The following is a 57316-nucleotide window of genomic DNA, read 5'->3' on the forward strand; positions in this document are numbered from 1 at the left end:
ATAGCGGTAATCCCAGACGTGGATAATCGCTGAATTTATAACCACCTGGCCCCATGACCAGCGTATTGCATTGATGGCCGATTGGCGTGAGGAAGTCACACCCTGCGCCGATCGCAACCGCCATCAAAAAGGCCTCCGGCTTGAAACCAAGTCCGGAAGCAAAACTTGTGGCGATGGGAGCCATGACGAGCACCGTCGCAGCATTGTTAAGAAATGGTGTCACCATCATCGCAGCTACAAGAATGAGCGCCAACGCACCTGCTGGCGGTAACTGATGGCCGATTGTGGCGAGCCCTTCTGCGATGAGGTCCGTGCCGCCGGTTGTTCGCAGCGCATCCGAAACCGGGATGAGTGCCGCAAGCATCACCAGAATTGGACCGTCGATTTCGTCATAGACCTCGTTGAGAGGTATCACCTTGAACAGCAGCATGGCGACAGCGGCGGCAAAGAAAGCCACCGCCACTGGTACAAGGCTTAACGCGGTTGCCCCGATGGCAGCGATCAGAATGGCGAGCGGGATCAATCCGCGCCGAACGCTGCCAAGCATAAGCTTGCGGCGGGCAAGCGGCAGCAATTCGAACTCCGGCAGGAAGGTGGACAGATTTGCTTGTCTGCCTTGCAGTACGACCACGTCACCGAAACGGAGAATGACCTCACTGAGCCGCTCAGTAATACGTTCGCCTGGCCGGCTGACCGCCAGGAGGTTCAGATCGTATCGCGCAAAAAGGGCAAGTCTCTGGGCAGTTAGGCCGATTAGGCGCGAGTTCTTGCCGATAACAGCTTCCACAACCTCTATGTCGGTGGAACCGCTTGTCTCGGACGGATTGCGGTTCTCGGACAGGGTAAGCTTTCCGGCACTTATGACAGCATCGAGCGCTTTTGGATCACCTTCAAGAAGGACAACATCGCCTTCGTTCAGGATCGTATCTGGAAGTGGCGTCAATCGTTGGTCGTTGCGTATGATGGAAGTCACCATCGCTTCACCTTCAGCTGCCTTGATGAGATCGGTCACGCGCTTGCCGGTCATCGTCGAGTTCTTGGTGATACGCGCTTCGGAAGCATAATTCTTGATCTTGATTGCCTCATCCAGCGATACGTTTTCGCGAGTGCGCTGGGGAACGAGCCAGTAGAAGAGTACCAGATAGACGAGTCCTACGACTGATAGTACAGCGCCGACAGGCGTAAAATCGAACATTGTGAAGGGCTCACCAACCATTTCGCCGCGAATGCGAGAAACAACAATGTTGGGTGAAGTGCCCACCTGGGTCATCAAACCACCGAGCAACGCGCCGAAGGCCATAGGCATGAGAAAGGTCGATGGAGAAACATTGGAACGACGTGCGAATTGGAAAGCAACCGGTATCATGATTGCCAGTGCGCCGACGTTTTTAACAAAAGCTGAGAGAACAGTGACGACTGCCACCAGCACGGCAAGTTGGAGTCGCACACTGTTCATTTCTGGCAGAAAACGCTGCACCGCCGCCTGCATAAGGCCGGAACGTGCGACACCCGCACTGACCACCAACGCACTGCCAACGATGATAACGATGTCGTCGCTGAAACCCGAAAATGCGTGATCGAAGGGTACAACCCCAACTGCTATTGCCAGGAGAAGTGCACAAAGTGCGACCACATCATAACGGAACTTGCCCCAGATAAACGCTCCCATCATGAGTATGATTACTGCGAAGGAGAGTATCTGCTGATGCGTCATCTATCGGGATTTCCTCACAGGCGGAAAAATATTCCACTTCTCTGTAACCGATAAATTCTAAAACAGAAATCGATTATTATAGCGGGTTGCGCTCCGTTGAAGGGCGCAACCCGTTTCATGTCAATCAGTTACACGCTGGCCATCATTGTTGAAAACATGCACGTTTCCAGAGGAAGCGCCAACTCTGACAGTCTCATCAATGTTATGTGCCGACCGCCCGGCAACGCGGAAGATAAGCGGCTTGCCATCTGGCAAAGCAGCGTGGATGTAGCTTTCTGCACCGACGAGTTCGACAGCTTCAATACGAATGGTTGCATTAAATCCGTCAGCATCCGGCTCGCTATCTTCCAGAATACGGATATCCTCTGGGCGAACGCCGATGGTGAAACTCCCGTCAGGTTTTTGCACCGCGCTGCCGGTCGCCCAACCGGTGCTTTCTGTGCTTTGCAGCAGGTTCATTGATGGGGAACCGATAAATGTCGCGACGAAGGTGGAGGCAGGTTTTTCGTAAAGCTCAATCGGCGTGCCAACCTGTTCGATATGGCCGGCATTCAGCACGACAAGACGATCAGCCATGGTCATGGCCTCCATCTGGTCGTGTGTCACGTAAACGCTGGTGGTGCCAAGCGAGCGCTGCAGGCGCTTTATCTCGACACGCATCTGCACGCGCAGTTTCGCGTCCAGATTGGACAATGGTTCATCAAAGAGGAAAGCTGCCGGTTCGCGCACAATGGCGCGCCCCATGGCGACACGCTGGCGCTGACCACCAGAAAGCTGGCGTGGTTTGCGCTCAAGAAAAGGTTCGATTTCCAGCGCTTTTGCAGCCTTGGCGATGCGGCGCTCGATTTCGTCCTTTGGTGTCTTGCGGTTCTTCAGACCATAGGCAAGGTTTTCCCGAACCGTCATATGCGGATAGAGCGCATAGTTCTGAAACACCATGGCAATATCGCGTTCTGCGGGTTCTACTTCGTTGACCACGCGATCGCCAATGGAGATTGTGCCGGATGTAATACCTTCGAGACCCGCTATCATGCGCAGGAGAGTGGATTTACCGCAGCCTGAAGGGCCTACCAGCACCACAAATTCACCGTCGTGAATCTCCAGCGATACGCCTTTGATGACTTCTACATTGCCGCCATAGCTCTTGCGGACGTTATCAAGAACGATTTTGCTCATTACTTTTCCGTTTCAACGAGACCTTTGACGAACCAGCGCTGCATCAACACCACAACGAGGATCGGTGGAATGATGGCCAGAATGGCTGTTACCATGACGTAGTTCCACGGTGTGGATGCGTCAGCCCAATCGACCATGCGGCGCAGGCCGATGATGATCGTGTTCATCTTGGCATCATTGGTAACGAGTAGTGGCCAGAGATACTGGGTCCATCCGTAAATGAAGAGAATGACGAAAAGCGCTGCAATATTCGTCTTCGAAAGGGGGAGCAGGATATCCCGCATGAAACGGAATGGTCCGGCATTATCGATACGTGCTGCTTCAACCAGTTCACCCGGAATGGTAAGGAAGAACTGACGGAACAGGAATGTCGCTGTCGCGGATGCCATCAATGGCAGCGTAAGCCCAGCATAGGTATCGATCATGCCGAGGTCCACGATCACCTTGTAGGTCGGCAGAATACGAACCTCCACAGGCAGCATCAACGTTATGAAGATCATCCAGAAGAAGAACATGCGCATCGGAAAGCGGAAAAACACAATCGCGAAAGCCGACATGAACGAAATGATGATCTTGCCGACGGCGATTGCCATTGCAACCACGAACGAGTTCCAGAGAAGTCGTTCAAGACTTACACCAACAACACGCTCCACACCGCCAAAGATGGCTTCGCCGTAGTTTTCGACGAAATGGTCGCCGGGCAACAGCGAGATTGGCGGGCGAATGATCTGCGTTGACGTCATCGTTGAAGCGACGAAGGTGTAGTAGATCGGAAAGGCAACAATAATGATGCCTAGGATCAGGATCAGATGGCCGATCAGGCTGGAGATTGGGCGTTTTTCTATCATTGTCGCCTCACTCACGAATAATGCACGCGCTTCTCAACGAAGCGGAACTGGAACGCTGTCAAGGCAATCACGATTGCCATCAAAATAACTGACTGTGCCGAGGAAGAACCCAGATTCAGATTGACGAAGCCATCGTTGTAAACCTTGTAGACCAGCGTTTCGGTGGCTTTGGCAGGCCCGCCGCCGGTCACGGCATGGATGATGCCGAACGTGTCGAAGAAGGCGTAAACCGTATTCACGACCAGCAAGAAGAAGGAGGTCGGTGCAAGAAGTGGAAATACGATAGACCAGAATCGCCGTGCGCCGCGCGCGCCATCAATGGCTGCTGCTTCGATCAACGATTTAGGAATTGCTTGTAAGCCTGCGACAAAGAACAGGAAATTATAGGAAATCTGCTTCCAGGCCGCGGCAACGACGACGAGGCCCATAGCCTGATTGCCGTCAAGCAGCGGATCCCATGCAATGCCATTACGGCGCAGAATATACGCAAAAGTACCCATCGCTGGGTTGAACATGAAGAGCCACAACATGCCGGCTACAGCAGGAGCTACGGCATAGGGCCAGATCAGGAGCGTACGATAAAATGTCTTTCCACGGATGACGCGATCTGCTGCCGTTGCAAGCAACAATGCTGCGCCCATGGCAAGCAGCGCGGTCAGAACATTAAAGACAATCGTTACTCTGAATGAATGTAGATAGTTCGGGTCGGCCAGAACGGTTGTGAAGTTCGCAAGGCCTACAAAAGTAGACTTCAGCCCGAATGCGTCTTCACGCATGAAAGACTGATAAATTGCCTGACTGGCTGGCCAGAAGAAAAACACCACAGTCAGAACGATCTGCGGGGCCAGCAGGAAGTAGGGCAAGATTTTATTTGGAAAGGTAACTTTCTGCACGGGGAGCTTCCTCGTGGGTGACAAGGCCGCCCACCACAAGGGCAGGCGGCGTTGTGTTTATGTGATCAATTATTGAGCTGCGGCAATCGCGTCGTTGGCGCGCTTGACAGCGTTTTCAAGTGCAGTTTTCGCATCCTGCTTGCCGCCGAGCATTGCTTCGAACTCTTCGTTCAGAATATCGCGCACCTGCGGCAAGTTGACGAGACGCACGCCCTTCGAATTTTCGGTCGGCGCCTTGCCCATCATCTGCAGGATAGGCGTTTCGCGGCCCGGATTCTTTTCATAGAAATCCGACTTCTTGGTTTCCTCGTACGCCGCCAGTGTTACAGGCAGATAGCCGGATTTTTCGTGCAGCTTGACCTGAATTTTGGTTTGCGAGAGGAAGTTGAAGAATTCTGCGACGCCCTTGTATTGTTCGTCGCTAAGGCCTGCGAAGACCCACAGAGATGCACCGCCAGGGATCGTATTCTGCGGGCCGTGACCTTCGTAGTAAGGCAGCTGGCCGATGCCGTAATTGATACCCGACTTAACAACATCGCCGAGGCCGCCGGAGGATTCGGTCAGCATTGCGCATTCACCAGAGGTGAAAAGCTGCTTGGCTTCCGATGTGCGGCCGCCGTAGCGGAACATACCGTCTTTCGCGAGATCGGCAATCGACTGGAAGTGCTGAATGTAAAGCGGCGAGTTGATTTCGAGCTTCACATCGGTGCCGCCGAGACCGTTTTCATTCGTGCCATAAGGAACGTTGTTCCAAGCCGCGAAGTTTTCGGTCTGAATCCAGGTCAGCCATGTGGAAGTGAAACCGCACGGTGCCGCACCGCTGGATTTGATCTTCTTGGCAGCTTCGAAAACTTCAGGCCAGGTTTTCGGCGGATTGTTTTCGTCGAGGCCAGCCTTCTTGAAGGCATCCTTATTGTAATAGAGGATTGGTGACGAGGAGTTGTACGGAAAGGACAACATGGTTCCGTCTGGCTTCGAATAGTAAGCGACGATGCCAGGCAGATACTGCGATTTGTCGAACTTGAAGCCACCCTTTTCCAGAACTTCTGCAGCTGGAACCATTGCGCCTTCGGCTGCCATCATAACACCACTACCGGCGTCGAAGACCTGAAGGATCGCGGGGGGCTGCTTGGAACGGAACGCGGCAATGCCGGCATTCAGCGTTTCAGGATAAGTTCCCTTGTAGACAGGAACAATCTTGTATTCGCTCTGGCTTTCGTTGAACTCCTTCGAGAGTTCATTGACCATTTCGTTGTTGGCACCGGTCATGCCGTGCCACCATGCCAGCTCCGTCTGGGCAAATGCCTGAGAACTGATGGTGAGGGCGAGGGCGCTTGTCAGCGCCGAAGTCGTGATCAGACGGATAAGCATGTTTCCTCCTCGAGTGTGAGATTGCGTGAACATTTGAGTTCCTTGGTGATGGTCTCAAAGCCCCGACATCTGCAATATTTTCATTGCACCTATATGAATGCAATTTTTGCCAAAGGATCAACCTTCGATTCTTCCAATGGCAGAATAAATCCGAAAACGATAGCGTTCAAAACGAAAAAAACCGAAAGGAAAGTGATATTCGTGGGGAGAACATGCGCATAATTAATGGGTTGGGAACGCCAAGTAATGCCATTTCCGCATGATGACTGCTGGTTCGCCGTTCAACGGATTGACCAATGTGCAAGACTGAACTGATATATGCCTTTCGAATCTGACCGGCGGTTTTATTGAGTTTTGTCTTCAACCGGATCGGACATTGCCCAACTTGCTGACAGGTGAAGTTATGCCGAGTGACGATCGCAGGAAAAGTCGCGTTACGCTGCTGGATGTGGCACGCCATGCCAACGTATCGCGCGCGACGGCTTCCCTTGTTATCCGCAAAAGCCCGTTGGTGGGAACAGTAACGCGCGAAAAAGTAGAGAAAGCCCTTCAAGAGTTGGGCTATGTCTACAATATGGGGGCTGCTAGCCTCCGGGTAGAGAGATCGAATACGGTTGGCGTCATCGTACCCACCCTTGGCAACCCGTTTTACGGCGAATTGCTTTCAGGAATAGACAGTGTTGTGGGTGAAGCAGGGCTGGTCGTTCTTCTCGCCAATAGTCACGAGAACTTCACCAATCAGAGTACCCTTATGCAGCGTATGCGTGAGCATGGTGTTGATGGCGTGATCGTTTCGCCAACAGCGGAAACAGCACCGGAGTTCGTCGAGCAGCTTGCTGACTGGGGCTTGCCTATTGTGCAGGTGTTGCGTCATGTGACCGATCGTGTCGATTACGCAGGCGTTGATTACGCGGGTGGTATGCGGCAGGCGGTTAATCATCTGGCTACACTTGGGCACAGGACAATCGCATTCGCTGTGCACGGGCCGATTCATTCCGCTTACCGCGAACGTGTCGAAGGTTTTCGCGAGGCAATGCAACAACAAGGGCTCGATCCTGAGATGATTGTCCGCTTTCCGCAGACGATGCCGGATATCGCCAAAGCGGCTCCGCTTCTCTTTCAGGACGGCCGGAAGCCGACAGCCACAATCTGCTTCAATGACGTGATCGCGCTAGGCCTTTCGGCAGGGCTTTATGATTGCGGGAGAATGGTTGGTGAGGATGTTTCGTTGATCGGCTTCGACGATGTAAGCGATGCTGAAGCGACCCGCCCCCGGTTGAGTTCCGTGTCAACCCGACCTGTTACGGTTGGTGAGAATGCCGCTGGATTGCTTCTTTCCCGTTTGGCAAACCCGGAAAAACAGGCGCAGCGGATCATCAGTGAAACATATTTGCGAGTTCGACAGTCCTGTGGACCGGTAAGAGCCTCTGTTATCTAATCCCAATTAATGATTGACGTATGAGGCTAAACGCATTTAGATCGATCTAAATTATTGCTGCCGGGAGGAAAAATCGGCACAGTTGCGTACCGGGAGGTTCAGCATTGTATAATTTCAACTTCGCGCCTGTTTTCGCGTCGCTGGATAAGTTGCTTGTCGGCGCATGGCAGACAATTGAATTGTCTTGCGCGGCGATGGTGCTCGGCCTGATTGTTTCGATAGTCTGCGCGCTTGGGAAGACGTCTGGACCAAAGCCAGCACGCTTAATCATTGATGCCTATATCGAAATTATCCGCAACACGCCGTTTCTGGTGCAGATTTTCTTCATCTTCTTTGGATTGCCTTCTGCTGGTTTGCGATTGTCGCCCAACAGTGCAGCGCTTCTTGCGCTGGTGGTGAACTTCGGCGCTTACGGTACCGAGATTATTCGTGCCGGCATTGAATCCATTCATAAAGGTCAGGTGGAAGCAGGAACCGCACTCGGTCTCTCAAAGCTGCAAGTGTTCCGCTATGTAATCATGAAACCAGCTTTGCGGACGGTTTATCCGTCACTCACCAGCCAGTTTATCTATCTGATGCTGACTTCGAGTGTGGTCTCCGTAATTTCCGCAAACGAACTTGCAGCTGCAGGTAACGATCTACAATCGGCGACCTTCGCGAGTTTTGAGGTCTACATTGTTATCACGCTCATGTATCTCGTCATGTCCATCGGTTTCTCGGCCATTTTCTCAATGATCGAGAAGGTGGCTTTTAAATACCCGTTGAGCCGATAGGAGCGGGCCATGATCAGACCTTTCGGCTGGAACGAATTTCTCATTATCGTCTATGCAGCGCAGTGGACCATTGCTCTTTCGGCTATTGCCTTTGTCGGCGGTGGCATCGGAGGGCTGCTTGTCGCGCTGATGCGTGTTTCGGACGCTCGTACCCCACGTTACATCGCACTCGGCTTTATCAGGCTGTTTCAGGGTACACCGCTTCTGATGCAGCTCTTCCTGATATTCTTCGGCCTTAATATTTTCGGTCTGGGTATCAACCCCTGGATTGCTGCGACGATTGCGCTGACATTGCATGCAAGCGCTTTTCTTGGGGAGATTTGGCGCGGCTGTATTGATGCAGTGCCGCCCGGCCAACGTGAAGCGGCGACGGCATTGGGGCTGCGCTACTACAATCGCATGCGCTATGTGATCCTGCCACAAGCCGCACGCATTTCGGTTGCGCCGACAGTGGGCTTTCTCGTGCAGCTCATCAAAGGCACTTCGCTTGCCGCAATCATCGGATTTACAGAACTGACGCGACAGGGACAGATCATCAACAACGCGACGTTCAGCCCGTTCATGGTGTTTGGCACGGTAGCGGCTGTCTATTTTGTCCTATGCTGGCCGCTATCGATTTTGGCACGCCGCATGGAAACGAGGTTTTCTCGCGCTACAGCTCGGTAATTGGGGGCTTAGGGGGAACGATCAGCATTTCCGACCGAATGTAAACCAACATGGCGTCAGGAAATGCGTTGAAAATAACGAAACGGTGCCGGTGAGGAGACTGGTACTTAATAGGGAAGGGATAAACATGACTATTACCAGACGTTTGGCAATGGCCCTGATTGGTGCGGGTGCCCTTGCAACGGCGTTGGCACCGGCTGCATTCGCTCAGACCGTTGACGACATCAAGTCCGCTGGAAAAATCAAGATCGGTATGCTGGTCGACTTTCCGCCATTTGGCATCATGAACACCAGCAATGAACCGGACGGGTATGACGCCGATGTCGCGAAGTTGCTGGCGAAGGAGCTGGGCGTCGACGCACAGATCGTGCCAGTCACCGGTCCAAACCGTATTCCTTATCTGCAGAGCGGACAGGTGGACGTTCTGGTTGCCTCGCTGGGCATCACCGAGGAACGGGCAAAGAGCGTTGATTTCTCGCAGCCTTATGCTGGTATTTCGATTGGCGTATTCGGACCGAAGGACACCGTTGTTACAAAGCCGGAGGAGCTTTCTGGCAAATCGATCGGTGTCGCTCGTGCTTCAACACAGGACACGGCAGTAACCAAGGTAGCGCCGCAGGACGCCAACATCCGTCGTTTCGATGATGATGCGAGCGCAGTGCAAGCCCTGCTTTCGGGACAGGTTGAGTTGATAGGGCTCTCCAATGTCGTGGCTGCCGAAATCGAAAAAGCTGCTCCGGGCCGCTATGATCAGAAAATCCAGCTCAGCCAGCAAGTACAGGGTATCGCTGTTCGCAAGGGGGCGACGGAAATGCTCGAATTCGTCAACAAGTTCATCGAAAAGGCAAAGAGCGACGGCGAACTGAACAAGATTCATGAAAAGTGGCTCGGTGCGCCACTGCCGGATTTTGTCTCTCAGGCAAAGTAAGCTCTCGAATTCCGTCATGCCCGTCCATCCGACGGGCATGACGATCCAGTCCACGAAAGTGAGTTTCTCGACATGAACCAGATGGCTCAGGGAAAAGCGAACCGGTTGCCGCAGGATGCTTCAGATCCTGCAGTGCTCATGCAGGGAGTAAACAAGTGGTACGGCACTTATCATGCTCTCAGAGATATTGATCTGAATGTCGCTCGCGGTGAACGCATTGTTATTTGCGGTCCGTCTGGCTCGGGGAAGTCGACCCTCATCCGTTGTATCAATCAGCTGGAGACCATTCAGAAAGGCCGCATCATTGTAGACGGCCACGATCTGACGGCAGGTGGAAAGAATGTAGATATCGTCCGGCAGGAAACGGGCATGGTTTTCCAGCAGTTCAACTTGTTTCCGCATATGACGGTGCTTGAGAATTGCACTTTGGCTCCGATGAAAGTGCGTGGCGTTTCGAAAGTTGAAGCTGAGAAGACAGCGCGCAAATACCTCGAGCGTGTCCGCATTCCTGAACAGGCGGATAAGTATCCGGCCCAGCTATCGGGTGGCCAGCAACAGCGTGTGGCGATTGCCCGTGCGCTATGCATGAATCCCAAGATCATGCTTTTTGATGAGCCGACTTCTGCACTCGATCCTGAAATGGTCAAGGAAGTTCTGGACACCATGATCGATCTCGCCAAGGAAGGCATGACCATGCTCTGCGTTACCCATGAAATGGGTTTCGCGCGGCAGGTGGCAGATCGTGTCATCTTCATGGATCAAGGACAAATTCTTGAAATGGCGGAGCCGGAGGAATTTTTCGGCAATCCGAAGCATGAGCGCACGAAGGCATTTATCGGTCAGATTTCCTGAGCGTCTCTAGTAGTTTAGTAATGGAGTTTGAAGTGACGAACGAAGTTCTGCTTATCGAGCCGATGATGCCGTTGATCGAAGAGCGATTGGATGCATCTTACAAGATTCTTCGTCTATACAAGCCGGAAGACACGACGGCGATTGACGCGGCACTTGGCACCATTTGTGCTGTTGTTACCGGTGGCGGAACGGGGCTTTCCAATGGTTGGATGGAGCGTCTGCCATCGCTCGGCCTCATTGCCATCAACGGCGTTGGGACGGACAAGGTCGATCTTGCTTTTGCGCGGGATCGCAATGTACATGTCAGCACCACACCTGGCGTTTTGACCGATGATGTTGCCGACACAGGCATTGCTCTCATGCTGGCGGTTATGCGCCATGTTGTTCAGGGCGATCAATTCGTGCGGGAAGGCAAATGGGAGCGCCGTGAAGTATTTCCTCTTGGCGTTAGTCCCAAGGGGAAGCGGGTTGGCGTCCTGGGCCTTGGCCAGATCGGAAAGTCGTTTGCACGACGTGCAGAAGCATTCGGCATGGAAGTACACTATTGGAACCGCTCTCCTGTCGCGGGCACGAACTGGATTGCCCATGCAACGCCCGCGGAACTAGCGCAGCAGAGCGACGTACTCGCAGTGTGCGTCGCGGCTAATCCGTCGACGGCGAATATTGTGAACGCGGATGTGCTAGCAGCACTTGGAAGCAAGGGTTATCTAATCAATGTGGCCCGCGGCAGCGTCGTCGACGAAGATGCGCTTCTGGCTGCTTTGAATAACGAAACTATCGCCGGTGCCGGTCTTGATGTTTTCGTCAACGAACCGACGATCAGGGAGGATTTTTTGTCCGCACCAAACACCGTACTGATGCCGCATCAAGGCAGCGCAACGGTTGAAACACGTGTCGGAATGGGTGAGCTCGTACTCGCCAATCTTGCCGCATATTTTTCCGGCGATGTCCCACCCACCAAAGTAAACTGAGTTATTCTTATGATTGTCAGGCAGGCCTTTTTTGAAGGCGCTATTCATGCTGGGCGCGAGGATGCGTTCAAAGCTTATGTCGCGAATATTCTTATGCCGATGTGGCTTGAATTTCCGGGCATCAGGGAAGTCCGAGTTCTTTATTCTGTCGAACGCGATGAAGGTGCGCCAGCCTATCCGATGGTGCTGTGGACCCAGTATGACAGTAGGGAAGCTTTGGCCAAAGCGCTTGCTTCACCTGTGCGATATGAAAGCCGGGAGGCAACGAAGGGGCTTCTGGAAATGTTCGACGGTCATATCCACCATCATGTTTTCGATCTCACCCTACGAGGGTGAGATCGTTTCTATTTTTCCCTTAAGCACCCCAGGTACGCTCAAGCACATTGATCCAGTTTGCATGGGCCAGCTTTACGATGGAAGCATCGTCGTAGCCGTGTTTACGGAAGGCGTCTATGACGAGCTGGAGATCACCGACATCGCGAAGCGTGGAAGAAATCGTGGTGCCGTCAAAATCGGAACCCAGAGCCAGATGGTCGATCCCGATGCGGTTGACAATGTAATCAGCATGGCGAACGAGTTCACTCAGATCCGTATTCGGATCGCGTTTTCCATCTTCGCGCAGGAATGAAACGCCAAAGTTAAGCCCGACGAGACCGCCAGTATCGCGAATGGCATCCAGCTGCTTGTCGGTCAGGTTGCGGCTTTGCTGGCAAAGCGCGTGCGCATTTGAATGCGAAGCCACGAGCGGCGCATCGGAAATTGCCGCTATGTCCCAGAAGCCTTTCTCGTTCATGTGGGAAAGGTCGACCATGACTTTGAGTTCATTGCAGGCGCGAATGAGCGCTTTACCATGATCGGTGAGGCCCGGGCCGATGTCAGGCGACGCCGGAAACCGGAACGGGATGCCATGGGCAAAAATATTCGGACGGCTCCAGACAGGCCCAAGCGTTCTGAGGCCTGCCTCATGCAATACATAAAGGGCATCAAGGTCTTCGCTAAAAGCCTCCACACCTTCGATATGATAGACAGAAGCAAAAATGCCGTTGGCAAAGGCATCACGAATATCGGCTGCAGTTTTGCAAATACGGACCTTGCCTTCTGACGCCCGTTCGATTTTCAGAAGGATTGCCGACATGGCGAGCGTTGCCTTCATCGCATCCGTCTGGCTCGGCGTCGCCAGATTGCCATTAGTGTCGAGTTCTCGTGAAGGCGAGGGCACATATACTGCGCACAAGCCGCCGCCGAGCCCACCCTTCTGCGCACGTGGAAGGTCGATATGGCCGACATTTTCTCCTTCAAGAAAACGCTTTTCAGGCGAGGAAGCATGCGATGACCACAGGCGCAACAGCACGTCGTTGTGACCATCGAAAACGGGTATCTTCTGTTCTGTCGCCATGGGGAAGCCTTTTCAAAATCAAGTCTGGTATTTGAGAGGGGTGATGGACCCAAGCGAGAAGAATTGCAAATGCGATTTCGGTCACTTGATATGACGGCCCTGCATGAAGGGCTATTCTTTCTTGCAAAAGCTCTCCTTTAGTTTGCCCTCATGCAAACTCTGCATAGGGAATGCAAAATTCTGCATTGGCCCCTGCCTCCGCTGACGTGATAGCGGGAAGCTGGAAAAATATATCCAGAGATAGAACGCTGTCGATAAGCGCCCGATGTCAGGGAGCCATTCAGAAAGCGTTGCAAGAGGAGCTCTCAATGATTTCAAGACGCGGTTTTCTGGCAGGTGCGGCTGCCGTTCCTTTCCTGTCCTATGCGAGCATTCTGCCTGCCATTGGAGCCGGGCGTCAGGATATTCTGGTTGTGGCCCAGCAGCTCGACAATATGACCAGTCTTGATCCGCATGAGAGCTTCGAAGCTGTCGGCAGCGAAGTCTGCAACAACATGTACCAGCGTCTGGTACATCCAAGCCTTTCCAATCCGGACCAGGTGGAAGGCGGCGTTGCTGTTTCCTGGGAAGCCGACGCTGATGGGAAGGTCTTCATCTTCAAGATCGATCCTAATGCAAAATTTGCAAGCGGCGCGCAGATCACGGCTGAAGATGCTGCTTTCTCGCTGCAGCGTGCGATCAAGATGAACAAGGGCCCGGCTTTCATCATTGGCCAGTTCGGTTTCACGCCAGAGAATGCAGAAAAGAACATCGTAGCGACCGATCCGTCGACATTGTCTCTGACGGTCGAGCAGTCGACATCGCTGCCGTTCCTGCTGTATTGCCTGTCGGCAAGCGTTGCCAGCATCGTGGAAAAGAAGACCGTTCTGGAAAATGCATCCGGTGACGATCTCGGTAACGGCTGGCTTCAGAAGAACAGCGCCGGTTCGGGCGAATGGGTTCTCGTTTCCTGGAAGCCGAGCGAAAGCATCATCCTGAACGTTAATCCACATGGCGCATACAAGGGCAATGTGAAGCGCATCCTTCTGCGTCACGTCGCGGACCCGTCTTCGCAGCTCTTGATGCTTCAGAAGGGTGATGTCGATATTGCCCGCAATCTGACGTCCGAGCAGTTGAGGGTTCTTCAGGGCAATGGTGATTTCGAGCTCGTCACCAAGGCAATCGCGGGCATTGGCCTGATGTCTCTCAATCAGAAGATTGAAAAGCTTACTAATCCAAAGCTCTGGCAGGCGATCAAGTGGGCGGTCGACTATCAGGGCATTCAGAAGAACATCGTTCCGCTGACGCACAAGGTGCACCAGACCATCATCCCGGAGGGTTTCCCCGGTGCGGTTAACGAAACGCCATTCCAGAAGGATTTGGAAAAGGCGAAAAGCCTGATGCAGGAAGCTGGTCTTGCCGATGGTTTTACCATCAAAATGGATCATTATTCTGCTCAGCCTTGGCCGGATATCGCACAGGCCATTCAGGCGAACCTCGCCGAAATTGGAATCAAGGTCGAACTTCTGGCCGCAGAGAACCGTCAGGTCCTCACCAAAATGCGTGCTCGCGAGCACGAAATTGCGCTGACCGCCTGGGGTTCTGACTACTTCGATCCGAACACTAATGCCGACGTTTTCTGTAACAATCCGGATAATTCGGATAATGCGGCTACCAAGCCTTTCGCCTGGCGCTCGTCCTATCAGAACGAGGAGTTCGCGAAGAAGTCGATTGCAGCCCGCGATGAACGCGATTCAGCAAAGCGCATCGAACTCTATGAGAATCTGCAGCGCGAATTCATGAACGATAGTCCGTTTATCGTGATGCTTCAGACCGTTACCACAGCTGCCTGCCGCAAGGATGTTACCGGAATGCGTCTCGGCGTCTTGTCCGATTCTCATTCCTATGCAGGGATCGCCAAGGCGTGAAGAAAAGCCTCAAGAACCTGACCGGTATCCTGAGCAGCGTGTTAATCACGCTGTTCGGGCTTATGGTCATTACCTTCATGATCGGCCGCGTCATGCCGGTCGATCCTGTTATTGCTGCGGTGGGCGACAATGCGCCAGAGGCTGTTATCCAGCGCGTCCGCGCGGAGATGGGGCTCGATCAGCCACTTGTAATCCAGTTCGTGCATTATGTCGGGCAGGTCCTGCACGGCGATTTCGGCAACTCTATTCTGACCCGTAATCCGGTGACACAGGATATCGCCCGTTATTTTCCCGCGACATTGGAACTGGCAACGGCTGCGCTTCTTGTTGCTGCTCTTATCGGTATTCCGCTGGGGGTGTGGGCTGCTGTCCGGCAGGGTTCCATCGTCGACCAGACGATCCGCGTGATCTGTCTTGCAGGGCACTCTGTTCCCGTTTTCATGCTGGCACTGATATCGCTTCTCGTCTTCTATGCGACGCTCGATATAGCGCCCGGTCCGGGACGACAGGACATCATCTATGAAGGCATGATCCCGCATGTTACCGGCCTGCTCACGATCGATACTCTTATTGAGGGCGACTGGGACGCGTTCCGGGATGCCGTCTATCACATGATTCAGCCGGTTCTGATCCTCGCTTACTTCAGCATGGCGTATATCACGCGTATGACCCGCGCTTTCATGCTTGACGCGCTCAAGGGTGAGTTCGTGATTACGGCACGTGCGAAAGGCCTGTCGCTGACCTCGGTCATCTGGAAACATGCTTTCCCGACCGTTGCCGTGCAGCTCGTGACAGTTCTGGCTCTCACCTATGCAGGTCTGCTGGAGGGTGCTGTCGTGACCGAGACGGTCTTCAGCTGGCCGGGCTTGGGACAGTATCTGACCGTGTCGCTGATGAATGCCGATATGAATCCGGTGGTGGGCGCTACACTGCTCATCGGTATCATTTATGTCGGGCTCAACCTGCTCGCCGATATCCTCTACAAAGTTCTGGATCCGCGTGTCCGATGATTTTTGCCAATTTTCATAACTGGGCGCTAGATGACTCGCCTGCTTCTCGTTCTCAGGCTAACTGGGGCAGGCGCTACCGCATTTGGGTGAACCTTCGGGCCAATCCGCTCGCGATGATTGGTCTCTTTATCATTGTCGCTTTCGTCGTTTTGTCGTTGGCCGCACCATTGCTGGCGCCATATGATCCGAGTGTTCAAGACCTAGGCAACCGTCTGTCTGCTCCCACTGCCGCGCATTGGTTCGGGACTGATGAGCTAGGCCGCGATATCCTATCGCGCATTCTTTACGGTGGCCGCGTAACCCTTGGAATGGTTATCGCTGTTGTCATTCTCGTTGCGCCGATCGGGCTCTTTATCGGTTGTATCGCCGGCTATTTCGGCGGGATTGTTGACACCGCGTTGATGCGCGTCACTGATGTCTTTCTTGCGTTTCCTCGGTTGATCCTGGCGCTGGCCTTCGTGGCTGCGCTGAAGCCAGGTGTTGAAAGTGCCGTGCTTGCAATCGCATTGACTGCGTGGCCACCCTATGCGCGTCTGGCGCGTGCGGAAACCATGACTTTGCGCAAGAGCGATTTCATTGCAGCCGCCAAGCTGACCGGTGCATCGCCATTCCGCATCATTTTGCGTCACATCATGCCGCTTTGTGTGCCGAGCGTCATTGTGCGCATTACGCTCGACATGAGCTCGATCATCATCACCGCCGCAAGCCTTGGCTTCCTCGGAATGGGTGCACAGCCGCCGTCGCCCGAATGGGGTGCGATGATTGCCACTGCCAAGCGCTTTATCTTTGAACAATGGTGGGTTGCCACCATCCCCGGCATCGCGATCTTCCTCGTATCGCTCGCCTTCAATTTCCTCGGCGACGGTCTGCGCGACGTGCTCGATCCGAAGCAGAATTGAGAGAACAGATGCTGGTTGATATTAAAAATCTGCAGATCAGCTTTGAAACGCGCACCAGCCGTTTCGATGCTGTTCGCGGGATCTCGCTTCAGCTTGGTCGTGAAAAACTGGGCATTGTCGGTGAAAGTGGCTCGGGCAAGTCCTTGACCGCGCGAGCCCTCATGAAATTGCTGCCGCCAATCGCTGAAGTGAAGGCCGGCAAGCTTTCATTCGATGGCATCGACATTCTGTCAGCCACCGAACGTGGCATGCGTCAGATACGCGGCAAGCGGGCAGGCTTTATTCTTCAGGACCCCAAATATTCGCTTAATCCGGTCAAGACCATTGGCGTGCAGGTAGCTGAAGCGTGGCGTACTCACAAAGGCGGTAGCAAACGTCAGGCAATGGATGCTGCGGTTGATCTTCTGGATCAGGTTATGATCCGCAATCCGCGTGAAGTGGCGAAGCTTTATCCGCACGAAGTTTCTGGTGGCATGGGCCAACGTGTCATGATCGCCATGATGCTGGCGCCCGATCCCGAACTGCTCATTGCTGACGAGCCGACATCCGCGCTCGACGCTACCGTTCAGGCGGAAATTCTTCGCCTGATCGACGATTTGGTTTCCAAGCGCGGAATGGGACTTCTCCTCATCAGCCACGATCTTCCACTCGTGTCGCATTTCTGCGACCGTGTCATGGTCATGTATATGGGCCGTGTCATGGAAGAATTGAAAGCCGCCGAACTTGTGCGTGCTGAGCATCCTTATACGAAGGGGCTTCTCAATTGCATTCCATCGCTCATGCATCCTCGTGATCGATTGCCGGTTCTTAATCGCGAAGAAAGCTGGCTGAACTCATGATAGTCATTGATCAACTTCGTATCAGCTTCAACGAGCGTGAAGTCGTCAAGGGTGTGTCCTTCAATGTCGAGAAGGGCGGGAGCTTTGGAATTGTTGGTGAAAGCGGCTCGGGTAAATCCACTATTCTGCGCGCAATGGCGGGTCTCAACGAACAATGGAGTGGCCGCATCGCTTTCGACGGGAAGGACGTTGCCCTAAAGCGCGCACCCGCCTTCTTCCGTCAGGTGCAGATGGTGTTTCAGGATCCCTTTGGCTCACTGCATCCACGCCAGACCATCGACCGTATCCTGAGCGAGCTTCTGCTGGTTCATGGTATCGGCGATATCGACAAGCGTATTGAAAAGGTTCTTGACGAAGTCGCGTTGCCCAAAGCTGCGCGGTTCCGTTTTCCGCACCAGCTTTCAGGCGGACAACGCCAGCGCGTGGCAATTGCGCGAGCCCTGATCGCCGAACCGGAAGTTCTGTTACTGGACGAACCGACATCGGCGCTTGATGTCTCGGTACAGGCTGAAATTCTCAATCTTCTCGCGGACTTGCGCGCTGAAAAGAATCTCACTTATGTGCTGGTGAGCCACAATCTCGCTGTGATCGCGCATCTCTGCCCGCAGGTGGGGGTGATGCAACATGGCGAGATGGTGGAACAGCTTAGCGCCGATGATTTGCGCGCTGGGCGAACGACACATCCGCATACCACAGAATTGCGCGCGCTAAGCGTCAATCTGGAAGAACCTGCCTGACGGAGTTTTCATGTCAACGCATGCTGACTGGAATGCGGCTTCGCTTGCCGCGAAAGTCTTGTCGAGAACCTGGGCCACGGATGAGCCGGGTGGCGTCATCATCGGTTTCGGCCCAGATGGAGTGAAATTTGCCTATGCGAGCGGGCTTGAAAACCTGTCTACGGGCGTGCCGTTCACGGCGAATACAGTCGTTCGCTACGCATCAGTCACGAAACATGCGTTTTGTGCGATGGTTCTCAAGCACAGCGATATCATCGGCCTCGAGGATCGGCTCGGCGACCATCTGCCGGAGTTGCAAAGTCCACTAGCCGATGTCACCGTGGGGCGTGCACTCGACATGACTGGTGGTCTGCCCGATACGCGGGAATGCCTCACACTTCTGGGGCTGTCTGTTTATACAGAAACGGAAGCGGGTCAGCTTCTGGATTACCTTGCTTCTCTCAACCGGCTCAATTTCGAAGCGGGTTCGGAAATTTCGTATTCCAACACCGGTTATCGTCTGGTGGAAGCTGCACTGGAGCGAAAAGGGTTTCGCTTCAATGATTTCGTTAAATCGGATATTGCGCTGCCTCTCGATATTTTCATGGAAGCGCCGGACGTCTGGAATGATCCGGTCGCGGGCCTGGTTCCCGGTTACTGGAAGTCTGACGAAAAATGGCAGCTCAGCTCTGCTGGCCTGCACATTTCGGCTTCTGGCAGCCTGACTGGCAGTGGCATGGCGCTGACCAAATGGGCACAAGCACTTGTTAATGGCGAGGGCGTGTTCAAAGGTTTGCTCGATAAACTGTCAGCTGACCGTCGTCTCTCTGACAGACGAGTAACCGGTTACGGTCTTGGGCTGCGGTGGAACGAAGTGGCTGGCAAGCGGTTTGTTGGACATGGTGGCTCGCATCCCGGCTACAAGAGCTATTTTCTGCTCGATCCAGCCGCGAAAACCGGCATGATTGTTGTTTCAAATCGTGAAGACGCCAACACCTATAAGATGGCGCGAGATTGCATGGCCGCTCTCAACGGATTGTCGTTGCCAGAGACCAATTGCACGATCCCCGACGGGCTTTATGTGACGGAGAGTGGACCGTTCTGGCTGGAAATGCGCAACGGTATAGCCAACTGGCTTGATTCCGAAGACACGCTTTACGATATCGGCGATGGCTGGTTCTCATCCCTGTCGCCGTCTTCGCCGGTTGAACTCCGCTGGACGGGTACGGAACTGGAGGGTGAGATTGGTTACGTATCTCGCCGGTTGAAGCCGGTGACACCGAAACCTGTGTGCCGGGAACTCGACGGCCACTGGCAGGCATCGCCCTATGGCGCCAGTTTCGATATCAAGGATGGTCACCTCATCATGGGTATAGGCCCGGCACGCCGAGCCATGCCGCTGGAAGACCTCGGTCAGGGGCGCGCGCTGTTTACGTTGCATGACGGCCCTTGGACCAAGCGCGTCTGTCTGCATAAGCTTGATGACAATCGGGTCGAGCTCGTTCTCAGCCGAGCCAGAATGATCGAATACGTCCGGTAATCTGGACATTCGTGGGTTATGGACGCGGCGGAAGGGTGACCTTACCGCCGCGTCTTGCATTGTGGTAACTTTCGACAATTGATTCCGAATGTGAGGTGACGTGATGCTGGAACGGATGATCGATCAGGGCGCAGGTCGGGAACCTGCCGACATCGTGCTGAAGGGCGGCCGTTTCTTCGATCTCGTAACCGGTGAACTTGTTGAAAGTGACATCGCAATCTGCGGTGACCGGATTGTTGGAACATTCGGCAACTATCAGGGCAAGCATGAAATCGACATTTCCGGACGGATCGTCGTGCCGGGATTTATCGATACGCATCTTCACATAGAATCTTCCCACGTAACGCCGCATGAGTTCGACCGGTGTGTATTGCCACAGGGCGTTACCACGGTCATTTGCGACCCGCACGAGATTGCGAATGTGCTGGGTGCTGAAGGCATAAAGTTTTTCCTCGATAGCGCGTTGGAAACCGTCATGGATATCCGCGTGCAGCTTTCAAGCTGTGTGCCCGCGACCCATATGGAAACGTCTGGCGCCGAGCTTCTGATCGATGATCTGTTGCCTTTTGCTGACCATCCCAAGGTGATCGGTCTTGCGGAGTTCATGAACTTTCCAGGTGTTCTGGCGAAAGATCCCGAATGCATGGCGAAGCTCAAAGCGTTTCAGGGACGCCATATTGATGGTCATGCGCCGCTTCTGCGCGGGCTCGATCTGAACGGCTATATTTCCGCAGGTATTCGCACCGAACATGAGGCGACAAGTGCGGAAGAAGCGCTGGAAAAGATGCGTAAGGGCATGCATGTATTGGTGCGCGAAGGGTCAGTTTCCAAGGATCTGAAAGCGCTTATGCCGATCATTACCGAGCGCCACGCGCAGTTTTTGGCACTGTGCACAGATGACCGGAATCCGCTCGATATTGCCGATCAGGGCCACCTCGATTATCTTATCCGCACGGCGATTGCAGGCGGCGTGGAGCCGATTGCCATCTACCGGGCCGCTAGCGTTTCTGCCGCCCGCGCTTTCGGTCTTTTTGATCGCGGTCTGGTTGCGCCGGGCCAGCGCGCCGACCTCGTTGTGGTGGATAGTCTCGAAGGTTGTCACGCTGAAATCGTGTTGTCGGCGGGCAGGGTGATTTCAGAGGATTTGTTTGCCGCTCGCAAGACTGTTGCTCCTGTCGGGCGCAATAGCGTCAAGGCATCGAAAGTCAGTGTTTCCAGTTTCCGCTCTCATTCCAACAGCGGCAAGACGCGTGCAATCGGTATAATTCCGGGCAAGATCATAACGGAAAGCCTCGAATTCGATCTGAAGGTTGGCCCGAACGGCGTTGAACCCGATTTCGAAAAGGATGTGGTCAAGATTGCCGTTGTCGAACGTCACGGCAAAAATGGAAATATTGCGACCGGCTTTGTGCACGGCTTCGGCTTGAAATCAGGTGCAATCGCGTCAACCGTCAGTCATGACAGCCATAATATCTGTGTGGTTGGCACGTCAGACGAAGATATTGCTGCAGCTGCCAATCGGTTGGGCGAAATTGAAGGTGGTTTCGTTGTCGTGCGCGATGGCAAGGTGTTGGCTGAAATGCCTTTGCCCATTGCCGGATTGATGAGCGCCGAGCCATATGAAACTGTCCGCGACCAGCTTCGCGTGCTGCGTCATGCAGCGGAAGAACTGGGTTCCGTTCTGGAGGAGCCATTCTTGCAACTGGCCTTCATCGCCTTGCCTGTGATCCCGCATCTCAAGATCACTGACCGCGGCCTCGTGGACGTCGACAAATTTGCATTTGTCGGGAACTGATCAATGCAACCCGCCGACACCCAGCAGTTCTTCTACGGTCTGCTGGTTTTTGGTGAGTTCTGCTGAAGTGCCAGACCACGCGATGCGCCCACGTTCCAGTATGATGACGTGATCGGCGAAATCGAGTGCACTCTGGATGCGCTGTTCGACAAGCAGGATCGTCATGTCTCCCTTCTGTGCAAGTGTCGAGAAAGCAGCCATCAGTTCTTCGCAGATGACAGGAGCAAGGCCTTCCAGCGGTTCGTCGAGCAGCAGCACTGTCGGTCGCCCGAGAATGCTGCGCGCGGTGGAAAGCATCTGTTGTTCTCCCCCGGAAAGCTGCGACCCAAGATTGCTGCGTCGTTCCTTAAGACGCGGAAACATCGCATAGGCTTCTTCGAGCGCATTCTTTGGTCGGTTTTTGAGGCCAACGAAGAGATTTTCTTCGACGGTGAGGGTCGGAAAAACATCACGAGTTTGCGGCACATAACCGAGACCAGCAATTGCGCGCGCGGCTGATGGAAGCGTGGCGATATTCTTTCCATTCAGCAGAATTTCACCGCCATAACGGCGCGTTTGCCCTGCGATAGTGGCAAAGAGGCTGGTCTTGCCGACACCATTGCGGCCCAGAATGGCAAGTCGCGATCCCGGTTCTGCTTTGAACGATACATTCTCGATGACGCGCGTGGGGCCGTAACCGGAGGAGAGATTGCGAATTTCAAGCGAGGCGGCACTCATTGCGCATAGCTCCCGAGATAGGCTTCGCGGACGCGGGCATCCTGCACGACGTCTTCCGGCAATCCGTCAAAGATCACAGTTCCGGCAGCTAGAACGACCACACGCTTTGCGAAGCGAAAAACGAGGTCCATATCGTGCTCGATCATGAGTACTGCCAGATCGGCCGGTAGTCGGTCGAGCGCTTCCTCAATGCGGCCCGTGTCGCTCTGTGGAACACCCGCAGCTGGTTCATCAAGCAGCAGAACTTTGGGTCGAAGCGCCAATGCAAGTGCAATCTCCAGAAGCCGCTGTTGGCCATATGCGATCTCACTCACCCGCAACTGTCCGAGATGCCGAAGCCCGAGCGTATCGAGAATATCGCGCACTTCATCCATGACTTCAGGCATTTTGCGATAGTTTCCGAGAATACGTCCCGTCTTGCCTTCGCGTTGCAAAACAGCAAGAGCCACGTGTTCTTCGGGTGTCATGTCGAAGAAGAGACGGGTCACCTGAAATGAACGCACCAGTCCACGCCTGACGCGCTGCATGGCGTTGAGCCGGGAGACGCTCTCTCCATCCAATGCCACGGTGCCAGAAGTTGCCGCGAGGTTGCCTGTAACCAGATTGACGAAAGTGGTCTTGCCCGCTCCATTGGGACCAATGAGGGCGACGCGGTCGCCTTTCGCCATACTGAGCGAAACATCGTTTGTAACTGCCAGACCGCCGAAACTTTTGTGCAGTTTCGTTACTTCAAACACGGTACTCATTTGCGGCGCGCCTTCTTTTCAAAGTAATAGGCGACGGTTCCATAGAGGCCGCGCGGCGCGAATAGCACGACGGCGATCAGCAGAACCCCAACCATTGTAAGCCAGTGGAAGGGGTTTGCAGCAGAGACGAGGTCTTCGAACCACATGAAGACAACTGTGCCGATCAGTCCTCCGAACAGCGATCCCGTGCCACCGAGAACCAGCATTACCAAAGCTTCCGCCGACATGGTGAAGCTAAGACTGTCTAGTCCGACAACCTGCGTTGAAATGGCGTTCAGCGCGCCACCGATGCCAGCAACAGCGCCCGAAATGACATACATGCGAAGCTGTGCTGACTGGACCGAAGCGCCCATGGCATGAATGCGGATCGGGTCTTCTTTCACACCTCGGCAAAGCATACCGAAGGGTGAACGAACAACATAACGTAGGAAGATGAACGAAACGAGCAGCAGGAATACGGCATAGACATAGACCGTGTGTCCGTAGAGATCGAACTCGAACATGCCAAAGATCGGATCGGGTGAAATGCCGCTTAGTCCGTCACTGCCGCCGGTCCAGCTTGATGCCTTGTTTGCAGCTTCGTGGAACAGATGAACAACGGCAATCGATAGAACGAGTTGAGCGAGCCCGTGTGCGCGCAGAATAACGGCTCCGGAAACAAGCCCGGTGATAGCTCCTGCAACAAGACCGATAAGTGTCATCAGGATCGGGTCGGTAATACCGAAATGGGCAGCAGCGATGCCGGCACCATAGGCACCAGCGCCAAACAAAGCAGCATGGCCGAGCGTTGCTATACCGCAATAGCCCGTCACCAGATCGAGTGACAATACGAGCAAGGCAATGGCAATGATGCGTGTCAGCAGCGCCAGATTGTCGGGGAACAAAAACCAGCCGCAAATACTGGCAGCGATAATTGCTGCTACGCCAGCAAGACCCGCATAGGAGTGACGGTATTGGGAGAGAGCTTGCGTCATATCGGTCATTTTTTGGCCAGCCTTCCTGCAAGACCACGCGGGAACAGCGTCACAATGACGATTACTGCCAGATAGAAGAAGAACTCGCCATATTCCGGTGCCAGATAACGCCCGGTTGTATCGATTGCTCCGAGCAGGAGGCAGGCAATCAGCGCTCCGGGTATGGAGCCTGCGCCGCCGACAGAGACGACGACCAGAAATGTCACCATGTAGCGGAGTGCATAGTAGGGTTCGACAGGTAGAAGTTCGGCGCCGACGACACCGCCGAAAGCTGCAAGCCCAATGGCAAGCGCAAAGCTGATGGCGTAAACGATTTCGGTTCTGACACCGAGTGCAGCCGCCATGTTGGCATTGTCGACGGCAGCGCGCAGTTTCACGCCGAAGGCAGTGCGTTCGATGATGTACCAAAGACCAAGGGCCACCGCGAAGCCGCACCCGATTGCAAAGATGCGATGCTTGGCAATTGCCCGAAAGCCGATATCGACAGATCCACGCAACATTTCAGGCAAAGGAATGGTCTTCAGCGTTGGTCCGAATATATAGTTGGTGAGACCGATAATGCAGAAAGTGATACCGATGGTCATCAGCACCTGCGTCAGTTCAGGCGCCCCATAAATGCGCCGATAGAGCAATCTCTCCACGGGAACGGCGATTATCATCGTGCCGACGACCGCGATGATGATCGCAAAGCCGTAATTGAGGCCAAGCTGCTGGGCAGCATAGGATGCAAAATAGCCGCCGATCATTGCAAATGCGCCGTGAGCGAGATTGACGACGCGCATCAAGCCCATGGTGACCGAAAGGCCGATGGAAATGACGAAAAGCACCATGCCATAGGCGAGGGCATCGACAGCAATGCTGAGCACAGTCTGCATTGAGTGGTCCTGTTGGGCGTATCCCGAAAAACGCGAAAAGGTTTTCGGGTACGCGTTAAAATAAGCAGTTGTGAGCCATGAGCGCGCGCTTTACGCCTGCTCAGGCATCAAGGCGTTAACTCTTGAATGCCGGAGTTATTGAGCTTTTAGGCCGGGGTCGCCCTGCTTCTCGAAGGTTTGAATTTCCTTGTTATAGTAAGTGCCGTCATCAGCCTTGGCTACTTCGCGCAGATAGATGTTCTGCGTCATATGGCGGCTTTCGGGATCGATGGATACAGGGCCGCGAGGACTGATCCATTCCATGCCTTTCACGGACTCTACCGCTTTTTCAGCATCTTTTTCACCGCTGGTCGCTTCGATCATCTTGTAGATGACATGCATGCCATCATAAGCGCCGACCGAAGGGAAGGACAATTCCACAGGATTGCCGATGGCCTTTCGAGCTTCCTCGACAAACTTCTTGTTTTCTGGCGAGTCATGCGAGACTGCATAGTGGAAAGTCGTCAGAACACCGAGAGCATTTTCTCCGAGTGCGGGAAGATCGGATTCCTGTGTCAGGTCACCTGGAGCAAAAAGCTGAATGCCCGAGCCTTTCAATCCGTTGTCGACATAGGATTTCATGAAACCGAGCGTGGTTGGTCCAGACGGCAGAAAAGCGAACACGCCTTGCGCGCCAGAGTCTTTGATACGCTGCATGATAGGACTGAAATCGTTCGTAGCGAGCGGCATGCGAATAGCTTCGACCACTTCGCCACCGGCTTCTGTGAACGCTGCCTTGAAAGCGTTTTCCGCATCCACGCCCGGCCCGTAATCGCTGACAACCGAGATGACTTTCTTCACACCCTTGTCGAGTGCAACCTTTGCGATCGGGGTTGACGTTTGCCATGTGGTGAACGAGGTGCGCACCACATAAGGGCTCTTCGTGACAATGGAAGAGGTGGCGGCATTCATGACGACCATCGGCACATTGCCCTGTTTGAGAATGGGCGTAACCGCCATGGCGTCAGGGGTGAAATAGAAGCCAGCAAGATACTGCACGCCTTCCTTGACCACGAGTTCCTGCGCAAGCGCCTTCGATTGCGCAGGATCGGCCTGCGGCACATCGCGATAAACGATCTCGACAGTGTCATCGCCGATCGTGTTGCCGTGCTCTGTCATATAGGCGTCGATACCGGCCTTGAAGTTCTTGCCCTGAAGAGCAAACGGGCCTGAAAATGGACCAATGACGCCGACCTTTACCACATCGGCATAAGCTGCTGATGCTGTGAGTGAAAAGACCGCAAGCGCGGTGAATGCAATTTTCTTCATGTTCTCCTCCCTATCGCCCACCATTCCCGCGCGTGACTGTCTCGTCGCAACAGGGAATGTCCTGATTTCAGCATGCCTATCTAATTGGTCATGTAAAATGAAAAATTCCTTATAAACGATACCCGGATGGTTATGTGTCCGAGAATTGTTCGTTTCCGATTCGAACCACCTTATCGATCAGGATTGATGCAATCTTGAGTGCACTGCCAGTCGACGCAACAATTTGCGGCAGGATCATCCATTCGATCATCCAAGCCGCGCCTGAGCGCTCCTGCTCGTGCACCATAGCCTGATGCAACCCACCCATTTGGGCTGCGTTGAAACGGGCAAGGCTGACCAGTATCTCTGCCGACACCGGATTTTGCTTGTGCGGCATGGCGGATGAACCGCCGCCGCCTGTCAAGGAGAGTTCGGTGCCCAGTTCAGCCATAAGCGCAATATCTTGCCCGAATTTTCCAAGAGTACCCGTGATGAGCGAAAGCAGATTGCCGAACTCGACAATGAAGGCCCGCTGGCTATGCCATTGCGGGCTATCGTGCAATCCGAGCCTATCAGCCAGCAAAGCACGCAGAGCCGGTGCCTGATCACCGAATTTTTCAAGCGTTCCGGCTGCACCGCCGAACTGTACGGGAAAGACGATGGTGTTCAGTTTGGTCTCATAAGCGTTGAGCGGGTTTTTCCAGCTTGAGATGCGGTCCGATACGGTGATCGGAATAGCGGATTGCATACGTGTATAACCCGTCAGAGCATTCCTTCCGAACGTCGCATCAAGCCAATCGAAACGCTGCGTGAGTTGCTGAATTCGCCCATAAAGAATTGTACTTGCGCGTTTCAGCCGCAAAATCAGGCTCGTATCGATGGCATCCTGGCTCGTCGCGCCGAAATGAACGTATTCGCCGTAATCCGTTCCGACCGCCAGACGCAGTTCTTTCACGAGTGAGGGAATGACAACCCCGTCACGCGCTGTCGCTGTTGCCAGATTAGATAGGTGGGGTTCGAACGTTTCTGAGGCTTGTTTGATCGCTTGTCCTGCCTCGACCGGTATCAAGCCGAGCCCCGCTTGAGCTTCAGCCAGAGCCGCTTCAAAGCGCAACATCTCGGCAATATCAGCCGCCGCAGTAAACAGGCTCAATATCTCTTCGTCGTCGCCGAAAAGCTGTGCCAGAAACGGATGTTCGAAGACCGAGATGCTCATGCGTCAAATATCGAAAAAGACAGTTTCTTTCTCGCCCTGCAAGTGAATATCGAAATGATAGACGCTACCCTCACGCTGACCAATCAGTGTTTGCGCCCGGCTGCGATGTTCGATACGAGCAAGGACCGGATCCTCTGCATTCGCATCGGCTTCATCGGAAAAATACATCCGCGTCTGCAGTCCGAGATTAATGCCGCGGGCCACGATCCACAAGGTAACGTGTGGTGCCATGAGGCGGCCATCTTTGAAAGAAACGCGGCCAGGTTTGATCGTCTCGAAAGTGAACTCGCCCGTGTCCATATGGCTCGGACAACGGCCCCATCCACGAAAACCAGGCTCGGCCTTGCCGCCGGTTTCGGAGGGGCTGTTATAGAGGCCCTTCGCATCAGCCTGCCATATTTCTACCAACGCATCGCGGAGTGGTGCGCCCATGCCATCAATGACATGGCCGTTAATGGTAATGCGTTCGCCTGTCGTCTTCTCATCATAGAGAGGGCCGGAGCCGAGATCCTGCTCGAAAATGCCGTTGATGCCGACAAAATTGGGTGTCAATCCGATATGGACGTAAGGGCCCGCAGTCTGTGATACGGTTTCTTTCAGATAGCCGAGAGGTTGCACCATATCAGTTGCCCTCCGGGCGATTTTCAAACAAGGTTGCGCGGCGCCCGCGCAACACAATGTCGAACTTGTAGGCAAGCATATCCATCGGCAAATTAGCGCTCATGTCCAGAGGTGCGACCAGCCGTTCGACAGCTGATTTGTCGGGAATAGTTTTCACGATAGGGCAAATCCAGATCAGCGGATCGCCCTCGAAATACATCTGTGTGATGAGGCGCTGTGCAAAGCCATGACCGAACACAGAAAAATGGATGTGAGCCGGACGCCAGTCATTCACACCATTTGGCCAGGGGTACGGGCCCGGCTTTATGGTCTTGAACCAGTAGTAGCCGTTTTCGTCCGTGACCGTGCGACCGACGCCGCCGAAGCTGGGGTCGATGGCCGCAAGATAGGTTTCTTTCTTGTGGCGATAACGCCCGCCAGCGTTGGCCTGCCAGAATTCCAGCAGTGCGCCTGGAACAGGACGGCTACTCTCGTCCAGAACACGGCCATGCACAAGAATGCGTGGGCCTATCGGCATTTCGCCGGGGCGCGCATAATTGAGGATGAGGTCATTATCCAGCTCGTGCAGCATACTGTGCCCGAATACCGGGCCCGTAATTTCACTTTTGGTGCCTTCGAGCGAAAGCAAAGCACGAGTAGGCGAGCGAAGGACGGAGGTCTTATACCACGGCGTATAAGCCGGTGGATGCATGGACAGATCGCGAGCAAAGAACGGAGTTGCCTCCGGCAGACTGTTCTTCATTTTTCATCTTCCTCCGCTTCCATCTGCGCATAGGTCTGCTTTGCGATCTTGAAAGCGTGGTTCGATGCCGGAACCCCCGCATAGATTGCGACATGCATCAATGCTTCGCAGATGTCCTCCTTCGTTGCGCCCGTATTTTTCGTAGCGCGTATATGCATGGCAACTTCATCGTCTTGCCCGAGTGCTGCAAGCAGTGCAATCGTAACGATCGACCGTTCTCGTTTGGTCCAGCCGGGTCGCGCCCAGACCGTGCCCCATGCGGCTTCTGTTATAAGCTCCTGAAACGGAGCATCAAGGTCGGTTGCACCGTTTGACGCGCGATCCACATGCGTATCGCCCAGAACTGAACGGCGTACGTTCATGCCGATCTTGTAGCGTTCCGACCGCACTGCCTTGTCAGCCATGGCTACTCTCCATGTTAGAATCTGTTTGAAATAAAGTTGCGCAACAGCGAGACATAGGCATCGGGCTGTTCAACGCAGGGAATGTGACCGCTGGTGGCAATCTCTGCGAAATCTGCTTCAGGGATAAGACTTGCCAGTTCGCGCACAAGGGTAGGCGGCGTGGAGCCGTCCTGATCACCGACCAGACAAAGTGTTGGCACCGAAATAGTTCTGGCTACTTCGGTGAAATCCGCTTCACGCAGCGCGGCACAGGTGGCCGCATAGCCGTCGAGCGGTTGCCGAACGAACATATTGCAATAGGCATGATAGGCAGGATTATCGGAGCGGCGATAGTCGGACGTGAACCAGCGGGGCATTGTCGCGTCGAGGATGCTTGAAAGGCCATCTTGCTGAATAGCAGCTATGCGCGCGTCCCACATCGCTGCTGTACCGATCTTGTGAGCAGTGTTGGACAAAACGAGTCCGGCCACCAGATCGGGGCGCACTGCATAAACACCTTGCGCAATCAGTCCACCGACGGAAAGACCGCAAATGATCGCCCGTTCTATCGAAAGCTTGTCGAGCAGGTTGATGAGGTCGGTCGCAAGGAGTTCGATTGTGTAGGGGGTGGCTCCGACATCTGAAAGGCCGTGGCCGCGCTTATCATAAACGAGCGTCGATACGTCGTTGCGCAGGCGTGCGCGAACTTCATCCCATATCCGGAAATCGGTTCCGAGCGAGTTGATGAAAACCAGAACAGGCTTCTCTGCGGCTATTGGCTGGAAATCATAATGCATGACGACGTCGTTTACGGATGCGAACTGCACAGCTTTCTCCTCTTACATCGCACTGTCGTGCTTTGAACTGGTTAAGTAAAATGATATTATTGGCAAAAATCATAACTACAGGGTTATAGATAGGTGATTGGGAACAGGATCAAATTTCGTCATCTGCATACGTTTGTTGAGGTTGCGCGACAGAAGAGTGTGGTCAAGGCCTCCGAACTCCTGAGTATCAGCCAACCAGCAGTGACCAAGACGATGCGTGAGCTGGAGGAGATTCTGGGCGTTCCAGTAGTGGAGCGCGATGGTCGTGGCATAAGGATAACGCGGTTTGGTGAAGTATTCCTGCGTCATGCTGGGACGGCTTTGACCGCCTTGCGGCAAGGGCTGGATTCCGTGTCGCAAGAATTGGATGGATCAGGACCGCCTATTCGTATTGGCGCCTTGCCGACAGTCTCAACACGCATCATGCCGAAAGCGATGAGCCTGTTTCTCGCGGAAAGAACGTCTAGCCGTGTAAAAATCGTTACGGGTGAAAATGCTGTTCTTCTGGAGCAGCTACGGGTTGGCGATCTCGATCTGGTTGTAGGGCGGCTTGCCGCGCCGGAAAAGATGACCGGTTTTTCATTCGAGCATCTTTATTCGGAGCAGGTTCGATTTCTTGTCAGGACAGGGCATCCCCTGACGGACGGACGTGCGGTTTTCGAGCATCTGGCTGACTACCCGGTTCTGATGCCGACACGCAATTCAATCATTCGCCCGTTTGTGGATCGTTTGCTGATTACGAACGGTATAGGTGCCCTGCCAGTTCAGATTGAGACCGTTTCCGATGCATTCGGACGTGCTTTCGTCCGCGACAGTGATGCGGTGTGGATCATTTCAGAAGGTGTTGCTGCCGGAGATGTATCTGAAGGCAAGCTTGTCGCTCTTTCCATCGATACAAGCGAAACAAAAGGTCCGGTAGGGTTGACCATGCGAACTGACACGACACAGACAGCCGCTATGCAAATTCTGATCCAGACGTTGCGCGAAGCTGCTGGTGTGAAGCTCTAGAGATTAACGCGGTCAGCTACCCAAATAAGGTAGCTGACCGCGCTATTTGCAAGAAGTTCTGGCCGGAACTTCTTGCTGGGGGTTCGATTAGCAATAAAACTCTACATCAATTCTAAAATAAAGCATCAGTTTTATATGTTTTATTAAATAATATTAGTTACGTCTTATTTATAGTATTCACCGTTCAGAACGGCAATCCGACGTAGTTTTCAGCAAGTGCGGTTGAGGCAGCTTCGGAAGTGCAGAAGTAGTCAAGTTCTGCTTCCTGCACTTTCTGATCAAACGGAACCATATCAGGGAATCGGTGTAGCATTTTGGTCATGGACCATGAAAAGCGTTCGGCCTTCCAGATGCGCGCAAGCGCATTAGCAGAATAAGCATCGATGCCAGATTTTGATTTGTCCAGATAAAACTCTCTCAATCCTTCGTAAAGATAGTGCACGTCGCTGGCGGCGAGGTTTAGCCCTTTCGCACCTGTCGGAGGAACAATATGGGCGGCATCTCCAACAAGGAAAAGCTGTCCAAAGCGCATTGGTTCAGCCACGAAAGAGCGTAGAGGCGCAATGGATTTCTCGAAAGACGGTCCGGTTATCATTGCTTCGGCATGATGTGCCGGAAGGCGACAGCGCAGTTCATCGTAAAAGCGCTCGTCGCTCCAGTCTTCGATCTTTTCATCAAGTGAACATTGGATGTAGTAACGGCTGCGTGTGAGCGACCGCATGGAGCAAAGCGCAAAACCTCGTTCGTGGTTGGCATAGATCAACTCATGAGCGACCGGCGGAATGTCGGCCAGTATGCCGAGCCAGCCAAAGGGATAGACCTTTTCAAAGATATCGATTGCCTTGTCTGGTACAGATTTGCGGCTTATGCCGTGATACCCGTCACATCCAGCGATGAAATCGCAGTCGATGCGATGGGTTTTGCTGCCTTTCTCGTAGGTAATATATGGCGATGTCGTATCGAAATCATGCGGTGTTACGTTGACGGCTTCATAAATGCTGGTGGTGTTCGACTTCCGCCGTTCATCCATAAGATCGTGCGTCATCTCAGTCTGGCCATAAACCGTAACGCGCTTGCCGGTCAGTTTGTGCAGGTCGATACGGTGATCCCGACCGTCGAAGGCGAGTGAGAAACCGTCATGTCGCAATCCCTCTGCGTGAAGGCGTGTTGAAGCTTCGGCTTCATCCATCAGATTGACAGTGCCTTCTTCCAAGACGCCAGCACGTACACGGCCCAGAATATAATCCGCGCTGACGCGATCCAGCACGACATTGTCTATCCCGGCTTTAGTCAGAAGTTGGCCGAGGAGCAGGCCGGCCGGGCCCGATCCGATGATTGCCACCTGAGTGCGCATAAGTTCCTCCCAATGCAATTCCGTCTTTATTCTTGAAGGAACGTTCCTGCTGGCAATGGATAATCTCGACTATTTATTGTACAAATCGAACACGATTGGAGGGTAAGTGTCGGATAATTTTGTTCCAACATACGAGCTTTATGGAGAAGAAAGCGAGCAGAAGCCGGATTTTTGGCTACACTGCGAGACGCTTTTCTCGCGATCAAGTTTGCATAATTTCGAAATTTCGTTGCATCGTCACGAGAGCTTCTTTCAGCTTTTATATATTGAAGGGGGTACGGGGCAGGTGAGCTTCGATGGCGCCATCCACCCCTTTCAAACGCCATGTGCCATTATGGTGCCACCCGGTTTTAATCATGGGTTTGCATTCTCTCGAGATATAGTGGGGCACATTGTAACGATTTTGAGCCCTCATATGCCGTTTATTGGAGACGGTTCTGGGGGCGTTATGGCGAAGTGGTTGATGCAGCCTCAACTTATATTGATGAAAGGAGCGGGCAACGAGAATCTGGCGTTACTTTCCTCTCTTCTGCGGCAAGTACAAGATGAGTTTCACACGAGAAAACCATATAAAAACAGTCTGCTGGAATCTCTTGTTCAAGCCGCATTCGTCTATGTTCTACGGCACGCTTATTCTTCGAAGCTCGTGGAGCAGGAAGACCGCCAGATATATGGGCATGCTCGTATTGAGCGCTTGCAGGAACTGATCGACCGTCATTACCGAGAACACAGGCCTGTTTCATTTTATGCGAAACTGTTGGGTGTTTCATCAACGCATCTCAACCGGACTGTCAAACAACTGACAGGAAGGACGACACAAGACATGGTTGCAAGCAGGCTGATTGAGACGGCCAAGCGCGATTTGATAGCCATGCCATCGTCGGTGCAACATATCGCCTACAGCCTTGGCTTTTCAGATCCCGCATATTTTTCACGCTTTTTCCTGAAGATGACGAGTGAAACACCCCGTACATTCCGTTTGAGGGAGCGCGAGCGTCTGGCCGCTCTGGATTCATCATCATAGAATAAATTGGATTTTTCATTCTCTGCGGTCATCTCAGCAAATTGCGTAGATCCAACTGGACTTGAAGCATTGCAGGCAGGAAGCGTTCCACAAGGTCAATTGTTTCGACATGTGCCACGGGTGCCCCGATGTTGAGCGCCGCAACTACTAAACCTCGATGATTGAAAACAGGAACAGCGATGGAGCGTAGTCCGATCTCCAGTTCCTGATCGTTAATTGCATAACCTTGACCACGAATAATGGAGAGTTCTGTCATCAGCGGGGCAATTTCCACCTTTGTAAATGGTGTCAAAGCTTTCCGTTCAGTGCGCTCGAGAAGCACCTGAGCCTCGGGTTCATGAAGCCAGGCCAGAAGCACACGCCCCATCGAAGCACAGTAGGCTGGAAGCCTGCTTCCCGCCATCAAGTTGATGGAAATCACGCGCATTTGTGAGGCGCGCGCGATGTAAACAATTTCCGTTCCATCCAGAACGGATGCGGATGCGCTCTCTCCTACGGCATCAGAGAGCCGGTCCAGATGCGGCTGGATAATTGTCGGCAATGGCGTCGAAGATAGATAGGCATGCCCGAGCCGAAGAATTTTGGGCAGAAGCATGAAGAACTTGCCGTCATACTCAGCATATTCGAGCTCGGTTAGTGTCAGCAGGCACCGTCGTGCGGTTGCACGATCGAGACCAGTTATTTTTGAAACGTCCGCTATTGAAAGACGTGGTTGGTCTTCACCGAACGCTTCGATGACCTTCAATCCCTTTGCAAAACCTCCGATGAAATCTGTTTCGCGCATGAAATCCCTCTCAATTTGAGTAGATAATTTGTGCGATATATGAACAAATGTCAATTATCGCACAAAATGTTTGACCCTTTGCCGACGAGGTGGCTAACTCCAGTGCGATTGCGACCGGACGCTCAAGCACGAAGCTCGAACGCTCTGGTATGGAGGTAAAATGGACAAGACAATCGGAAGTCTGGCCGAGGCTGTTGCCGGAATAGGCGATGGCGCTACGGTCATGATCGGGGGGTTCGGTGGCTCAGGCGCGCCAATAGAATTGATCCATGCCCTGATCGATAAGGGGCCGAAGAACTTGACGGTGATCAACAATAATGCGGGCAATGGGCGCATCGGCATCGCGGCAATGATTGATGCCGGGATGGTTCGCAAGATGATCTGTTCATTCCCGCGGTCTTCCGATCCGCGCGCTTTCACGGACAAATATATTGCCGGTGAAATCGATCTGGAACTTGTACCGCAAGGAACGCTTGCTGAGCGTATCCGGGCAGGTGGCGCTGGTATCCCGGCGTTCTACACGCCGACAGCCTATGGCACGGAACTCGCCGAAGGCAAGGTAATAGCTGAATTTGATGGACGACCTTATGTGCAGGAGCGTTGGCTGAAAGCTGATTTTGCGCTCATTAAAGCGCATCTTGGCGATACGCACGGCAATCTGACCTACCGCATGGCTGCGCGTAATTTCAATCCACTCATGTGTATGGCTGCTGCAAGGACGATTGTTCAGGTATCGGAAATCGTTCCGCTCGACGGCATTGAGCCGGAAAATATCATCACGCCGGGTATCTTCGTCGACAGTGTCGTTGAAGTTGCAAATCCGCAGCAAGAAGAAGAGCTCATTCGTGCTGGAGTGACCTACGTATGATGATTGATATTCATGATGACATCAAACTGTCCAACGCCCAGATCGCATGGCGCGCCGCGCAGGATATTCAGGATGGTGCCTATGTAAATCTTGGAATTGGCTTTCCCGAAATGGTCGCCCGCTATCAACCGGAAGGACGCGAAGCGATTTTTCACACGGAAAATGGCGTTCTGGATTTCGGTGAAGCGCCGCCAGCAGGTGAGGAAGACTGGGACCTGATCAATGCTGGCAAGAAGGCTGTTACGCTAAAGCCCGGCGCGGCATTTTTCCATCATGCCGATAGTTTCGCGATGGTGCGCGGCGGACATCTCGATGTCGCGATTCTCGGCGCCTATCAGGTTGCCCAGAACGGTGATCTCGCCAATTGGCGTGTTGGCGCCAAAGGCGTGCCCGCAGTGGGCGGTGCGATGGATCTGGTACATGGTGCGAAGCAAGTTGTCGTCATCACCGAGCATGTAACGAAGAAGGGTGAACCGAAGCTGGTTGAAAAGTGCACTTTTCCGCTAACCGGCGTCGCATGTATCACCCGCATCTATACCAGCCATGCTGTGATCGATATCGACAAGGGGCGTTTCGTGTTGCGTGAAAAGCTGGCCGCCATGACGCTGGAAGACCTTCAAGCCATGACCGGCGCAAAGCTGCATGTCGACGGCCCGGTCGCCGATCTCGTTGTTCCCGAATTGTGAGACCATGTAATGAGTGAAGCCTATATCTGCGATTACATTCGCACTCCCATTGGTCGTTATGGCGGCGCGCTTTCTTCCGTGCGTGCCGACGATCTCGGCGCCATTCCGCTGAAAGCGCTTATGGAGCGTAATGGTTCCGTCGATTGGGAAGCTGTCGACGATGTGATTTTTGGCTCGGCCAATCAGGCGGGGGAAGACAACCGCAATGTTGCGCGCATGTCGCTGCTTCTGGCCGGGCTGCCGGTAGGAGTGTCTGGAACGACGATCAACCGTCTCTGCGGTTCCGGGATGGATGCAGTCATAACGGCTGCACGCGCTATCAGGGCTGGTGAGGCGGAACTGCTCGTTGCTGGCGGTGTGGAGAGCATGAGCCGCGCCCCCTTTGTCATGCCTAAGGCCGACATTGCATTTTCACGCAAGGCGGAAATCTTCGATACCACAATCGGCTGGCGGTTCATCAACCCTTTGATGAAGAAACAGTATGGTGTCGATTCTATGCCTGAAACGGGTGAAAATGTTGCCGAAGATTTCAACGTCTCGCGGCAGGATCAGGACGCTTTTGCACTTCGCAGTCAGGAAAAGGCGGCAGCCGCGCAAGCCAATGGACGCCTTGCAAAGGAAATCGTTGCGGTCACGATCTCGCAACGCAAGGGCGATCCGGTCGTTGTCGTTAAGGATGAACACCCTCGCGCCACGAGCCTGGAAGCACTGGCGAAGTTGGGCACACCCTTTCGTGAGGGGGGCACTGTGACGGCGGGTAACGCTTCCGGTGTCAATGATGGAGCTGCCGCGCTTATCATCGCATCTGAAGCAGCCATCAAGAAATACGGCCTCACACCGATTGCCCATATTATGGGCGGCGCCACGGCGGGTGTTCCTCCGCGCATCATGGGTATTGGTCCCGCTCCGGCGACAAAGAAACTATCTGCACGTATTGGTATCGCACCCGATGCATTCGATGTGATTGAACTGAACGAAGCATTTGCGTCGCAGGGACTGGCAGTGTTGCGCGATCTTGGAATTGCTGATGACGATGAACGCGTCAATCCGAACGGTGGTGGTATTGCGCTCGGGCATCCGCTCGGCATGTCCGGGGCGCGTATCGCGGGTACGGCGGCGCTCGAACTCGCGCTCAATGGCGGCAAATACGCTCTTGCAACGATGTGCATCGGCGTCGGGCAGGGGATCGCCATTGCGCTGGAACGCGTCTGACAATAACTAGATCACATATCCGGGTGCTTTCCCGCCCGGATTTGTCACATCTAGCTGGGCAGATACTACTTTTGCATTGTTGGGCGACTACAATATTGCCCACGACTACCGATCAAGTTAGCATGACCTCATTACACAACGGCGGGAACAACCCGCCGAACCAAAATGGGGAACATGTCGATGAAAATTGCTCGCCTTGCCCTGATGGGCGGACTCCTCGCAACCGCACTTTATACTGGCTCCGCTGCTGCTCGCGACCTGACGGTCGTGTCTTGGGGTGGCAACTATCAGGACGCCCAGCGTGAAATTTACTTCAAACCTTTTTCCGAGAAGACCGGCAAACCTTTGCTAGATGAATCCTGGGACGGTGGTTACGGCGTCGTTCAGGCGAAGGTGAAAGCAGGAAAACCCAACTGGGATGTCGTGCAGGTAGAAGCCGAAGAACTTGCTCTCGGCTGTGCTGACGGTCTTTACGAGAAGATTGATTGGGACAAGGTTGGCGGCAAGGACAAGTTCCTCGACAGTGCGGTCAATGATTGCGGTGTAGGGGCAATCGTGTGGTCGACAGCAATCGCCTATAATGCGGACAAGCTGAAAGATGGCCCACAATCCTGGGCTGATTTCTGGGATGTGAAGAAGTTTCCAGGCAAGCGCTCCTTGCGTAAGGGTGCCAAGTATACGCTTGAATTCGCTCTCCTCGCCGACGGGGTCAGCAAGGATGAGGTCTATGATGTGCTCTCAACCCCGGAGGGCGTGGATCGCGCGTTCAAAAAACTTGATGAATTGAAGCCGAATATCGTCTGGTGGGAAGCAGGGGCACAACCACTGCAATTGCTGGCCTCGGATGAAGTTGTGATGGCATCAGCTTATAATGGGCGCATCACGGGCATAAACAGGAGCGAAGGCAAGAACTTCAAGGTGGTCTGGCCGGGCAGCATTTATGCTGTCGATAGCTGGGTGATCCTGAAAGATGCCGAGAACAAGGATGCAGGGCTGGATTTCATTGCTTTTGCCAGCCAGCCCGACAATCAGGTGAAGCTGCCGAAATATGTCGCTTACGGTCTGCCGAACAAGGAAGCTGCAAGCAAGGTGCCTGCGGAATTCGCATCGGATCTTCCAACGGCGGAAGCCAATCTGAAAGACGCCCTTCCTCTTAACGTGGATTTCTGGATCGATAATTCCGAAGAGTTGACGAAGCGCTTCAACGCCTGGCTGGCGCAATAATTCACAGTCATGGCCCCGTCGGTGCAATATCGGCGGGGTTTCCCTGTTTTCCGGAAGATGGAGTGATTCATTGACGGACTGCCGCATCCGCTTCGAGAATATCAGCAAATCCTACGGTGATTTCAAAGTTATAGATGGTTTGAACCTCGATATTGATCGAGGTGAATTCGTGAGCCTTCTTGGTCCTTCCGGTTCAGGCAAGACGACGCTTTTGATGATGCTTGCCGGGTTTGAAAGTCCAAGCAGTGGAGCAATCCATGTCGATGGCAAGGCAATCAATACGGTTCCTTCATACAAGCGCAACATGGGAGTGGTTTTTCAGAACTACGCGCTTTTCCCCCATATGACAGTTGGCGAGAATGTCGCCTTTCCGCTTCAGATGCGAGGTGTTGGGAAAGCAGAGATTGGCAAGCTGGTGGATAAGGTGCTCGATATGGTTCAGCTCTCCACAATGCGTGAACGCAAGCCATCGCAACTCTCTGGCGGACAGCAACAACGCGTGGCGCTCGCCCGTGCACTGGTTTTCGAGCCGGGCGTGGTCCTGATGGACGAGCCGCTTGGCGCGCTCGACAAGCAGCTGCGTGAACAGATGCAACTTGACATTCGTGCGTTGCATGGCCGGTTAGGACTGACGATTGTCTTTGTCACCCATGATCAAAGCGAAGCGCTGACTATGTCGGACCGGATCGCTGTCTTCAACAAAGGAAAAATCGAACAGATTGGCACGCCGCGTGCAATTTATGATGAGCCGCAGACCCGTTTCGTCGCCGAATTTATAGGCGAAACCAATCTTGCTGAAGGAACGGTCGAGCGGGTGGAAGGTACGAGCGCTTTCATTCGTCTGAAGGATGGCGGCACACTAACCGCATCATCGAAGGGAACGTTGGGGGCGGGACAGAAAGTTCTTCTGTCCATCCGGCCCGAGCGCATCGAACTGGGCGGGGAAGGTGGTTCAGACAATCTTCTTAAAACACGTGTGATCGACAGTGTCTATCAAGGGGACCATCTGCGTATCCAGCTGGATGCCAGTGCTCATGACTTTATTGTGCGTCTTGACAGGAAAGCGCGTGAATGGGCGGCTGGAACAGATGTCGTAGCGGGGTTCAATGCTGCTGATTGCTGGACTATTGCAGCATGACGGTTCCATTCGGCAAAACTGTCCGAGCGATATTTCTGATCGCGCCCCTGCTTGTTTTCATTGTCTTGTTTTTTCTGTGGCCACTTGGGGTGATGATGAAACAGGCCGTGTCCGATACGGCGGTTTTGCGTGTTCTCCCCCAGACCGCCGAGGCTGTAACTCTTTGGGACGGACAATCGGCTCCATCACCTGAAATGAAACAGGCGCTCGTGGCAGACCTGAAGGCTTCGACCGACCAGCAGGCCGTAGGCGACATGGTCCGCCGCTTGAACAGCGCCCAATCGGGCTTTCGTACCTTGATGAGCAAAACACTTTCAGCCATCGAGAAGGGCGATCCTGTTCCTGACCTGGAAATGATCGACAAACGATGGAGCCGACCGGAGTTTTGGCATGCTATTGCGAATGCGCTTTCACCAACAACTGATCGCAACCTGCTCGCGGCGGTCGATATGGAGCGCGATACATCCGGAGAAATTGTTTCAATGGCGCCCGGTACATCGGCCAACCGGGCGATTATGCTGCGCACGTTCTGGATTGCCGCGCTGGTGACACTTGCCTGTGCAATAATTGGCTATCCCTATGCCGTCTTGCTCACATCATCCTCAGGCTGGATCAGGAGTGTGCTTTTTGCGGCAGTTCTGTTGCCGTTGTGGACATCATTGCTGGTGCGTACTGCTGCCTGGTTCATCCTTCTACAGGATAAGGGACTTATCAACGATACGTTGATCTGGCTTGGCGTCACCGATGGACCGCTACCGTTGATCTTCAACAGGGCAGGGGTAGTGATAGCCATGACCCATGTACTTTTGCCGTTCATGGTGCTGCCGATTTATAGCGTTCTTGTATCGATCCCGAGCAATCTCATGCCGGCTGCTGCATCGCTCGGCGCACCGCCTTGGAGGGCTTTCGTGCGGGTACTACTGCCTTTAAGTATGCGTGGCATCCTGTCTGGCATGCTGCTCGTGTTCATGAGCGCTATTGGCTACTATATAACTCCGGCTCTGATCGGTGGACCGGGCGACCAGATGATAAGCTCGATCATCGCCTATTACGCAACCGGTTCGGCCAACTGGGGTATGGCTGGTGCATTGGGGCTCGTGTTGCTCGTCGCCTGTCTCGTACTCTATGCCGTTTACGGACGGCTCACCGCTGACGAGCGGGGGAGAGCATGAACATGGGGCGTTTCGCGAAAATCCTGTTCGGTGTGGCCGCGGTGGTCTTTTTGATTGCTCCGCTGTTTGCAATTCTTCCACTTGCATTCACATCCAGCGTGTTTCTGACCTATCCAGTGCCCGGCTGGTCAGTGCGCTGGTTTGAAGAACTCGCCACGGCGGATGTCTGGCGGCGCGCAATCGTCAACAGCCTTATTATCGGATCAGGAACAACGATTTTGGCGACTGTGCTGGGAACGATGGCAGCACTTGGCCTGCGCAGCAGGATTTTGTTTCTTTCAGGCCCCATTAAAACTTTGTTCCTGTTGCCCATGGTCGTTCCCGCCGTGGTTATGGGCGTCGGTATGCAGCTATTGTTTGTCCGGCTCGGAATAGCGAATTCCTATCTCGGTGTGATTGTTGCGCATACAGTGATTTCGATCCCCTTTGTTCTGGTGAGCGTTACGGGTGCTCTGGCAGGTATCGACCGCCGTGTTGAATTGGCAGCCGAAAGCCTTGGCGCATCGCCTCTGACAGTTTTTCGTAAAGTCACACTTCCGCTCGCCATGCCGGGCATCGCGTCTGGTGCAGTATTGGCGTTCGCGACTTCATTGGACGAGGTTGTGCTGACGCTGTTCGTCGCTGGTCCAAATCAGCGTACTTTGGCACGCCAGATGTTTTCGACAATTCGAGAAAATATCAGTCCGGCTATCGCTGCCGCAGCATTTTTGTTCATCGCAGGCACCGTGCTTTTAGGCCTTGCGGCGATGCTCTTTCGCCGAAAGCGCTCCAGTGGAGCAATCTCCATCTGATAGGTGCGAGGGATCTCGTTTGCTGCCGTACTAATCTTTGTGCCTCAGCGATCGATCCGCGTCGAAAGGATGATGGATGACATCGTGCGCTCAACGCCTTCCAGCGCGCCTATACGATCCAGAACGGCGTCGAGTTCCTGTATAGAAGGAGCTTCCACAACGGCGATCATATCGAAATGCCCGCTGACGGAATGGAGCGAGCGAACGGCCATCATGCCGCGCAGAACTGTTTCGACTTTGGGCGCGAGCTTGGGTAGTGCGGTCACCAGTACATGAGCGCGAACCAGATCACGCTCGAATTCCGGTGCGATTCGTACCGTGTAGCCCTCTATAACTCCGCGTTTCTCAAGCTTTTCGATGCGGCTTTGGACAGTAGTTCGGGACACTCCGAGGCGCCGTGCGAGGTCAGCTGTCGAGGCGCGGGCATTTTCACGGAGGAGGGCGATGAGGGTAAGATCGGCTTCTGTCGTCATAATGCATATTAAATACGTCAATATGTGCAAACAAACAACGTCATATCGTCAGTTTGTATGCTTCTTTTTGCATAGAACTATGCGATTCTTGCATATCCGAATTGCATTCCAAGGGGAAAGTTATATGAAAGAGATCGTAGTTGTCGGCGCAGGCAAAATCGGTGCCACCATTGCCGATCTTCTCGCTTCCACAGGCGAGTATGCCGTTACCGTTGTCGACCGCTCTCAGGCGCAGCTCGATGCACTGGAATCGGGCGCAGAAGTCAAGACGCAGGCGCTTGATATTGAAGATGCCAAGGCTCTTGAAACTGCTCTGACCGGAAAGTTCGCTGTACTCAGCGCCGCTCCATTCCATCTGACGACCCGTATCGCCGAAGCTGCTGCTAAGGCAGGTGTTCATTATCTCGACCTGACCGAAGATGTTGCCAGCACACGCCGCGTCAAGGAACTGGCGAAGGAAGCCAAGACCGCTTTCATTCCGCAATGTGGCCTTGCTCCTGGATTCATCTCCATCGTTGCCTATGATCTGGCGAAGCGTTTCGACAAGCTCGACAGCGTTCGTATGCGCGTTGGCGCTCTGCCGCAGTACCCTTCGAATGCTCTGAACTACAATCTGACCTGGAGCACCGACGGCGTCATCAACGAATATATCGAGCCGTGCGAAGCCATCGTGAATGGCGAGCTGAGCGAAGTTCCTGCTCTCGAAGAACGCGAAGAGTTCTCGCTCGACGGCGTTACCTACGAAGCTTTCAACACCTCCGGTGGCCTCGGCACGCTCTGCGAAACGCTGGAAGGCAAAGTTCGCACGCTCAACTACCGCACCATCCGCTACCCGGGTCACGTTGCGCTGATGAAGGCGCTCCTCAACGATCTCGGCCTGCGTCATCGCCGTGAAGTGCTCAAGGACATCTTCGAAAATGCCCTGCCGACGACTCTTCAGGACGTCGTGGTGATTTTTGTGACCGTTTCCGGCACCAAGAACGGCCGTCTGGTTCAGGAAACCTACGCAAACAAGGTTTATGCCGCTCCGGTTGGCAAGATCATTCGCTCGGGCATCCAGATTACCACGGCTTCGGCGATCTGCGCTGTGCTCGACATGCTGGCCAAGGGTGATCTTCCGCAGCAGGGCTTTATCCGCCAGGAAGACATTACGCTCGAAGCATTCCTTTCGAACCGCTTTGGCAAGGCATATGCACAAGAAGATCATTGCGCACGTATGGTTGCCTGATAGCTTCTGCCGCATGAATGCGGGGTCTGTTGCGCTGGTACGCAGCAGACCCTTTTTGCGTTTTGGTATTCAGTCAATCTGTCCTATCAAAGTCGCAATTGAATCGGATCGGGTTTAAGCGCATTGCCCAATCCAGACTGGCGGATGGATGTGCTACTCCGCCTTATGTGTGTCTACCGGCGCATCTTGACTGAGAACCGTTTCACAGTTCTCGGGTGCGCTTCTAAAGAAGTAGGAAAGTCATGTTGAAATCAGTTTTGCTGGCCGGTCTGGCCTCCGTCTTCCTCGCTTTGCCTGTTCAGGCAAAGGAATGGAAAGAAATCCGTATCGCCAGCGAAGGCGCATATCCGCCGTTCAACTACATGTCTCCAGATGGCAAGCTTGAAGGTTTCGATCTTGATATCGCAAATGCGCTTTGCAAAGCGATGGAAGCCAAGTGCACGATTGTCGCCAATGATTGGGACGGCATGATCCCGGGCCTGCAGGCCAACAAGTTCGATGCAGTCATCGCTTCGATGGCCATCACCGAAGAGCGCGAAAAGCAGGTTGCCTTCACCGAGCGCTATTACACGACGCCGCTTGCGGTTGTCGTGCCGAAGGATACGGATATGACTTCGCTCGATCCGTCGGCATTCGATGGAAAGACGGTTGGCGCACAGGCTGGCACCACGCAGGGCAACTATGCTGATGATGTCTACGGCAAGGCAGGCGCGGATGTGAAGCTTTACCCGACGGCTGACGAAGCCAATGCTGATCTCGAAAGCGGTCGTCTGGACGCGATCGCTGCCGACAAATTCCTCGCCGCAGATTGGCTGAAAAAGCAGGGCGCAAACTGCTGCAAGTTCCTTGGTGATATTCCGGGTTCTGAAACGAAGATCGCCGTTGCCCTGCGCAAGGGTGACGACGATCTGCGTGAACAGTTCAACGCCGCAATCAAGAAAATCCGTGACGACGGCACCTACGAAACGATCCGCAAGAAGTATTTCGATTTCGACATCTATTGATGTGACAAATTAGACTCCGGGCGTCTTCAAAACCTGCTTGCAGTGGAAGGCGTCCGGTGCTTCAGTCATGGCAAGCGCATGAAATCAGACGCTACCATTCGCGGGGGGTGCCCTGCCAATTACAACGATAACAAAGCAGTAAGGGGAATAGTTATGTTGAAAGCCATCCTATTTGCGGGCGTAGCATCTGTAATCGCTGCCTTGCCGGCGCAGGCCAAAGAATGGAAAGAAATCCGCATCGCCACCGAAGGTGCGTATCCACCTTTCAATTTCGTGGCGGCGGACGGTTCGCTTCAGGGACTTGATGTCGAAATAGCCAATGCCCTGTGCAAGGCGATGGATGCCAAGTGCACGATTGTTGCTAACGACTGGGACGGGATGATTCCCGGCCTGAAGTCGAACAAGTTCGATGCGGTCATTGCATCGATGAGCATCACGGAAGAGCGCAAGAAGGAAGTTGCGTTCACGGACAAATATTACTCCACACCACTTTCCGTTGCCGTGTCGAAGGATAGCCCGATCACATCGCTGGATGCCGAAGCATTCAAGGGAAAGTCGGTTGGCGCTCAGGGATCAACGACGCAGGGCAATTATGCGGAGGATGTCTACGGCAAGGCTGGCGCTGATGTTAAGCTTTACCCGACTGCCGACGAAGCCAATGCTGACCTGAAGAATGGGCGGCTTGATGCGGTTGTTTCCGACAAATTCCCGATTTCTGACTGGATCAAGGGCGATGGTGCGGATTGTTGCAAGCTTATCGGCGATATTCCCGGCACGCAGACCGATACCGGAATTGCGCTCCGTCAGGGCGATGACGATCTACGCGAACAGTTCAATGCGGCAATCAAGAAAATTCGCGACGATGGAACCTATGTCACGATCGTGAAGAAATATTTCGACTTCGACATCTACTGATTGCTTGTAAAAGATACAGCTCTTTGCTGTAAGCAACAACGCGCCGGCTGCAATCGGCGCGTTTATTTGTTTGGTTTGGTGGATGCCGGAAATGCCGATTCAGCAACAAGATGTCATCGTTCTGGGCGCCGGTATTGTTGGCGTGTCCACGGCACTACATCTGCAGGCGCGAGGTCGTTCTGTCTGCCTGATTGACAAAGGCGAGCCCGGAAATGGTACCAGTTTCGGCAATGCCGGTCTGATCGAGCGATCAAGCGTCATTCCCTATTCCTTTCCGCAAGGCTTCTGGACGCTCGTGCGGTACGGGATGAACCGTCGCTCAGACGTTCGCTACAGCCCGTTTTACATACCGAAGATGGCTCGCTGGCTGTTTCAATATTGGCGGGAATCGTCGCCAGAGCGGTTGATGACTGCCACGAATGCCATGCTGCCCTTGATTGAAGCGAGTGTTCGCGAGCATGATACTCTGGTAACCCAGTCGGGCAGTGAACGGTTGATCCGGTCGCAAGGATGGATCGAGGTGTTCCGGTCATCTTCTGCATTCGACGCAGCAGTGCGCCGTTTGCCCGGTTTGCAGCACTTCAAACTGTCTTATGATATTCTGGATGCGGCAGCCTTGCGCCAGCGTGAACCGTCGCTTGGCGATGTGGCTGGTGGCATTCACTGGCTTGACCCCAAGACTGTTGTGAACCCGGGTGGGCTGGTTAAAGCCTACGCTGATCTGTTCCACAGGAATGGCGGCGTCGTTGCTCACGGAGATGCTGTTAGCCTGGCACAGAATGAGAGTGGCTGGCAGGTGACGACGGAGGAGGCGGTCGTCCATGCGCGCGATGTTGTCGTGGCGCTTGGTCCGCAATCCGGCCTCATCTTCCGAAAATTCGGCTATCCGGTCCCGCTTGGCATCAAGCGTGGTCATCATCTTCATTTCACCATGAAGGATGGCTCGCGGCTCGGTCATACAGTGGTGGATGAAGAAGCGGGCTATGTTCTTGCCCCAATGGTGCAGGGTGTGCGGCTGTCGACAGGCATAGAGTTCGCTTCACCGGATGCGCCTGCCAACTATATACAGCTCAAGAAGGACGAGAAAATAGCGCGCAAGCTTGTGCCCCAGTTGGGAGACGCCATCGAAACGACGCCGTGGCTTGGATTGCGCCCTTGCTTGCCGGATATGCGTCCCGTTATTGGGGCGGCGCCAAAACATAAGGGACTATGGTTCAATTTCGGCCATGCTCATCACGGTTTGACGCTTGGACCTGCGACAGGGCGTTTGCTTGCTGAGATGCTTGTCGGAGAAGAACCGTTTGTCGATCCGAAACCTTATTCGGCTGAAAGGTTTCTATAGTTTTATCTAAAACTTTCGTGACAGGCTTGTCAGTTACGGAAGAGTGGGGCTATCAATTGGCCCCATTCTCATATCGCGCAGTTGCGAACAATCGATCCGGAAAATTCTCGTGAAAATGAAGCCTTTGGGCCGTACCGGCCTTACTGTCACTGAAATTTGCCTCGGCACCATGACCTGGGGTGTACAGAATACCGAGTCCGATGCTCATGAGCAGCTCGACATTGCTCTCGATGCTGGTATCAATTTTATTGATACTGCCGAGGGATATGCCATTCCGATGAGTCCAGAAAGCTATGGCAAGACAGAGACCTACATTGGCAGTTGGTTCAAGAAATCTGGAAAACGTGACAAGATCGTACTGGCGAGCAAGATCGCCGGTGGCGGTAGGCAGAAGTGGATTCGAGACGGCGCCAGGCCAAGCCGAACCAGTGTTCGCGAGGCGGTGGAGAACAGTCTGAAACGGCTTCAGACGGACTATATTGACCTCTATCAGGTCCATTGGCCGATGCGTGCACACTACCATTTTGGCCAGAGCTGGAGCTTCGATCCGTCCAACACGGATTGTGCGGCAGAAACTCAACAGATGCATGATGTTCTGCTCGGGCTCGGAGACATGGTTCGCGACGGAAAGATCAGGCATATCGGTCTTTCCAATGAGACAGCCTGGGGAACGATGCAGTGGCTTCGGTTGGCGGAGCAGCACAGTCTGCCACGCATCGCCTCAATCCAGAACGAATATAGTCTTCTGCAGCGCCAGTTCGATTTTGACATGGCAGAGCTGGCGCTCTGCGAAGACGTTGGACTGCTTGCTTATTCGACGCTTGCAGCTGGCGTTCTGACCGGGAAATATCTGGGCGGCAGGTTGCCCGCCGGTTCGCGCGCGGTCATTTCCGAAGGCGGCATCTGGCGGAACAATGTTCACTCAGAGCCCGCAATTCGCGCCTATATCGATGTTGCGAAGAAGCACGGTCTCGACATCGCCCAGATGGCGATTGCCTTTACACTGACACGCCCGTTTATGACCTCGGCCATCATAGGTGCAACGACTGTAGATCAGTTGAAGACCGATATCGCGGCCCATCAAGTCAAACTGTCGGAAGATGTCCTGACTGATATCGAAAAGGTTTACAGGCAGTATCCGCGTCCGCTTTAGAGCCGAGAGGGCGTATAGAGAGCCTGCCGACTGGCAGGCTTTTTCTATCCGGCAAGATAAATTTCGTGTTTGACGATCCATTGATCGATTGGTGTCTCGCTTGAAGAACTGACGATCACCATTCGGTCGAAGCGTAGATTGCGACCAGCAAGTGATCTTGCTAGGCGAGTCATCTCTGTTGCGCGCGAAGCTCGATCAGCAACGCCATAGGCAAGCGAAACATGTGGAAGGAAAGTCGAGATGTCGTTCTCTCCAGATATACCCAGTGAATCCTGTTTCAGTGCCATGAGTGCAGGTGTTTTCTGCAGCGTGGCGTAGAAAGAGCGGAAATAAGCCTCGGTTCCGGTCACGTTCTCAATGAGAACATCCAGAGGTTTGCGACCGACCGCAAGGCTGAGCACCAGCGGCAGCAGTTCGTCTGCCGAGCGTTTCATATCGGGTACAAGTGTCGCATGTGGTTCAAATACGGGCGAAGCAAAGTGGCCAGCCAGTTCTGCAACGATGGATTCCAGAAATTTGAGGTCATCGCGTGCAGGACGCAACCAGATGGAGTGGAAAGTCATTGATTTGGCATCCCTCGAACGCCGCGTTCGTTTTTAAGTGGCCTGACGCTGTTCCGCAATATGAGCGGTAGTTCGAGCACAACTGTCTGAGGCAGCGCATTTGGTGCGGCCTGTCTCTCGTCAAGCAGACGGATGATTTCGGCGGAAAGGCGTTCAGCATTCTGATCGAATGTTGTCAGCCGGTAGGCCCCCCAGCGTGCTTCCGTGACATTATCGAAGCCGATAACCGAAATATCGTCAGGAATAGAGAGATTGAAGACATCGCGTGCGCAGTCCATCAGGCCGAAAGCCATAAGGTCGTTGACGCAAAACACGCCTTCGACGCGCTCTTGCTCGCCGAGGAGTAAGGAGGCCGCGCCGTAGCCGCCGTCATAGTCGGTCAGGTCACCGCGCTGTACGCTGACGCTCAATCCAAGGCTTTTGCCTTTGGCGATGAAAGCTTCCTCACGTTCAATCAGATTGAGACTACCGACATTCGACGTTATGAGGCCAAGCTTTTTCATGCCTCGTGCCGCGAAAATTTCGACAGCCGTTTCGGCGGCTAGTCGATTGTTGATGTGAATATGATCGGCTCCCTCTTCGGTTCGTCCGACGAGGATCAGGGTCTGGCCGTTTCGTTGGGCAAGATCGACAAATGACGACGAGGGCATGCCGGAAAGAACTACCGTCGCTTCGGCACGATAGCGCAACAGCGTTTCGTGGGCCGCAGAGAGGTTTTCTCCATGCTGGCCGGTCGGGATCAACACCGGCACACTGCCACGTGCTGCAAGTCGACGGGAAAGCGCTGCAATCTGGCGGGAGCGAAAAGGACTATCCGGGTCTGCCGCAATCATTCCGACGATACGACTGCGATTGGCAAGAAGACCGCGTGCAAGATCGTTGACCTGATAACCCAGCTTTTCGGCAGCTTTCAGCACTTTCTCGCGTGTTGAGGGCGAAACACTGGCGCCAGGCGTAAAGGTTCGGGACACAGCGGAGCGTGACACGCCTGCCTCGAGCGCGACTTCGTGCGCGCTGATGAACCGTGGCTGGTTATCCGCGCTGTCCTGTTCTCGCTGTATTTCTTTATCTGGCATTTTATCGCCCTACTTTTGAAAGGACATCGGCCCTGAGGAAGCGCTCGACCACGAACATGAAGGCAATTGATGGCACCAGCAATATCAATGCGCTGATCGACGCGATTTGATAATTGCCGCCGGAACTCGCTGTATAAAGCAGTAAGGGCAGGGTGGAAATATCAGGGGCGCCAACGAAATAAGTGCCGGTAAACTCATCGAGCGATTCAAGAAAGACAAAGATCGCGCTTGCAAGCAAACCCGGTGCGGCTATTGGCAGGGTGATGTCGAAGAATGTCTTGAGGGCGGAAGCGCCCATTGAGCGCGCCGCTTCTTCAAGCTCCCGATCAATTGCCGAAAACGCTGCCGTGGCGATCCAGACGGCATAGACCAGACCATGAGTGACATGCACCAGAACGACGCCTGTGATCGTACCATTCAGGCCGAAAGAGTAGAACATCTGCGCGATGTTTACGTAAACGGGCAGGTTTGGAAAAGCTTGCGGGATCAGCAGCGTCAGTAGGATCAGCCCGCGAAACGGCAGTTTCAGGCGTGCCAGAGCATAACCGGCGGGAATGGCGAGGCCGAGTGAAACGATCACTGTCAGGCCTGCAATAAGAAAGCTTGTGCCAAGTGACGAGAGCGCATTGCCGCGAGGCGAAAACACATTCGCCCAGAAAGAGAAACCATACTGAAGCGGCAGTGTGTGTGGGAAATACCAACGCTCAGCTACAGCCCACAGAAGCAGGTTGGCGAGCGGCCCGAAAATCGCGAAGGCGAGCAGACCAAGCAATATGCCACGCGGTATCCAGCGCCAGTCGATGATGTTGCTCATTGGCCGTGTTCCTTCATGGTCTGGCGCAGGTAAACCCAGGCGACGAGGCTGGTCATGAGGAGCGAGATCGTACCCAATGCATTTGCGACGCCGTAATCCCCATAAGCATTGATACGGAATGCCATGTTTGCCGTGATCATCGTTGGTGATTGGGCGTTGATCATCAAAGGAACGGACAAGACGGACATCATGGTGACAAAGCTCAGTATCAACCCCACGAGCAGCGTTTGGCGGACTTGCGGCAGAACAATCTCAATGAGAATGCGCAGCCGCCCGGCACCAAGATTGCGAGCGGATTCAATCGTGCTGCGATCGATGGATGCCATGGCACCTGCCAGTAGCAAGGTGACGAATGGCGTCTGTTTCCAGACGAATGCAATGACGATGCCACGCCAGTCGAGAAAGCTCATTGCCTGCAGTGGGGTTAGGAGCCCAGTTTCAATGAGCAGGCTGTTCATCAACCCGTTTTTGGCTAGGAAGGTGCGAAGTATCTGACCAACCACGATGAAGGGGATGAAAAGCGGCCAGCGATAGAGCCAGCGCAGGACAGTGACAGCGCGCGGGTTGGAGCCGAGCGTCAGGTAACCGCCGATGGCGATGGAAAATAATGCAATCAGCAGGGACGACAGTGTAACGATGACAAAGGTGAAGATGATGTCGCTGGAATAAAGTTCGAATGCTTTGGTGAAATTGCCGGTTCCCCATTCCCCGGAAACATTGAAAGCTCCGGTGATCGCTCCGAAAAGCGGTACGATGAACAGTAATAGGACGATCGCCAGTGCCGGCGCGACAAGAAGAATACCTGTCAGTCGATGCGACATTCGAAACCTCATGACAATGTGGAGTGCCGGACACGCTCGTGGTGCCTTGATTGCATATCCGGCATCAACATCGGGGCGCTTTGCATGTAACCAAGTTCGTCAAAGCGCTCCAATAGGAGGCAGGATTGTTGAGCTTAATTGCCGACCTGACGCTCATAAGCTTCCAGAATCGCAGTGTTATAAGGTGCGATCGGGAAAGGCTTGCCGTATTTAGCAAGCTCGTCCGGCGAAATGTCGGTGAAGAGCTTTTTCCAGGTGTCGCCGTCCAGCTCTGCCTTGACATGGTCGGCATCGATGCCCGGATACCAGTTGAAGCGCTTCACGATACCTTCGGCCTGCACTTTCGGGCTCGTCGCCAATGCGACAAATTTTTCGGCCAGTTCCTTATGCGCGCTTTTTTCCGGGATCACATAATGCATCGGCTGACCGGGCATGCCGGGAGCTGGTAGGACAAGTTTCATTTCCGGCGGAAGCTGTCCATTCGCCTTCCACGAATAGAACATGTCCACCCATACTGGTCCCATCGCGATTTCGCCACGGCTCAACATGTCGAGCGTGCCTGCATTGCCTGGGGTGAGGGTGGCGTTCTTTGTAAAGTCCTTTAGCGAAGCAAACGCCTTGTCCCAGTTCTTCGCTTCGCCCTCTTCGAATGGACCCTTCATCAGCTTGTCTGCGTCGCCACCATAAGCATAGATCCAGCCCATAACAAAGCTCACGCCCGATGCGCCACCCTTGATGCCGTTATAGCCGAATTGCTTTGGGTTTTCCTTGGCCCATGCGACGAGCTCGTCATAACTCTTTGGCGGATTGGCAACGAGTGCAGGATTGTAGGCAAGTGCGGTCTGGCTGTTGAACATCGGCATGACGTAGCCGTCGACATCCGTACCGAGCGCCATTTTCGCATTATCGCGCGTCACCAGCTTACCGCTGTCGATTTTGCCGCGATAATTTTCGAGGAACTTCGCCGTTACCATCGGTCCGACGAATTTCTCGTGGACGACGGCGACGTCGGTGTCCCATTTTTCCACGCCAGCCTTGGACTGGGCTTCGAAACGCTCGAGAACCTTCTGCGAACCCGCATCGCCGGGACCTGTTCCCACAACGCGAACGGTCGTTCCGGGATTTTCCTTCTCGAACAACGGTCCGAGATACTGATTGATATAGTCAACCATGTTCTGGTCACCTGCCGTGATGACGGTAAGCTCATCGGCGGTGGCGGGTGCAACGGTGAGACCAATTGCCATTGCCGCGTTCAGGATAGTTCTCATGAAAAGGACTCCTGTATGAAACCGGGATTTCCGGTCTTTTGATTGAAAGCAGATGCAGTGCATCCAGTGGCGTCTATCGGGAATGGTGTCATTCACGGGCACGAAAATGCCCGTGAAAACGATCTTGAAACGGGGTGCCCCGTTTTGGTGCGGGAAAGACGGCGAGGTCAATGTGCACAGCTGTGCACGATCAAGTCCAACGTGAATTGCGTATTTCGTTGATCTCTAGTCTCCCATTAACTCAATGACGCATCATCAGCACACTGACGAAAAGACGGCAGGCGCCTGACTATTTGTCGAACAGAAACAGGGCGTGTTCAGGTATGTGGATTTCAACATTGGCGCCGGGCTGATGACTTTCCTGAGCGTCGACCATGATGTGCCGATCCCCGACGCGGATCATGTGTCTCCAGAGGCCACCGGGATAGCTGGTCTGCTCCACCGTGCCGTTGAGGGCTAATTCGGACGTCGGGGAGTTCCGATCAACTCCCGGCTTGGTGAGACAGGCTGCTTCGCTGCGGAAACGAGCCGATGCCATGCCATCGGACAGATTTCGGCGTCCTGCCGAAATCGTGCTCGCCTTGTTGTTGGCGCCTGCCGCGATCTCGATACGGTCGGCTTTGATCTGGATTGGTACTTCGATCAGATTCTCAGCGCCCATAAATGCCGCGACGAAATCCGAGGCGGGGTGGTTGTAAACTTCTTCTGGAGCGCCTGCCTGTGCGATTTCGCCATTATTGAGAATGACGATACGGTCGGCCATGACCATGGCTTCTTCCCGGTCATGCGTTACGTGAACAGCTGTAATGCCGAGACGGCGCTGCAAAGCGCTGATCTCATGGCGAACCGATAGTCTGATGCGTGCATCGAGATTGGAGAGCGGCTCATCGAGAAGCAGGATGTCAGGCTGAATGGCGAGGGCGCGCCCGAGGGCGACGCGCTGGCGTTGTCCGCCGGAAAGGGCGGCAGGTTTGCGCTCCAGCAAAGCATCCAGCCCCAGCAGGCGAGCAACTTCATCAACCTTCTGCTTGATGGTCTCCTTCGTCGTGCCACGAATACGCAGACCATAACCCATGTTCTGCGCGACAGTCATATGCGGCCAGAGCGCGTAAGACTGGAAGACAAGGGCCATTCCGCGTTTATCTGGGGGCAATTTGGTGACGTCTCTGCCGTCTACACGGATCGCGCCGTTGGACGGCATGTTGAAGCCTGCAATCGCACGCAGCAGGGTTGTCTTGCCGCACCCAGACGAGCCGAGAAGCGCGACGAACTCACCCTTCTTGACGGATAGATTTACGCCTTTGAGAACTTCATTGTTGCCATAACGAACGCGCGCGTCCGCCACCTCCAAAAACGTTGGCATAAGCGTCTCCTCCCCAGGATCGCCGGCTGATTTTATTTTTTCTGCACAGCCGTGCAAATTGGATTGAAGCATCTTTAAGCCACCTCGACAAGCCGCAAAAGTGAAATTGCGCTGAAAAAACTATCTTCAGTTCCATTTTGGAACGTCGTCTAGGCGCTATTTAGCGAGAATTTATAACAGCTGTATGACGTAAAGACGAAGACGTGGACAGCTTTGCAAAGCTGTCCACGTCGCACGCAAGCAGGTCTGACGGAGAGTGTACAGGACCCAGCTTGTTATGAAGCGTTCAGTCAAACTTCTTCTGCACGTTCTTCGAACTTGGCATTTCTCCGGGAAGAGTAGATGAACGCGGCGAGAAACATTGCGGTCATTAGCAGAACGATTGTTGGAGCGGGCGCGCTGTCGATGAAAAAAGCCAGATAGACACCGAAGAAGGATGCGGTGACCGCAATTGTTACGGCGAGCAGCATCATGGTGCTGAATTTGCGTGTGAGCAGAAACGCAATTGCACCGGGCGCAATCAACATGCCGATAGCCAGAATGATGCCTACGGCCTTCAAAACGCCGACAATCGTTAGCGAAATCAGGCAAAGCAAACCGTAATGCAGCAGGCGGACCGGTAAACCGACGGCTCTGGCTTGCGCCGGATCGAAAGCGTGCAGCAGGAAGTCGCGCCATTTGACGACAAGAATGCCAGCGGTCAGTGCGGCGATAATGGCCGTTTCGATGAGGTCGGACAATGTTATTCCGAGCATGTCGCCGAACAGGATATGATCGAGATGCACTGTCGAGCGGATCGCAACATAAAGAACCAGGCCAAGACCGAACATGCCGGAGAATACGATGCCCATCACCGTATCCTGCTTGATGCGGCTGTTTTCGGTGAGGTAGCCGGTTGCAAGGGCGCAGGCCATGCCCGCTACGAAGGCTCCGATACCGAAGGGTATTCCGATAATATAGGCGACAACGACACCCGGAAGAACCGCGTGGCTGATAGCGTCACCCATCAATGACCAGCCCTTGAGGACCAGAAAGCACGACAGCAATGCTGTTGGTATCGCGATGAGCACGGAAATAGCCAGTGCATAGCGCATGAACTCGAACTGAAACGGTGAGGCCAGCATATCCAGAATGGTCATTGCTGGAATTCCCTTAGAGCGATTGCCGCTTTGCGGCGTGCGGCCAGCAGCCCATGCTTTGGAGCAAGCAGAAATACACTGAGGAAGACAAGCGTCTGGAGAACCACGATGATGCCTCCCGTCGCACCGTCCAGAAAATAGCTTACATAGGCTCCTGAGAAGCTTGTGACGGAGCCGATAGCAACAGCAATCCAAAGCAGTCGCGAAAACCGGTCTGTCAGTAGATATGCGGTTGCACCGGGCGTTACCACCATACAGATGACGAGAAAGGCACCAACCGTCTGCATCGCGGCGACAGTCGATGCCGACAGCAATGTGAAGAACATGATCTTCAACAGATTGGGCTTGAGACCGATCGAACGCGCATGGTTTTCATCGAAGAACACTACCATCAGATCTTTCCACTTTAAAAGAAGTAGCGACAGGGAAACGAAGCCGATGATTGCCAGTTGTAGAGTATCTTCCGGTGTGATGGCGAGGATATTGCCGAGAACGATGGTCTGAATGCTGACGGCCGTCGGCTTCAACGAGATCATGAAGAGGCCAAGTCCGAAGAATGACGAGAAGATCAGACCGATGATAGCATCTTCCTTCAGCTTTGTACGTTGGTTGAGAAAGAGCATCGCTGCTGCGGCGAGACCGCCAGAGAAAAATGCGCCGATGGAGAAGGGGAGGCCAAGCATATAAGCACCCGCAACGCCAGGGACGATGGAATGGGATAGAGCGTCGCCAATCAGCGACCAACCTTTCAGCATGAGATAAGCCGAAAGAAAGGCACATACCCCGCCCACCAGCGCCGAAACCCACATCGCATTCAGCATGTAGCTATAACTGAACGGCTCAAGTAATACGGTCATTGTTCCTGACTCCGTTTGCGGGTCGCGGAGTCTTCGTTCTCATAAACAACAAACGGGCGCTCATCGTCAGTTATGACGCTGACGGCGCCTCGTCCTGCACCGCTAGTCTCGCCGAGTACAAGATGGCGCAGCACGCCGCCGAAAGTCTTTTCGAGGTTCTCTTGTGTGAAAACCTCCGCAGTCGGCCCGTAACCGAGAACTGTTCGTTTCAGTAATACGGTTCGGTCGCAGAATTCGGGAACACTGCCAAGATTGTGGGTCGAGACCAGCATGACGCGCCCCTCATCTCGCAAACTGCGAAGAAGTGTGACGATTGCTTCTTCGGTCTTCACATCTACGCCAGTGAAGGGTTCATCCAGAAGAATGACGCGCCCGTCTTGTGCGAGCGCTCGCGCAAGAAATACCCGTTTCTTTTGCCCGCCTGAAAGCTCACCGATCTGTCGATGACGAAATTCGAGCATATTCACGCGATCAAGCGCTTTTTCTACGGCTTCTTTGTCGGCGCGGCGCGGGATGCGCATCATGCCCATATGGCCGTAGCGACCCATCATGACGACATCTTCAACGAGAACCGGAAAGTTCCAGTCGACGTCCTCACTTTGCGGGACGTAAGCCACTAGGTTCTTCTTGAGCGCGGCCCCAACCGGCATTCCGAGAATAGATATTTCGCCCTTGGCTAGTTTGACAAACCCCATAATCGCTTTGAACAGGGTCGACTTGCCGGATCCGTTGACGCCGACAAGCGCTGTAATCGTTCCGGTTGGGGTCGTAAAACTTGCATTGTGTAAAGCCGTATGGCCGTTTCGATACGTGACAGTTGCATTTCTCACATTGATACCGTCGACCGCGCTTTTATCCAGCATGGCGAAGGTATCTCCATGAAGGTCTATGGGTGCATTCATTGTTTGAGCCCTTGGGCAATCGCGCTGGAGGTGACTTTCAGGAGATCAATATATGTGGGCACGGGACCGTCGGGGTCCGAAAGTGAATCAACATAGAGAACACCGGCATATTTTGCGCCGGTCTCACGAGCGACCTGCTTGGCTGGGGCAGGAGAAACCGTGCTTTCGGAAAAGACAGCCGTAATGCCATTTTCACGCACTGCATCAATCACTTTTCGCACCTGCTGTGGAGTGCCCTGTTGGTCTGCATTGATTGGCCAGAGATAAAGCTCTTTCAAACCGAAGTCCCGAGCCAGATAGGAGAATGCGCCTTCACTTGAAACGAGCCAACGCTTGTCTTCAGGAATAGCTGCCAGCTCAGCCCGGATAGGATCGATCGTCGCTTTAATCTTCGCTTTGTAAATCTCTGCATTCGCCTTGTAGATGTCAGCGTTCGCCGGATCATTTTTGACGAACGCATCCCGAATATTGTCCACGTAGATCAATGCGGCATTCGGTGACATCCAGGCATGCGGATTTGGCTTGCCGCTATAAGGTCCCTCGCTGATATCGATTGGCTCAACGCCATCGGAAACAACTGCGCTTGGAACATCCTTGAGACGTGAAAAGAATTTTTCGAACCATAGTTCCAGGCCAAGGCCATTCCAGAGGACCAGCTTGGCGTCCTGGGCTTTAATCAGGTCTCCCGGTGTTGGCTGATAATTGTGGATCTCGGCACCTGGCTTCGTGATTGACTCAACCGTCGCGGCATCGCCCGCAACATTCTGCGCAATATCGGCGATAACAGTAAATGTCGTCACGGCCTTGAATTTCTCCGCAAAAGCAACGCTTGCGCTTGTCCAGAGAAGAGCTCCGCTCACGAGACCGAGTGTCGTTGTTCGTAAAATACGACGCAGCATATCCAAATCCTTGTTGCCAATCAGTTGCAATTGCATAGCCGATCGCTGTTTTACGATCAAGTGCTATTGCAAACCATTTGCAAAAGAATGGTCGATGTTTAGCGCTTGAGATTCCGAT

The 57316-nt window shown here is 53.8% G+C and carries 56 protein-coding genes and 1 pseudogene (1 of these 57 running past the window's edge); 28 read left to right on the plus strand and 29 right to left on the minus strand.

Annotation, left to right across the window (positions count from 1 at the left end):
• From CES86_RS25015 to ugpB, 5 genes are all read right to left on the minus strand, one after another.
• A protein-coding gene (locus tag CES86_RS25015) for an SLC13 family permease (RefSeq protein ID WP_012093125.1) crosses the window boundary here: on the minus strand, nt 1–1714 show its 5' portion. The gene continues 59 nt to the left of window position 1, outside the view; only the first 1714 of its 1773 coding nucleotides appear in the window; it begins with the start codon at nt 1712–1714; its stop codon lies off the left edge, out of view.
• A 120-nt stretch (nt 1715–1834) separates the two neighbouring features.
• On the minus strand, nt 1835–2890 hold the full coding sequence (locus CES86_RS25020; protein WP_012093124.1) for a sn-glycerol-3-phosphate import ATP-binding protein UgpC: 1056 nt from the start codon (nt 2888–2890) through the stop codon (nt 1835–1837).
• Nucleotides 2890–3738 carry a sn-glycerol-3-phosphate ABC transporter permease UgpE gene (ugpE, locus tag CES86_RS25025; protein WP_010658939.1) on the minus strand — a complete coding sequence of 283 codons (849 nt, stop codon included), beginning with the start codon at nt 3736–3738 and terminating at the stop codon, nt 2890–2892. The genes CES86_RS25020 and ugpE overlap by 1 nt, the downstream gene beginning before the upstream one ends.
• Before the next feature lie 11 nt (nt 3739–3749).
• Nucleotides 3750–4631, minus strand: a complete 882-nt coding sequence (gene ugpA, locus CES86_RS25030; RefSeq protein ID WP_010658938.1) for a sn-glycerol-3-phosphate ABC transporter permease UgpA — start codon at nt 4629–4631, stop codon at nt 3750–3752.
• Between the two features lie 69 nt (nt 4632–4700).
• On the minus strand, nt 4701–6002 hold the full coding sequence (gene ugpB, locus CES86_RS25035; RefSeq protein ID WP_167387154.1) for a sn-glycerol-3-phosphate ABC transporter substrate-binding protein UgpB: 1302 nt from the start codon (nt 6000–6002) through the stop codon (nt 4701–4703).
• A 403-nt stretch (nt 6003–6405) separates the two neighbouring features.
• Here ugpB and CES86_RS25040 point away from each other — a divergent pair, with 403 nt between their 5' ends.
• The 7 genes from CES86_RS25040 to CES86_RS25070 all read left to right on the plus strand — a co-directional run bounded on the left by CES86_RS25040 (nt 6406) and on the right by CES86_RS25070 (nt 11966).
• Entirely contained in the window at nt 6406–7440 is a 1035-nt protein-coding gene (locus tag CES86_RS25040) for a LacI family DNA-binding transcriptional regulator (RefSeq protein WP_094515688.1), read from the plus strand.
• Between the two features lie 104 nt (nt 7441–7544).
• Nucleotides 7545–8213 (plus strand): amino acid ABC transporter permease, encoded by a 669-nt coding sequence (locus CES86_RS25045; RefSeq protein ID WP_094515689.1) that lies wholly within the window; start codon nt 7545–7547, stop codon nt 8211–8213.
• A 9-nt stretch (nt 8214–8222) separates the two neighbouring features.
• Nucleotides 8223–8879 (plus strand): amino acid ABC transporter permease, encoded by a 657-nt coding sequence (locus tag CES86_RS25050; protein WP_094515690.1) that lies wholly within the window; start codon nt 8223–8225, stop codon nt 8877–8879.
• Nucleotides 8880–9006: 127 nt separating this feature from the next.
• Nucleotides 9007–9807: a transporter substrate-binding domain-containing protein gene (locus CES86_RS25055; RefSeq protein WP_012093121.1), complete on the plus strand. Its 801-nt coding sequence runs from the start codon at nt 9007–9009 to the stop codon at nt 9805–9807.
• A 72-nt stretch (nt 9808–9879) separates the two neighbouring features.
• Entirely contained in the window at nt 9880–10659 is a 780-nt protein-coding gene (locus CES86_RS25060) for an amino acid ABC transporter ATP-binding protein (protein WP_012093120.1), read from the plus strand.
• 20 nt (nt 10660–10679) lie between these two features.
• Nucleotides 10680–11630 (plus strand): 2-hydroxyacid dehydrogenase, encoded by a 951-nt coding sequence (locus CES86_RS25065; RefSeq protein ID WP_012093119.1) that lies wholly within the window; start codon nt 10680–10682, stop codon nt 11628–11630.
• 9 nt (nt 11631–11639) lie between these two features.
• Nucleotides 11640–11966 carry a hypothetical protein gene (locus CES86_RS25070; protein ID WP_094515691.1) on the plus strand — a complete coding sequence of 109 codons (327 nt, stop codon included), beginning with the start codon at nt 11640–11642 and terminating at the stop codon, nt 11964–11966.
• Between the two features lie 19 nt (nt 11967–11985).
• Here the strand turns inward: CES86_RS25070 and CES86_RS25075 are convergent, their stop codons facing one another.
• Complete coding sequence (locus CES86_RS25075) at nt 11986–13026, minus strand: dipeptidase (RefSeq protein WP_094515692.1); 1041 nt, start codon at nt 13024–13026, stop codon at nt 11986–11988.
• A 308-nt stretch (nt 13027–13334) separates the two neighbouring features.
• Between CES86_RS25075 and CES86_RS25085 the strand changes: the two genes are divergently transcribed.
• From CES86_RS25085 to ade, 7 genes and pseudogenes are all read left to right on the plus strand, one after another.
• A complete protein-coding gene (locus CES86_RS25085; RefSeq protein ID WP_012093115.1) occupies nt 13335–14933 on the plus strand; it encodes an ABC transporter substrate-binding protein in 1599 nt (532 codons plus the stop codon).
• Nucleotides 14930–15943: an ABC transporter permease gene (locus CES86_RS25090; RefSeq protein ID WP_010658927.1), complete on the plus strand. Its 1014-nt coding sequence runs from the start codon at nt 14930–14932 to the stop codon at nt 15941–15943. Before CES86_RS25085 ends, CES86_RS25090 begins: the two co-directional genes overlap by 4 nt.
• Complete coding sequence (gene nikC / locus CES86_RS25095; protein ID WP_036587315.1) at nt 15940–16842, plus strand: nickel transporter permease; 903 nt, start codon at nt 15940–15942, stop codon at nt 16840–16842. The genes CES86_RS25090 and nikC overlap by 4 nt, the downstream gene beginning before the upstream one ends.
• A gap of 8 nt (nt 16843–16850) precedes the next feature.
• The gene (locus tag CES86_RS25100; protein ID WP_094515693.1) at nt 16851–17681 is read left to right on the plus strand and encodes an ABC transporter ATP-binding protein; all 831 of its coding nucleotides are present in this window, start codon (nt 16851–16853) and stop codon (nt 17679–17681) included.
• Nucleotides 17678–18418, plus strand: a complete 741-nt coding sequence (locus tag CES86_RS25105; protein ID WP_094515694.1) for an ABC transporter ATP-binding protein — start codon at nt 17678–17680, stop codon at nt 18416–18418. The genes CES86_RS25100 and CES86_RS25105 overlap by 4 nt, the downstream gene beginning before the upstream one ends.
• 10 nt (nt 18419–18428) lie before the next feature.
• Complete coding sequence (locus CES86_RS25110) at nt 18429–19937, plus strand: serine hydrolase domain-containing protein (RefSeq protein WP_012093110.1); 1509 nt, start codon at nt 18429–18431, stop codon at nt 19935–19937.
• Between the two features lie 54 nt (nt 19938–19991).
• Nucleotides 19992–21732 (plus strand): annotated as a pseudogene (ade, locus tag CES86_RS25115) (adenine deaminase).
• On the opposite strand, the gene CES86_RS25120 reads toward ade, so the two are convergent.
• The 10 genes from CES86_RS25120 to pcaD all read right to left on the minus strand — a co-directional run bounded on the left by CES86_RS25120 (nt 21733) and on the right by pcaD (nt 30120).
• Nucleotides 21733–22449, minus strand: coding sequence for an ABC transporter ATP-binding protein (locus tag CES86_RS25120; RefSeq protein WP_094515696.1), 717 nt, complete (start codon nt 22447–22449; stop codon nt 21733–21735).
• The gene (locus CES86_RS25125; protein WP_012093106.1) at nt 22446–23195 is read right to left on the minus strand and encodes an ABC transporter ATP-binding protein; all 750 of its coding nucleotides are present in this window, start codon (nt 23193–23195) and stop codon (nt 22446–22448) included. The genes CES86_RS25120 and CES86_RS25125 overlap by 4 nt, the downstream gene beginning before the upstream one ends.
• A complete protein-coding gene (locus tag CES86_RS25130; RefSeq protein WP_012093105.1) occupies nt 23192–24178 on the minus strand; it encodes a branched-chain amino acid ABC transporter permease in 987 nt (328 codons plus the stop codon). The genes CES86_RS25125 and CES86_RS25130 overlap by 4 nt, the downstream gene beginning before the upstream one ends.
• A complete protein-coding gene (locus CES86_RS25135; protein WP_094515697.1) occupies nt 24175–25044 on the minus strand; it encodes a branched-chain amino acid ABC transporter permease in 870 nt (289 codons plus the stop codon). The genes CES86_RS25130 and CES86_RS25135 overlap by 4 nt, the downstream gene beginning before the upstream one ends.
• A gap of 135 nt (nt 25045–25179) precedes the next feature.
• The gene (locus tag CES86_RS25140; RefSeq protein ID WP_012093103.1) at nt 25180–26352 is read right to left on the minus strand and encodes an ABC transporter substrate-binding protein; all 1173 of its coding nucleotides are present in this window, start codon (nt 26350–26352) and stop codon (nt 25180–25182) included.
• A 130-nt stretch (nt 26353–26482) separates the two neighbouring features.
• On the minus strand, nt 26483–27547 hold the full coding sequence (locus CES86_RS25145; RefSeq protein ID WP_012093102.1) for a 3-carboxy-cis,cis-muconate cycloisomerase: 1065 nt from the start codon (nt 27545–27547) through the stop codon (nt 26483–26485).
• A gap of 3 nt (nt 27548–27550) precedes the next feature.
• The gene (gene pcaG, locus CES86_RS25150; RefSeq protein WP_012093101.1) at nt 27551–28168 is read right to left on the minus strand and encodes a protocatechuate 3,4-dioxygenase subunit alpha; all 618 of its coding nucleotides are present in this window, start codon (nt 28166–28168) and stop codon (nt 27551–27553) included.
• Nucleotide 28169: 1 nt separating this feature from the next.
• Nucleotides 28170–28910: a protocatechuate 3,4-dioxygenase subunit beta gene (gene pcaH / locus CES86_RS25155; protein ID WP_094515698.1), complete on the minus strand. Its 741-nt coding sequence runs from the start codon at nt 28908–28910 to the stop codon at nt 28170–28172.
• The gene (gene pcaC / locus CES86_RS25160; protein WP_012093099.1) at nt 28907–29314 is read right to left on the minus strand and encodes a 4-carboxymuconolactone decarboxylase; all 408 of its coding nucleotides are present in this window, start codon (nt 29312–29314) and stop codon (nt 28907–28909) included. The genes pcaH and pcaC overlap by 4 nt, the downstream gene beginning before the upstream one ends.
• A gap of 14 nt (nt 29315–29328) precedes the next feature.
• Nucleotides 29329–30120: a 3-oxoadipate enol-lactonase gene (pcaD, locus tag CES86_RS25165; RefSeq protein ID WP_094515699.1), complete on the minus strand. Its 792-nt coding sequence runs from the start codon at nt 30118–30120 to the stop codon at nt 29329–29331.
• Nucleotides 30121–30213: 93 nt separating this feature from the next.
• Between pcaD and pcaQ the strand changes: the two genes are divergently transcribed.
• Nucleotides 30214–31128 (plus strand): pca operon transcription factor PcaQ, encoded by a 915-nt coding sequence (gene pcaQ, locus CES86_RS25170; protein WP_094515700.1) that lies wholly within the window; start codon nt 30214–30216, stop codon nt 31126–31128.
• A 184-nt stretch (nt 31129–31312) separates the two neighbouring features.
• Here the strand turns inward: pcaQ and pobA are convergent, their stop codons facing one another.
• The gene (gene pobA, locus CES86_RS25175; RefSeq protein ID WP_094515701.1) at nt 31313–32482 is read right to left on the minus strand and encodes a 4-hydroxybenzoate 3-monooxygenase; all 1170 of its coding nucleotides are present in this window, start codon (nt 32480–32482) and stop codon (nt 31313–31315) included.
• 106 nt (nt 32483–32588) lie between these two features.
• On the opposite strand from pobA, the gene CES86_RS25180 reads away from it, so the two are divergent.
• Nucleotides 32589–33506, plus strand: coding sequence for a helix-turn-helix domain-containing protein (locus CES86_RS25180; protein WP_094515702.1), 918 nt, complete (start codon nt 32589–32591; stop codon nt 33504–33506).
• A 28-nt stretch (nt 33507–33534) separates the two neighbouring features.
• On the opposite strand, the gene CES86_RS25185 is transcribed toward CES86_RS25180, so the two are convergent.
• Nucleotides 33535–34290: an IclR family transcriptional regulator gene (locus CES86_RS25185; RefSeq protein WP_010658908.1), complete on the minus strand. Its 756-nt coding sequence runs from the start codon at nt 34288–34290 to the stop codon at nt 33535–33537.
• 160 nt (nt 34291–34450) lie between these two features.
• Here CES86_RS25185 and CES86_RS25190 point away from each other — a divergent pair, with 160 nt between their 5' ends.
• The 7 genes from CES86_RS25190 to CES86_RS25220 all read left to right on the plus strand — a co-directional run bounded on the left by CES86_RS25190 (nt 34451) and on the right by CES86_RS25220 (nt 41381).
• On the plus strand, nt 34451–35158 hold the full coding sequence (locus tag CES86_RS25190; protein WP_012093095.1) for a 3-oxoacid CoA-transferase subunit A: 708 nt from the start codon (nt 34451–34453) through the stop codon (nt 35156–35158).
• On the plus strand, nt 35155–35844 hold the full coding sequence (locus CES86_RS25195; protein ID WP_012093094.1) for a CoA transferase subunit B: 690 nt from the start codon (nt 35155–35157) through the stop codon (nt 35842–35844). Before CES86_RS25190 ends, CES86_RS25195 begins: the two co-directional genes overlap by 4 nt.
• Nucleotides 35845–35853: 9 nt before the next feature.
• Nucleotides 35854–37056 (plus strand): 3-oxoadipyl-CoA thiolase, encoded by a 1203-nt coding sequence (gene pcaF, locus CES86_RS25200; RefSeq protein WP_012093093.1) that lies wholly within the window; start codon nt 35854–35856, stop codon nt 37054–37056.
• Nucleotides 37057–37236: 180 nt separating this feature from the next.
• The gene (locus CES86_RS25205) at nt 37237–38280 is read left to right on the plus strand and encodes an ABC transporter substrate-binding protein (protein WP_012093092.1); all 1044 of its coding nucleotides are present in this window, start codon (nt 37237–37239) and stop codon (nt 38278–38280) included.
• Between the two features lie 70 nt (nt 38281–38350).
• The gene (locus CES86_RS25210) at nt 38351–39418 is read left to right on the plus strand and encodes an ABC transporter ATP-binding protein (protein ID WP_012093091.1); all 1068 of its coding nucleotides are present in this window, start codon (nt 38351–38353) and stop codon (nt 39416–39418) included.
• Nucleotides 39415–40590, plus strand: coding sequence for an ABC transporter permease (locus tag CES86_RS25215; RefSeq protein ID WP_094515703.1), 1176 nt, complete (start codon nt 39415–39417; stop codon nt 40588–40590). Before CES86_RS25210 ends, CES86_RS25215 begins: the two co-directional genes overlap by 4 nt.
• A 2-nt stretch (nt 40591–40592) precedes the next feature.
• On the plus strand, nt 40593–41381 hold the full coding sequence (locus CES86_RS25220; RefSeq protein WP_094515704.1) for an ABC transporter permease: 789 nt from the start codon (nt 40593–40595) through the stop codon (nt 41379–41381).
• Between the two features lie 44 nt (nt 41382–41425).
• Here the strand turns inward: CES86_RS25220 and CES86_RS25225 are convergent, their stop codons facing one another.
• The gene (locus CES86_RS25225) at nt 41426–41854 is read right to left on the minus strand and encodes an Lrp/AsnC family transcriptional regulator (protein WP_012093088.1); all 429 of its coding nucleotides are present in this window, start codon (nt 41852–41854) and stop codon (nt 41426–41428) included.
• Nucleotides 41855–41978: 124 nt separating this feature from the next.
• On the opposite strand from CES86_RS25225, the gene CES86_RS25230 reads away from it, so the two are divergent.
• The 5 genes from CES86_RS25230 to CES86_RS25250 all read left to right on the plus strand — a co-directional run bounded on the left by CES86_RS25230 (nt 41979) and on the right by CES86_RS25250 (nt 47496).
• The gene (locus tag CES86_RS25230; protein ID WP_010658899.1) at nt 41979–43082 is read left to right on the plus strand and encodes a saccharopine dehydrogenase family protein; all 1104 of its coding nucleotides are present in this window, start codon (nt 41979–41981) and stop codon (nt 43080–43082) included.
• Nucleotides 43083–43324: 242 nt separating this feature from the next.
• Nucleotides 43325–44086, plus strand: a complete 762-nt coding sequence (locus tag CES86_RS25235) for an ABC transporter substrate-binding protein (protein WP_010658898.1) — start codon at nt 43325–43327, stop codon at nt 44084–44086.
• A 153-nt stretch (nt 44087–44239) separates the two neighbouring features.
• Entirely contained in the window at nt 44240–45001 is a 762-nt protein-coding gene (locus CES86_RS25240) for an ABC transporter substrate-binding protein (protein ID WP_094515705.1), read from the plus strand.
• Nucleotides 45002–45092: 91 nt separating this feature from the next.
• Nucleotides 45093–46343: an NAD(P)/FAD-dependent oxidoreductase gene (locus tag CES86_RS25245; RefSeq protein WP_012093087.1), complete on the plus strand. Its 1251-nt coding sequence runs from the start codon at nt 45093–45095 to the stop codon at nt 46341–46343.
• A gap of 115 nt (nt 46344–46458) precedes the next feature.
• On the plus strand, nt 46459–47496 hold the full coding sequence (locus CES86_RS25250; protein WP_094515706.1) for an aldo/keto reductase: 1038 nt from the start codon (nt 46459–46461) through the stop codon (nt 47494–47496).
• Nucleotides 47497–47540: 44 nt separating this feature from the next.
• Here CES86_RS25250 and CES86_RS25255 read toward each other — a convergent pair whose 3' ends face one another.
• The 10 genes from CES86_RS25255 to CES86_RS25300 all read right to left on the minus strand — a co-directional run bounded on the left by CES86_RS25255 (nt 47541) and on the right by CES86_RS25300 (nt 57198).
• Complete coding sequence (locus CES86_RS25255; protein WP_094515707.1) at nt 47541–48059, minus strand: haloacid dehalogenase; 519 nt, start codon at nt 48057–48059, stop codon at nt 47541–47543.
• The gene (locus tag CES86_RS25260; protein WP_094515708.1) at nt 48056–49135 is read right to left on the minus strand and encodes a LacI family DNA-binding transcriptional regulator; all 1080 of its coding nucleotides are present in this window, start codon (nt 49133–49135) and stop codon (nt 48056–48058) included. The genes CES86_RS25255 and CES86_RS25260 overlap by 4 nt, the downstream gene beginning before the upstream one ends.
• A gap of 1 nt (nt 49136) precedes the next feature.
• Entirely contained in the window at nt 49137–49949 is an 813-nt protein-coding gene (locus CES86_RS25265; protein ID WP_094515709.1) for an ABC transporter permease, read from the minus strand.
• Entirely contained in the window at nt 49946–50770 is an 825-nt protein-coding gene (locus CES86_RS25270; RefSeq protein WP_012093082.1) for an ABC transporter permease, read from the minus strand. The genes CES86_RS25265 and CES86_RS25270 overlap by 4 nt, the downstream gene beginning before the upstream one ends.
• A 134-nt stretch (nt 50771–50904) precedes the next feature.
• Nucleotides 50905–52038, minus strand: coding sequence for an ABC transporter substrate-binding protein (locus tag CES86_RS25275; RefSeq protein ID WP_012093081.1), 1134 nt, complete (start codon nt 52036–52038; stop codon nt 50905–50907).
• 289 nt (nt 52039–52327) lie between these two features.
• Complete coding sequence (locus tag CES86_RS25280; protein WP_094515710.1) at nt 52328–53401, minus strand: ABC transporter ATP-binding protein; 1074 nt, start codon at nt 53399–53401, stop codon at nt 52328–52330.
• A gap of 290 nt (nt 53402–53691) precedes the next feature.
• A complete protein-coding gene (locus tag CES86_RS25285; RefSeq protein WP_012093079.1) occupies nt 53692–54540 on the minus strand; it encodes a metal ABC transporter permease in 849 nt (282 codons plus the stop codon).
• Nucleotides 54537–55397 (minus strand): metal ABC transporter permease, encoded by an 861-nt coding sequence (locus CES86_RS25290; RefSeq protein ID WP_012093078.1) that lies wholly within the window; start codon nt 55395–55397, stop codon nt 54537–54539. Before CES86_RS25290 ends, CES86_RS25285 begins: the two co-directional genes overlap by 4 nt.
• A complete protein-coding gene (locus tag CES86_RS25295; RefSeq protein WP_012093077.1) occupies nt 55394–56260 on the minus strand; it encodes a manganese/iron ABC transporter ATP-binding protein in 867 nt (288 codons plus the stop codon). Before CES86_RS25295 ends, CES86_RS25290 begins: the two co-directional genes overlap by 4 nt.
• A gap of 35 nt (nt 56261–56295) precedes the next feature.
• Nucleotides 56296–57198: a metal ABC transporter substrate-binding protein gene (locus tag CES86_RS25300; RefSeq protein WP_143851112.1), complete on the minus strand. Its 903-nt coding sequence runs from the start codon at nt 57196–57198 to the stop codon at nt 56296–56298.
• Nucleotides 57199–57316 lie beyond the last annotated feature (118 nt).

The sequence above is a fragment of the Brucella lupini genome, assembly GCF_002252535.1.
Classification (GTDB): domain Bacteria; phylum Pseudomonadota; class Alphaproteobacteria; order Rhizobiales; family Rhizobiaceae; genus Brucella; species Brucella anthropi.

What these genes read in the sequence shown, in the direction of transcription:
- CES86_RS25260 (WP_094515708.1), bottom strand. Translation starts at nt 49,135, where the DNA reads ATGCCAGATAAAGAAATACAGCGAGAACAGGACAGCGCGGATAACCAG.
- CES86_RS25280 (WP_094515710.1), bottom strand. Translation starts at nt 53,401, where the DNA reads ATGCCAACGTTTTTGGAGGTGGCGGACGCGCGCGTTCGTTATGGCAAC.
- nikC (WP_036587315.1), top strand. Translation starts at nt 15,940, where the DNA reads ATGATTTTTGCCAATTTTCATAACTGGGCGCTAGATGACTCGCCTGCT.
- CES86_RS25255 (WP_094515707.1), bottom strand. Translation starts at nt 48,059, where the DNA reads ATGACTTTCCACTCCATCTGGTTGCGTCCTGCACGCGATGACCTCAAA.
- CES86_RS25120 (WP_094515696.1), bottom strand. Translation starts at nt 22,449, where the DNA reads ATGAGTGCCGCCTCGCTTGAAATTCGCAATCTCTCCTCCGGTTACGGC.
- CES86_RS25265 (WP_094515709.1), bottom strand. Translation starts at nt 49,949, where the DNA reads ATGAGCAACATCATCGACTGGCGCTGGATACCGCGTGGCATATTGCTT.
- CES86_RS25215 (WP_094515703.1), top strand. Translation starts at nt 39,415, where the DNA reads ATGACGGTTCCATTCGGCAAAACTGTCCGAGCGATATTTCTGATCGCG.
- CES86_RS25275 (WP_012093081.1), bottom strand. Translation starts at nt 52,038, where the DNA reads ATGAGAACTATCCTGAACGCGGCAATGGCAATTGGTCTCACCGTTGCA.
- CES86_RS25190 (WP_012093095.1), top strand. Translation starts at nt 34,451, where the DNA reads ATGGACAAGACAATCGGAAGTCTGGCCGAGGCTGTTGCCGGAATAGGC.
- CES86_RS25195 (WP_012093094.1), top strand. Translation starts at nt 35,155, where the DNA reads ATGATGATTGATATTCATGATGACATCAAACTGTCCAACGCCCAGATC.
- CES86_RS25105 (WP_094515694.1), top strand. Translation starts at nt 17,678, where the DNA reads ATGATAGTCATTGATCAACTTCGTATCAGCTTCAACGAGCGTGAAGTC.
- CES86_RS25050 (WP_094515690.1), top strand. Translation starts at nt 8,223, where the DNA reads ATGATCAGACCTTTCGGCTGGAACGAATTTCTCATTATCGTCTATGCA.
- CES86_RS25020 (WP_012093124.1), bottom strand. Translation starts at nt 2,890, where the DNA reads ATGAGCAAAATCGTTCTTGATAACGTCCGCAAGAGCTATGGCGGCAAT.
- CES86_RS25135 (WP_094515697.1), bottom strand. Translation starts at nt 25,044, where the DNA reads ATGCAGACTGTGCTCAGCATTGCTGTCGATGCCCTCGCCTATGGCATG.
- CES86_RS25300 (WP_143851112.1), bottom strand. Translation starts at nt 57,198, where the DNA reads ATGCTGCGTCGTATTTTACGAACAACGACACTCGGTCTCGTGAGCGGA.
- CES86_RS25100 (WP_094515693.1), top strand. Translation starts at nt 16,851, where the DNA reads ATGCTGGTTGATATTAAAAATCTGCAGATCAGCTTTGAAACGCGCACC.
- CES86_RS25295 (WP_012093077.1), bottom strand. Translation starts at nt 56,260, where the DNA reads ATGCTGGATAAAAGCGCGGTCGACGGTATCAATGTGAGAAATGCAACT.
- CES86_RS25075 (WP_094515692.1), bottom strand. Translation starts at nt 13,026, where the DNA reads ATGGCGACAGAACAGAAGATACCCGTTTTCGATGGTCACAACGACGTG.
- CES86_RS25185 (WP_010658908.1), bottom strand. Translation starts at nt 34,290, where the DNA reads ATGCGCGAAACAGATTTCATCGGAGGTTTTGCAAAGGGATTGAAGGTC.
- ugpB (WP_167387154.1), bottom strand. Translation starts at nt 6,002, where the DNA reads ATGCTTATCCGTCTGATCACGACTTCGGCGCTGACAAGCGCCCTCGCC.
- CES86_RS25085 (WP_012093115.1), top strand. Translation starts at nt 13,335, where the DNA reads ATGATTTCAAGACGCGGTTTTCTGGCAGGTGCGGCTGCCGTTCCTTTC.
- CES86_RS25250 (WP_094515706.1), top strand. Translation starts at nt 46,459, where the DNA reads ATGAAGCCTTTGGGCCGTACCGGCCTTACTGTCACTGAAATTTGCCTC.
- CES86_RS25240 (WP_094515705.1), top strand. Translation starts at nt 44,240, where the DNA reads ATGTTGAAAGCCATCCTATTTGCGGGCGTAGCATCTGTAATCGCTGCC.
- pobA (WP_094515701.1), bottom strand. Translation starts at nt 32,482, where the DNA reads ATGCGCACTCAGGTGGCAATCATCGGATCGGGCCCGGCCGGCCTGCTC.
- pcaH (WP_094515698.1), bottom strand. Translation starts at nt 28,910, where the DNA reads ATGAAGAACAGTCTGCCGGAGGCAACTCCGTTCTTTGCTCGCGATCTG.
- CES86_RS25125 (WP_012093106.1), bottom strand. Translation starts at nt 23,195, where the DNA reads ATGAGTACCGTGTTTGAAGTAACGAAACTGCACAAAAGTTTCGGCGGT.
- CES86_RS25040 (WP_094515688.1), top strand. Translation starts at nt 6,406, where the DNA reads ATGCCGAGTGACGATCGCAGGAAAAGTCGCGTTACGCTGCTGGATGTG.
- pcaG (WP_012093101.1), bottom strand. Translation starts at nt 28,168, where the DNA reads ATGGTGCAACCTCTCGGCTATCTGAAAGAAACCGTATCACAGACTGCG.
- CES86_RS25205 (WP_012093092.1), top strand. Translation starts at nt 37,237, where the DNA reads ATGAAAATTGCTCGCCTTGCCCTGATGGGCGGACTCCTCGCAACCGCA.
- CES86_RS25220 (WP_094515704.1), top strand. Translation starts at nt 40,593, where the DNA reads ATGGGGCGTTTCGCGAAAATCCTGTTCGGTGTGGCCGCGGTGGTCTTT.
- CES86_RS25290 (WP_012093078.1), bottom strand. Translation starts at nt 55,397, where the DNA reads ATGACCGTATTACTTGAGCCGTTCAGTTATAGCTACATGCTGAATGCG.
- CES86_RS25070 (WP_094515691.1), top strand. Translation starts at nt 11,640, where the DNA reads ATGATTGTCAGGCAGGCCTTTTTTGAAGGCGCTATTCATGCTGGGCGC.
- CES86_RS25225 (WP_012093088.1), bottom strand. Translation starts at nt 41,854, where the DNA reads ATGACGACAGAAGCCGATCTTACCCTCATCGCCCTCCTCCGTGAAAAT.
- pcaC (WP_012093099.1), bottom strand. Translation starts at nt 29,314, where the DNA reads ATGGCTGACAAGGCAGTGCGGTCGGAACGCTACAAGATCGGCATGAAC.
- CES86_RS25285 (WP_012093079.1), bottom strand. Translation starts at nt 54,540, where the DNA reads ATGACCATTCTGGATATGCTGGCCTCACCGTTTCAGTTCGAGTTCATG.
- CES86_RS25130 (WP_012093105.1), bottom strand. Translation starts at nt 24,178, where the DNA reads ATGACCGATATGACGCAAGCTCTCTCCCAATACCGTCACTCCTATGCG.
- CES86_RS25060 (WP_012093120.1), top strand. Translation starts at nt 9,880, where the DNA reads ATGAACCAGATGGCTCAGGGAAAAGCGAACCGGTTGCCGCAGGATGCT.
- CES86_RS25270 (WP_012093082.1), bottom strand. Translation starts at nt 50,770, where the DNA reads ATGTCGCATCGACTGACAGGTATTCTTCTTGTCGCGCCGGCACTGGCG.
- CES86_RS25110 (WP_012093110.1), top strand. Translation starts at nt 18,429, where the DNA reads ATGTCAACGCATGCTGACTGGAATGCGGCTTCGCTTGCCGCGAAAGTC.
- ugpE (WP_010658939.1), bottom strand. Translation starts at nt 3,738, where the DNA reads ATGATAGAAAAACGCCCAATCTCCAGCCTGATCGGCCATCTGATCCTG.
- CES86_RS25230 (WP_010658899.1), top strand. Translation starts at nt 41,979, where the DNA reads ATGAAAGAGATCGTAGTTGTCGGCGCAGGCAAAATCGGTGCCACCATT.
- CES86_RS25235 (WP_010658898.1), top strand. Translation starts at nt 43,325, where the DNA reads ATGTTGAAATCAGTTTTGCTGGCCGGTCTGGCCTCCGTCTTCCTCGCT.
- CES86_RS25140 (WP_012093103.1), bottom strand. Translation starts at nt 26,352, where the DNA reads ATGAAGAAAATTGCATTCACCGCGCTTGCGGTCTTTTCACTCACAGCA.
- CES86_RS25055 (WP_012093121.1), top strand. Translation starts at nt 9,007, where the DNA reads ATGACTATTACCAGACGTTTGGCAATGGCCCTGATTGGTGCGGGTGCC.
- pcaF (WP_012093093.1), top strand. Translation starts at nt 35,854, where the DNA reads ATGAGTGAAGCCTATATCTGCGATTACATTCGCACTCCCATTGGTCGT.
- CES86_RS25065 (WP_012093119.1), top strand. Translation starts at nt 10,680, where the DNA reads ATGGAGTTTGAAGTGACGAACGAAGTTCTGCTTATCGAGCCGATGATG.
- CES86_RS25145 (WP_012093102.1), bottom strand. Translation starts at nt 27,547, where the DNA reads ATGAGCATCTCGGTCTTCGAACATCCGTTTCTGGCACAGCTTTTCGGC.
- CES86_RS25245 (WP_012093087.1), top strand. Translation starts at nt 45,093, where the DNA reads ATGCCGATTCAGCAACAAGATGTCATCGTTCTGGGCGCCGGTATTGTT.